We start from the raw sequence: 48,051 nt of genomic DNA, 5'->3' as shown, positions 1-48,051 counted from the left end.
CGGGGGAATACCTAAAGATACAAAAAAGCCAGCTAATTCGCAACACTTTGTGTATGAATTAGTTGGCTAATTTTATATTATTTACTGAATGTCCCTAGATTGGGGCCTTCAGTAAACACGGGCAAACCTACCGATATTCTTTTTTCGGTAAGTTTGCCCGCTTTTCATTCCATCTTATTTTAAAGCATTCAACCAAGCCGGAACACTTCCCAAACGATGTGCCAGCTGTGCCTCATAAAGTGACTGAGGCTCTACAGGAATGCCATTACTTTCATCCAGTTTCACCTGTTCCTGCACAAACTTGACAGGTTCACCATGAAAACCGACAATTATTGGAGGAAGGATTTTCCAATATTGCCATCCCGTACGCCACCAATCAAACTCCCCGTTTGCCGGAAGCGTGCCATTTCCATTCACTTTTGTATTCGTAGAACACATATTCCAAATTGTCAAATCATTTAAGTGGTTAGGAACTTGATTGGCATCTCCTCCTTGGCGAGATTGTACAAATCCACCCGTACAATTATCTATCAACGTTGCACGAGGTTGGGTAGCATGCGACTCAAAGCAAGCATCCTGTCCCCATGTCACTCTCCAAATTACAGCTCCCATACTAGGCTTCGATACCCCACAAGCATGATATTGCCCGGCATTCTTCTGCATCGTAGGATAAGCATCAGCCAATGGGCCATCCGTATAATCCCGTACAGCACCAATAAACACGCGACTGGACCCCTGAGAACGAATAGCCGAATGGCCTCGGTTTCCTTTAATATCAATATTGTATGCAGAAAAATTCGCACTGGAAATAATAGAAGCAGCTTCACTTACACTTTCAAAATTTACCCTTCGCATCCATGAATTCACCACGCGCATAAAAGCAATAGGTTTATAGGCACCATCGTCTATCCAACTACGATGATGTTTGAAGTCATCCACAGCATGTCCTACAAACGTCAAGTCTTCCACACCTACATTCTCATAATAAGAATACTTACATAGTTTCCAGTCCCACTGCGTATCCACTTCATGCATAATTGGTTCCTTGAAGGTGATTTCATCTCCGCTAATGCTCACAATCTGATGGTAATCTTCCACCTGCACACCTTCCGTGGAAATATTAGTCATATTAGATTCCCAAGCATAAGGAAGTAATTCTTGCTTAACCAATTTCGGATTATTGTCATGCAAATAGAGACATACCCATTCTCCAACCTTAAAATTAGACGAGCCGGATACTTTCACCGTAAAAGTGCCTTTTCCAGCATTTCCTATAACTTCGTATTTTGTACCCAGCCATGCATTATTCTTGATATTAATCATTACCGGCGAAGAGTACATATCCGACTTTTGTTTAGGCAAATTAGGAGTTTCCATTTCTAAAAATGTCTTATCTGCCCCATCACCCTTTATGATAAAGTTTCCTCCAAACATTAAAATCTCATTACTGGTATTATTTCCCTTTCCATCCGAATCAAAATCCGTCTTATCAGGATCATACGTATTGTCCTCCTCATTATGCAAGACATACCGTCCTTCTGGAAAATAAATTACCACCTTAGCCTCTTTTACGCCTTTATCTAATTTATATTCTGCCATAATATCCAATAAGGCATTTCGGGCCGTCATATTCTTCTGTACCATACGGTCACGTACATTCACCACCTGATAACCTAAAGAGAATCCATCCGGAGCCTCTTCTTCTCCATGCTTATACCCCGCATAAGAGAAATCCAGCAAGACATTATCGGCAGAACCAGCCACAAACTTGTTCCATGCTTCCGTTGTAGTCTTACCGGTTATTTGTGATGTAATCACCTGTTCTCCACAACGCAACGACAACGACAAGGTCCGCGCATCTTCATCCACCGTACATCCGGCAAAAGGAGAATAGGCAGCGGACGATGCTTTTTCTGTATCCCATACTTGCCGATTCCCTATTTGCATCCAGGAAGTACCATTATATGAAACCTCCCAAAACCGCTTTTCTCCAACCTGAAAACGAGGAGTTAATATACCTTTTCCTGTCGAACTTAAGGCTGCAGCAGGCTGTCCATCAGCATCTGTCAACGTTTGTGTATGCCCATCCAGTTCATACACCCAATATCCGTCTGCATCAATTCCCACCAAAGGAATGGAATTCTTCTTCACTTGTTCAGACTCTGCATATACGGTAAGTATATGCTCATTATCCAATTCCACCAAATATCGGCCACTACTTTCCCTCGTGTACGTCAATACTTTCACCTTACCTTCCGCTATCTGCTGCATATCAGCTATGTCACGATTCAGTTGTGCCAAGCCTCCATCTGCTGTTGGAGAATCAGCCCCTGTGCTCTCATCCGCTGAAAGATTGTCTTTTTTACATGAGGACATGATACACAAAGAGAAAATGAAAAACACAAAGCCTAACTGACTTATCCAAGACTTGAAACGATTACTTTTCATCTGTATTTAGTTTAAGTGTTTACCTTTTAAGGACAATTGCCCCGCAATAATTTATCTTTATTACGGGGCATTTATAATGAAATATTATTTTAACGCATTCAACCATGCCGGAACATAGCCCAAACGTTTCTGAAGTTGTGCCTCATAAAGTGATTCCGGAGTCACCTTCGCACCCGTACTTTCTTCATAAGTCACCTGACCTTCTTCTTTCGAGAACGTTACAGCATTGCCATGAGTACCAACTACAATAGGAGGACATATTTTCCACCAAATATTTCCTGCATCCCACCACTTAAAGTCAGAAGCGAAATTCTCACCTTTTTCATCAGTTGTACCCGTCACATACAAGTTCCATAAAGTGAGGTCTGCAAGATGATTGGGGGCTTCATTTTCTGCTCCACCCGCATGATAGCGGACGAGACCTCCCCGGCAGTTGTCGAACAACGTCGCACGAGGCTGAGTAGCATGTGACTCAAAGCAAGCATCCTGTCCCCAGTTACAATTCCAGACTACAGTTCCTATGCTGGGCTTTGACACGCCACAACCGTGCCACTGCCCATGTCCGCGTGAATCAGCACTTTCGTCCTGTACCTTTCCGATAAATACCCGGCTGGAACCTTGTGCACGTACAGCCGAATGACCTCGATTTCCTGTGATCGTAATATTATAGGCAGAGCAGTTGGCCGACTCCCCAAAGGTAATGGCCTCACTCACACTCTCAAAACTTACGTTGCGCACCCATGAATTTACCACGCGGTTCAACTGCAAAGGTACGTATCCACTGTCATACAGCCATGCTTTCGATTCATCCTGTCCTTCTCCATGATGGTAATAAGGAGTAATGGCCTTACCGACAAAGCTCAGGTCTTCTACACCAACATTTTCAAAATATTTATAATCACGAATCACCCATCCACCGTCATAGTCCTTGTAAGCCACATTCACCTCATGCATAATCGGTTCATAAAAAGTCACCACATTTCCACTGACAGACTTGATCTGATGAAATTCCATGACATTAATTCCCTTTCCATCCTCATTGCTTCCAGATAATCCCGGCTGTTGAGCCACCGACCAGGCTGCTTTCTTCTGATTATAGATTGGGCCCAACTCTTCCTTGAGCAAGGCATCATCTCCACTCCGCAAACGAAGCTGTACCCATTTTCCTGAAGATAGACCACTGGTCGATTCCACCTTCACACTAAAACTACCTTTGGCTGCATTTTCAGAAACCGTCGCCAAAACCTTAGAATTATTTATATTTGTCGGACTATTGGTATGCTTGATTGCCAACAAGGGAGCCGTAGTCGATTCACTGGTTCCAATCGAGTTATTCATCATCAGACGTGTCTTGCCCGCTCCGTCACCTTTTATCACGAAATTTCCCCCATAAATTTCAGGGAATTTTTCAGAGTTACCTTCCGGCTGCAAATCATAATCACCGGCCGGAAAATAAATCACAATCTTTGCATTCGCATTTGTAGCAGAAGTGCTGGAAACACGTACCAGCTTGTTTTCATCCAAGATTTTTATCAAAGCTTCGCGTGCAGACAAGTGGTCCTTGTCCATGCGGTCTTTTACATTAATCACTTTATATCCCCAAGCAAATCCGTCCACCGGTACACTTTCACCGTGGTCATATCCGGCATACGAATAATCCAGCAATACATTCTCGGCATTATTAAACAAAAAATTCTGCCACGCTGTGGCAGAATTTTCATCGATTGTTGTTGTTAATAACTTCACCGGAACCTTCACCACCCTGCAATATCCTTCTTTCGAGAATATCTTCAGGATAATGTTATCCTCATATTCTTTTCCTTGTGTATTGACTACGGGAGCAGTTACCCGGATTTTTGTTTCATCCAGCTTTACTCCCCAAGTATTGGTTTCAATCACCACGTTTTCCACTCCTTCCTGAGTCACATTAAATTCACGTGATTCTCCCAAGGCAAAAGCCACCGGACCTGAACCATATTCCACAGTCAGTGCCAAACCGCCATACAAAGAAATGGTCTTGCTCAGTGTTTCATCTCCATTCTTCCATTCGAAAGTCAAGGAAGACCCATCATCTGCCACTTTCACTCCTGTAAAGATAGAAGTTCCCGCACTACCTTTTCCGGGATTAGCCGGACCAATATTTCCCAGCCATGACAATCCACCATCCAATGAATACTCCCACATACCTTGTGCATCAACACGAATCTGTGGAGTCACTCCTGTTTCTCCCAAAGCCGGAGCCTGTTGTCCATTTGAGTTCATCAAAGGATAAGTCTCACCGTCTTGTGTATAATACCATCCTCCTTCACCAATTGAAAGCAGAGGAAGTTCTTCTGTAGGATTTCCACTACAAACATGGATTGTTTCTCCATTGCTCAACTCCACAGTATAGTCTCCATTTTCACTCAACGAATATCCCATTACCAGTAATTTTCCATCCAACAATCCCTGATAATTTGAGATATCCTCATTAAACTGAGGAAGATTTGCTTCCAACTGATCTAACCGAGAATTCAAATCATCAATATCCTTTCGGATATCGTCTCTCTTGTCGCACGAGTTCAGTGCGACGAGAGAGAATATACTAATAAATAAAAATATCAGTTTCTTCATGGTTCAAAGGTTTTTATTCAAATTTTGCACCATATTCTGCATAAGTAGCATTTGGGACAAATGTTCCAATAGACAAATCAAATGTTCCACCAGTAAATGGATTTTCTTCCACACGTTCAACTTCAACAGCCCCCTCAAAACCATTCTTAATACCACCATAGAACATCTGCCAATTATATGCATCATTACGATAAACAATATTGTTATCACAAACAGAGCCCGTTGCCGGAGTGTCTATTACACGGAAAACACCACATGCGTTTGGCAAATCCACATCTGTATAGAACAAATTATATTGGGCTACAATATCTGTTAATTTAGACACATAAACAAAGAAAGTAGTTTCACAAGCCATGTTCACAAAAGTATTATGTTCTAACTCTAACTTATTAATAGTAGCCTTCGTTCCATTAAACAACTTAAATTTAGGAATCAAAGAAGAAGCCTCTTTATTATAAAAGACATTATTCTTAAATATTAAAGTACCATAAGTTGCTGTACTACTTCCTAAACTAATTAAATACTGTTGTCCAGTTCCTGAATAGTCAAAAATACAATTTTCAAAAGACAACGTTTCAAAACTTCTTGTAGAAGTTGAAATATAAGTCAACGGTTGACTTGCCGGAGTTGTAATATCACAATTGTAGAATTTAGCATACTTATATGCCGTATTTCCGTTTTGAGCCAGAAGATAAGTAGATCCACCATCATTATTCGTTACTTTAGTCGCATCAATTTTCAAATTGGCACAAAGAAGCATTCCATCTCCCGAATCTGCATCAGATAACTTAATCTGTTTCGTCGGAGCTAACACACTCTTCTCTGAAGAATTATTACCAATCAAAATCAGTTTATCAAAGTTAGTAGCAGACTGCCAATTTACAGAAATTCCAGGTTCAATAAAATAAACTCCATTTGTTTTAAAATCAAAATCTTCAGTATTTACTATAGTAGCCTCTCCATATTTTTCCTTACTAATTTCAAGTCCACCAATGTTCAGAGTCTGACCTACATCATACAATGCCTTATAACTTGCAATGACAGTCTTTGCTTCCACTTTGATTTTATCAATTGCCCAGTTAATACCCTTATTTACCTGCAAAACCAATTCTGTAGAGTTATCAGCAGTAGCACGACTCAAGGTAGAAGCCTGAGCCGGAGCAGTCACTGTCAAAGTAGCCTTTCCTTCTTTTACTTCACTCAATGTAGCAGTCCATCCACCGGCAGGAACTGTGACAAAATAATTGTCTCCAGAAATTTCTACCTCAGTAGTTACGGTCTCACCATAACCAATGGTCCATACACCATTCTTGAAACCTTCTGCCGGGTCCACGATATTTGCTTTCAAATTGGCAACAATTGGCAATGAATATGTTTCTCCACCGTTTAAGGTTACCACCAGCATGTCGTTTTCCACCTTCACATCTTCAAAAAAGGCATCAGAAACACTGACATTTCCTGAAGTAGTAGCTGCCACTTTTTCACCATTTTCATCGAGTACATATTCATAGGTTTTACCCTCATCAAAACTAACCTGCCAGTACTTATCAGCACTGATGTTAAATTTCGGAGTGATACCGCTATTCCCTGTAGCTTGTCCTATCACTTCACCATTCAAAACCCATTGGCCATTCTCATTGATGGTAATATCAGGCATTACAATCTGCCCTTCTGAACCTTGTGTCAGTGCAATAGTAGATCCATCACTCAACGTCAAAGTATAAGTTCCATTCTCAGAAGTATAAGAAGATATAGTCTTAGAACCATCCAAAATCACACGAATGGCATTCAAGTTGTCATTCAACAGACTTACCTGTGCTTCCAGACTAGTCACACGATCTTTCAAACTGTCGATGTCCTTTTCCAAATCGTCAGTTTTACATCCCACTAACGCAAACAGCATCAGCAAAAAAGGCAATAAGGATTTTAATTTTTTCATAACTATACTATGGTATTAAATTATTTTACATTAATAATAATGTTGCACACTTTAGAAGCTTCATGTTCAAAGTTTCCATTGTTCAACAAAAAAGTAGCCGTATAAGTTCCCACCTGATTATAGGTATATTCATAAGAATTGACCATAGTAGCCATATTCTTTACACTCACACCAGCATCCGGTTCACAAGAATTTACCACCAAATAATCAGAAACAAGCCAGCTATAAGTCTTTGATTTATCAGCAGATGCACTATTAATCCAGAATTTACCTGTACCAATCTGATGCAAAGCCCACAAGCCAGAAGCACCGTTTGTCACAGTGGCATATTGTAACGCATCGATATCTGCTGTCGCACTGGCTTTCAAATCAGCCGGAAGATCAGTAATCTGAGCTTGTGTACGACTCTTATAGCTCATATTTATCGGAGTAAAGCCAAACTCATTTGCCCCAACCTCAATGACATCACCATTCTTCATATGGTTGGTAATCTTCATGTCATTAAATATAATCTTTGACTGTGTGGCTGTCTCATCTACCGTTTTATACCGCACTGCCAAAGTAATATTCTTTCCGAAATAAGGCTTCATATCTATGGTAAAAGATGCGGTTCCTGCTGTTTGCGGCAATTCATTCATCGGTACAAAATCAGTCCACGAAGACTCTTCTACCAACAAAGAATCGGCCTGAAAATCATCCTTGTACAATCCTGTAAACTGATCGGAATAATACAGATGAAAGATTCCCGCAGGATTACCATATTGAGCCTCCACAGAGAAAGTCATTTCTGAAGATTCAATCTGATCCATATCAATCAACGTACGCTGACGATACGCATACTTATGTCCGCTTTCCCCACTGAAGAAAGTAACGTAATCAGGATCACCATTAATATTGAACTTGATTGGTGTACCTTTGGAGACGGTAATAATCTGTCCGTCAGACACCACATTGTCATTTACTTCTACTGAGACATTTGCTCCCTCCAGTCCCTGTTCCAAAGACTTGTCACATGAGGCCAATGCGAAGGTAACCATACTCAGTGCAAATAATTTATATAGTTTCATTGATTTACACTTTAAAATTAAACATTCTGATTATTACCAGCCTGGGTTATTTTCTGTTATAGCTTTATTCACGGCCATTTCAGCCTCAGGAATCGGGAAATAGTTATAGGCAGAAGAAACTTGGAAATAAGTATACACATTTGAAGGACCTTGTTTCCAGCCACTTGATTGTCCATTAGTAGCTTCCTCTACTAATGCATTCATATTGTTCACGAATTCTCCCCAACGAATCAGGTCAAAATGACGGGTGTATTCAAAACAAAGTTCACGTGCCCGTTCATCTTTCACTGCCTGACGGAACTGATCTTTCGACATGGAAGGCAGGGCCTCCGTCAATCCAGCACGACTCCTTACCTTATACAAAGCATTTCTAGCTTCATCCGTCGGACCATTCACCTCATTCTCAGCCTCAGCAAACATCAACAACACATCCGAATAACGCAAAATCGGAAAATTAATAGCTGTACTATTCTTATCTTTTTTATCTGCCTCATATTCACGACGGAACTTTGCACATGCACGTGCATAATCTACATAAGAAGCTGTAGTCAGCACATCTTTATCACCATAGCTATATGAACGTCCGTTATCGTGTGCTAATACGAAATTGAGACCAGCCTGTTCATAAAATTCACGTCCTGTCACACCCGTATTCTTACCGCCAGCTTCCACATATTTAAACGGAGCGATATTCCAATAATAACGAACATCTTTCTCACGCAATGCTTTAGCTTCCGCACTTGCCGGATCAGCCAGTGTAGAAGCAGCAATGTCTGTACCGTAAAGTTTATACAACTTCGGAGTGGCAAATATAAATTCATAAGAAAAGCCCGGATCCGCAGAACCTACTACGCTGCTCTTGGAAGACATGTCAGGAGCAGCCAGACCGATAATATTACCAATACGACCTTCTGCCTTGATATCAGTGGTATTGTTTCCGGCAAATTCTGCCTCCCAGATACTTTCGTTCTTTCCAGAACTATTATAACGGTTTGCACATAAGTCAATGAAGAAATCCCAGTAATCTGGTGTCAAATCATGATTACCTAATGTCATCACCTTTTTTGCATATTTGGATGCTTCAGAGAAATAAGTAGTAGTTTCCACCTCAGTTGCCGCACGATTATCGCGATGCCATTCACCGGCCCGGAACAGGAATACACGAGCCAAAATACCCCATGCAGCGGACTTAGACACATGACCAGGCATATAATTCAACTCAGCGGCCGTTAGCAATCCACCATTCTCTTCATCTGAAACGTCCTCCATTTCAGATATAATGAAATCATATATTTTCTGTTTGTCCTCACGAGGAGCGTCCAAACCAATCACATCACTGGTAGCTGTCGTACGAAAAGGTACATCTCCCCAGCACTGCACCAGATTAAAATAGTAGAAGGCACGCAGGAAACGGGCTTCTGCCACATACTGTGCTTTCACCCCCTCATTTATATCTGACACACGGTCAATGTTTTCCAGAAACAAGTTTGCACGATTAATTCCTGAATACAGCGTATACCAGAAACCTGTTACTGCTGCATCACTGGAAGTAGCGTTATTACAAATCAATCCGCTGGATACCGGAGAACGGTTCACACCTCCATAATGTTCGAGGTCATCTCCTCCAACCAGATACAAGTAATCGGCACCATAAAAAGTAGACTGTCCCAATTCCGCATAAATTCCTGTAAGGAAAGAACTGGCTTCATCTGCCGTAGTGAAATAATTATCGAGCGTCAATTTTGTTGGCTCTTTGTCCAAGAAATCGCAAGACACAACCAGCCCTCCGAACATCAAAGACAAAATTGTATATTTTAATGCTTTCATAATTTTTTGTTTATTAAATCATTATGACTTAAATTAGAATCCCAGACTTACGCCAAAACTCAAAGAATAAGCTCTCGGGTAAGAAGAATAGTCCAAACCTGGAGTCAAAGCACTGTTACGTACAGAAACTTCAGGATCGTAACCTGAATAGCTTGTCCATGTCCACAAGTTCTGAGCAGCTACATACACACGCGCACTAGTCAGTTTTGCCTTGGCTATCTTATTAGCTGGGAAAGTATAACCCAATGTCACAGTCTTCAAACGAAGGAAAGAACCATCTTCTACTACACGTGAAGAAAAGACCTTATTGGAAGAAGATGTAGTAGCTGCCGGAATATCACTATTCGGATTTTCAGGAGTCCAACGATTAGCATAACTTGCATACTGGTTCAATTCACGAGATTTGTTGTTTGAACTTTCAAAGAACAGACGGTTGGCATTCAAGATGTCGTTACCGTAAGACCACTGGAAGAAAACGCTCAAATCAAAGCCTTTGTAAGTGAAGCTGTTAGTAAAACCACCTGTATGGATAGGCAAGCCACGACCAATAATAGTACGGTCATTTGAGTCAATAATACCATCACCATTCAAATCCTTATATTTCGGCATACCCGGTTGTGTATTGCTTTCCGAAGTGAAATGAGGTACATTTGACTTCAACGTGTAGCTGTTACCTGACTTATTAAAATCATCATACTTATAAGTACCTTCATAGATATAACCATACATCATACCCATCGGGTAACCTACACGGGCAATGTAACTCGGCTGAGAGTTATAATCCTTATCAAAAGTAGCAGAAGTCAATAAGGAAGTCTGGTTCTCAGCCAACTCCAACACTTCATTCTTATTAAATGAAATATTGAAATCAGTCGTCCAAGTAAAGTTCTTTGTTTTTACGTTTACCGTACTCAAACTCAATTCCAAACCATCATTACGAACCTTACCAATATTCTTCGTCGCACTATAGAAACCAGAGCTCAATGGCAAAGAGGCATCCAGCAACAAGTCACGAGTTGTCTTCCGATATATATCGGCCGTAATATTGATGCGATCATTGAAAAAGCCCAAATCCAAACCAAGGTTCCATTGTTCTGTTGTCTCCCACTTCAGGTTGTTGTTAGCAATAGATACCGGTACAACTCCTGCCGTAGAATTATCTCCTCCAAACGGATACACACCACTCGGAATACTTCCATTAGATATATAATCACCTTGTTTTGCCTTCAGAACCTGAAGCAGAGCATAATAGTCATATTCATCAATACGGTTGTTACCAGTCAAACCCCAGCTCAAGCGCAACTTACCAGCAGAGAAAACATTTGAAATAGGTTTCATAAATTCCTCTTCCGTAAAGCTCCATGCCAAAGAGCCAGAAGGGAAATAACCAAAACGATTGTCTTTACTAAACTTAGAAGAGCCATCGGCACGGAAGGAAACAGTTGCATAATACTTAGACATATAATTATAATTCAAACGAGCCAGATAGGACATCATTGACCATGAACTCTTGCTTGAACTAGTTGTATTTGCTTGACCTTCATACATACCGGCCATTCCGAGCGATTCGTTAGGAATATGCGTCGTTTTGAAAGAATAATATTCGTAGTCTGAATTTTGGAACGTGACACCAGCCAATGCATTAAAGAAATGTTTTTTCTTAATGTTGGTCTGATAAGTCAGCGTATTTTCATTTAACCACGTCAAACGTTCGTTACGTACAACTTCAGCATTTACTTTATCAGTAGAAGTAGGACCTCCATAACGAGTTTTAGAGTTATTGAATACGTCACGTTTACGTGCATCGTATGTATAACCACCTGAAATCTTTAATTTCAAACCTTTAATGAATTCATATTCTACAAAACCGTTCAACTGCAAGTTGTTGGTATAATTTTTACGATATTCATTCTTCAATGACATAATCGGGTTAAAACGATAGTCGTTGCTGTTGTCCACGGCATCATCCATCGCACTGTCCATCAAAGAACTAAGTGGTCTGTTCGGGAAAGTAACCGGACGATATCCCCATACACTGTAGAACAAGTTATTCATACCACTATAAGAAGTTTCAGAAGGAGTAGAACCTGTCTGAATTGCACGAGAATAGTTAGCTGTCAAACTCATGTTCAATCTTCCACGACGAACTACCGTATTCATACGGCTCTGCAAACGTTCGTAACCAGAATTCAACAAAACACCATCTTGATTATAATAAGAAAGAGAAGCGTTGTAACGAATACCTTCAGTACCACCTGTCAAACGTAGATTATGGCTATGCTGCCATGCTGTACGAAAAATTTCATCCTGCCAGTTATACTGATCAATGTTACGATAATCTTCCAACGTCCACTGCTTTCCATCGTAGTTCATCAAATAACCACCTGAAGAAGAAGTCATGGCATCCGGATACATTTCCGCTTGCAGTTTTACAAACTCATACGCATCCATCATCGGAATAGTCCGAGTCACATGCTGCATAGTCACACTACCATCGTATGTCAACTGAGGCTTACCTACCTTACCTTTCTTTGTAGTAATGATGACTACACCATTTGCACCACGAGCACCATAAATGGCTGTAGCTGATGCATCCTTCAAGATATCCAATGATTCAATATCCGAAGGATTAATAGTACTAGCAATGGTTGCATCTTCTACCGGGAAACCGTCAATTACATACAACGGAGAGTTGTCCTGCGTCAGAGAGTTATTACCACGAATCACAATGTTCATGGTTCCACCCGGAGTACCTTCACTAGAAGATACATTCACACCGGCAATACGTCCCCCCAACGTTTGGTCGAACGAACCTACCGGAGTGTTCAACAATTCCTTCATATCCGCCTTGGCCACAGAACCGGTCAAGTCTTTCTTTCTCACCTCCTGGTAACCTACTACCACCACTTCGTCCAATACCTTCGTATCTTCTTCCAATACAATAGACATAGGTTTAGAGGAATCCACCTTGAGTTCTTTCGTGGCATAACCAATAAAAGAAACCACAATGACAGATTTTTTGTCGGGCACAGTCAAAGAGAACTTACCATCCACATCAGTAATGGTTCCCTGAGTAGTCCCTTTCACTTGGATACTGGCACCAATGACACTTTCACCTGCCTTATCGATCACAGTACCCTTCACGAGCACCTGGGCCATAGCCGCAGTCATAGAAAACAGGACGAACAACATTATGCTCAATCCCCTTCTCCATAGAAAAGTTCGGAATTCGGTTTGCATACAATGAATTTAGATTAAATTTAGATTTTAAAGTTTTCGTCACAAATGTACCGTTTTATTATATAAAGGTGGGACAAAATAGTTCATTTAAGGGGGTAAAAATATTCACCAAAAGGTATACATAAGAACGCATCTATTACAAAACAATTAATTCTCAATGAAATATAAAAAACAAAAGGCTACAAAACATATTTTATTACATTAACTTTTATCTATTTCCAAAATGTTTAAGCGTCCACAATCTATACTGAATTGTTCCAAGGAAACGCTCATATATTCCAATCCAAGTACTTTTATGTTTTCTACAAGGTTTATAAAAGAGGTTTAAATCATCTTTTTTCTCTTTTAAGAAAGAGGAAATCCCACCTTCTACACGTTTTTCTGATTCTATTATTTGCAGAGTTCTTAAAATAGCCCTATCTTCGCACGATAAAAACATTCAACTTTGTTATGACCCGAATGAACAGAATAAAGAAACTTAAAAAAATCCGCCTCCATCACGAAGGAACTCACATTCTGATTACCGGTGCAATCTTATTACTCCTTATAAATACCGCTTTGTATTGGGGAATTGAGTGTAAGATACCATTCTATATAGTAGCTATTGCAAGCCTCATTGTCTATGGACTGATGGTTAATTTCTTCCGTTGTCCGATACGCTTGTTCAAAGGTGACACGGAAAAAATGGTAGTGGCACCGGCCGACGGACGTGTAGTAGTCATTGAAGAAGTGGATGAATATGAATACTTCCATGACCGCCGCCTGATGATTTCCATCTTTATGGACATCACCAACGTACATGCCAACTGGTATCCAGTAGATGGAGTGGTGAAGCATGTAGACCATCATAACGGACGCTTCATGAAAGCCTGGCTTCCGAAAGCCAGCACGGAAAACGAACGTTCAATGGTCGTTATCGATACACCGGAAGGCCATACCGTCATGGCCCGTCAGATTGCGGGTGCGGTGGCGCGACGCATTGTCACTTATGCGGTACCGGGAGAGGATTGTTACATTGACGAACACATGGGATTCATCAAATTCGGGTCGCGGGTGGATGTGTATCTGCCATTAGGTACAGAAGTCTGTGTGACTATGGGACAGAAAACAACCGGCAATGAAACAGTGATTGCCCGTTTGCCCTAATCAAAAAATAGTATATACCTTATTTATATAGCATCATGGCTCACGCGATTATCCGAAATATTCCTAACACGATTACCAGTTGTAATCTGTTTTGTGGATGCATAGCCTGTTACATGGCTTTTCATAGCAAATACGAATGGGCACTGCTTTTCATCGTACTGGGAGCGGTGTTCGATTTCTTCGACGGAATGACAGCCCGTCTGTTGCATGTATCCTCTCCCATCGGGAAAGAGCTGGACTCGCTGGCCGATGACATTACCTTCGGACTGGCTCCGGCCGCCATTGCTTTCTCCCTGTTCAAGGAGGTGCATTATCCGGATTTTCTCCTTCCGTTATCGGGACTCATGCCCTACACGGCCTTTCTGATTGCTGTATTTTCTGCCCTCCGACTGGCTAAATTCAACCTGGACGAACGTCAGACCAGCTCGTTCATCGGCATGCCAACCCCTGCCAACGCCTTGTTCTGGGGCTCACTGACCGTAGGGGCACACGATTTTCTTATTTCCGACAGCTTCAATGCCCTGTACCTCTTCATCCTGGTAATTGTCATGTCATTGTTGCTGGTAGCCGAACTGCCCATGTTCTCCCTGAAGTTTAAAGATTTGTCATGGGGACACAACAAGATAAGTTATATCTTCCTGATTGTCAGCATTCCACTGCTGATTATCTTCCAGTTGAGCGGATTCGCAGCTGTCATCGTATGGTACATTCTTTTATCCTTACTGACACGCAAAAAATAGATGGGGAAATTGTGGCACGTTTTTTGTTCCATCTAAATTAAAAACGAAAGAAAATGTTCCATATTCTAGGCTTTATATTTTTCATCATACTGGTTGTCCTGCTCATCGGACTCTTCATCCTGTCCAGAGTCATCGGCATGATATTCGGATTCAAACGACGCATGCAACGCAACGGCTCTGCCCAACGGACCACTTATACCTCCAGTTCCAGTCAGCCACAGGAAGATTCCTTCGATGCTTATTCCAACGAAGGAAATACCTCCGTACGACGACGGAAAAAGATTTTTGACAAAGAAGAAGGAGAATACGTGGATTTTGAAGAAATCAAATAAAACATTTCATCTTCTTTTCCGGAAGAAGTCTTTCATCAGTCCGGCACACTCGTCGGACAACACTCCTTTCACGACTACCGTCTTAGGATGCAAGGCTTGCGGCGCATACCGCTGGTAACCTCTTTTCTCGTCTTCCGCCCCGAACACAAGACGACCTACTTGTGCCCAGGCAATCGCTCCTGCGCACATCACGCAGGGTTCCACCGTGACATACAACGTACAATCATTCAGGTATTTCGCCCCCAATGCATTGGCCGCCGCCGTCACCGCCTGCATTTCCGCATGAGCCGTCACATCGTGCAAGGTCTCGGTCAGGTTATGCGCACGCGCAATGATGCGGTCCCGGCAGACCACCACAGCCCCTACAGGTACCTCTCCCCTGTCTGCGGCCCGTACAGCCTCAGCCAGTGCTTGTTTCATGTAAAAAGAATCGTCTGCCATCGGTTTATCTGCGCATATCATGTTCCTTGAAAAGCGTGGGATAATCATCTTCCATATTCTGATGGATAAAAGACAAGACCGTCTCGCGAAGCCAGCGTGCCTTGTTGGTTATCTGGTATTTTTCCAGATAACGGTCCACAATCCGCACCTCTTCTTCGCTCATCAAGCAAACCATCCGCTGACGACGGGGAGGATTGCTAACTGGCACTTTCTTTCTTTTTTTCCCGCTATTTACCATTTGTCCTGCAAAATTAGCGTATTCCGTTAAAATTGAAGCATAAAAATGCGTATTTTTGCAAAAAAGCGGAAAATGGCACTACATAATGAACTGGGAAAAGAAGGAGAAGCTGCCGCAGTGGCTTATCTGACTGAAAAAGGATATGAAATCAGACACCGGGACTGGCATTCCGGACACCGGGATTTGGACATCGTGGCCCAAAAAGACGGTACCTTAGTCATTGTGGAAGTGAAAACCAGAAGGGACAACCGTTTCGGCCATCCGGAAGAAGCGGTGGACAACCGGAAAATACGGAGTATCGTGGCTTCTGCCGATGCGTATGTCCGGAAATTCGCCCTCGACCTTCCCGTCCGCTTCGACCTCATTACCGTGGTGGGAATGCAGCCTCCTTTCCAGATTGAACACATCGAAGAGGCTTTCTTCCCTCCTGTGTGGAACTAATTAATGCATAAAGACTCATGAAATATCCTGAACCTATCGTATTGGCAGAAACCACTTCTACCAATTCCTACTTGGCGGACCTTTGCAATGCGCAACCATATCCGGAACTGACCAGCGTATATTCATCTTTCCAGTCGGCCGGACGCGGACAGCGTGGCAACAGCTGGGAATCGGAAGCAGGCAAGAACCTGCTCTTCAGCTTTGTGCTGTATCCGGACTTTCTGGAGGCACACCGCCAGTTCTACCTCTCACAAGTCACGGCCCTGGCCCTGTATGACGTGCTGTCCAGCTATACGGAAGGCATCTCCATCAAATGGCCCAACGATATCTACTGGAGAGACCAAAAGATTTGCGGCACCCTGATTGAAAACGACCTGACCGGTATCCACATCAGCCGTTCCATCTCGGGCACCGGGGTCAATCTGAACCAGGAACGCTTCTACAGCGATGCCCCCAACCCCATCTCCTTGTGCCAGATTACGGGCAACCAGTATGACATCCGTGAAATACTGGCACAAATCATGGACAAGGTTACCTACTATTATCAACGGCTGAAGGAAGGACAGACCGACCTACTGGAAACACGTTACAAGGAAGCCCTCTACCGCAAGGAGGGAATGCATCCGTATCAGGACAAGGACGGACAGTTCCAGGCACGCATCGTGGACATCGAGCCCAGCGGACGCCTGATACTGGAAGACGCGCAAGGACAACAAAGAGGCTATTTATTCAAGGAAGTGGAATACATCTTATGAAGACGACCGACAGACAGATTCTGCACATTGCCCTGCCCTCCATCGTTTCCAACATCACCGTCCCCCTGCTGGGATTGATTGACGTCAGCATTGTAGGCCATCTGGGAGCAGCTTCCTACATCGGAGCCATCGCTGTGGGAGGCATGCTGTTCAATATGATTTACTGGCTCTTCGGCTTCCTCCGCATGGGAACGGGAGGACTCACTGCCCAAGCCTACGGCCGACACGACTTGCAGGAATCTACCCGAATCCTGCTCCGCTCGCTGAGCATCAGTCTGCTACTGGCCCTTGCCCTGCTGATCTTGCAATTCCCCATCCGCAGCCTGGCTTTTATCTTCATGGACACCAGTGAGGAGGTGGAAAAATTGGCCACGCTCTATTTCCATATCTGCATCTGGGGAGCTCCGGCCACGCTGGGACTCTACGGCTTTACCGGCTGGTACATCGGCATGCAGAACTCCCGTTTCCCGATGTTCATCGCCCTCACCCAGAATATTGTCAACATTGCCGCCAGTCTATTTTTCGTCTTCTCCCTCGGCATGAAAGTGGAAGGTGTGGCCCTCGGCACCCTTGTAGCACAATATGCGGGACTGGGAATGGCCTGCCTGCTCTGGCTTGTCTACTATCGTCCGCTACGAAAGTACCTGCACCAGAAAGGTTTGTTCGACCGAACCGAAATGAAACGTTTCTTTCAGGTGAACCGAGACATCTTCTTCCGTACGCTCTGCCTGATTGCCGTAACTGTTTTTTTCACCTCCACGGGGGCCGCATACGGCGATGTGGTACTGGCCGTCAATGCCTTGCTCATGCAACTGTTCACCCTCTTTTCGTATTTCATGGATGGATTTGCCTACGCTGGAGAAGCGCTGAGCGGGAAATACATCGGAGCCCGGAACCACAAGGCACTGACACTAACCGTAAAACATCTTTTCAAATGGGGCATCTCACTCTCCCTGCTGTTTACCTTGCTCTACGGACTGGGAGGAAAAGGTTTTCTCAACCTGTTGACCGACGACGCGACTGTCATTGCCGCGTCCGGAGAATACATTTACTGGGTACTGGCCATTCCGCTGGCTGGATTCTCGGCTTTTCTGCTCGACGGTATCTGCATCGGGGCCACAGCCACCCGCCTCATGCTGCGTGCCATGTGGATTGCCTCGGCCAGTTTCTTCCTCCTTTACTACAGTCTGCACGACACATTAGGAAACCATGCACTCTGGATGGCTTTCATTGTCTACCTGAGTCTGCGGGGTATCGTACAAGGAATCATCCTTTACCGGAAGAGAATCACAGATTTACACACCCTGTCATAGTTTTTTTCGCAAAGCGGAAGATATCCGAAATTATTACTAACTTTGCTACAAACTAATAAAACAACTACGATTATGGCAAAATTCAAACGCATTCTGTTAAAACTCAGCGGCGAAAGCCTCATGGGAGAAAAAAAATACGGTATTGACGAAAAAAGGCTGGGCGAATATGCACAGCAAATCAAGGAAATCCATGACATGGGCGTACAGATTGGCATCGTCATCGGTGGCGGTAACATTTTCCGCGGATTGTCGGGAGCCGGAAAAGGCTTTGACCGCGTGAAAGGTGACCAGATGGGTATGCTGGCTACGGTTATCAACAGCTTGGGACTAAGCTCAGCTTTGGTGGCTGCCGGCGTAAAGGCACGTGTACTGACGGCTATCCGCATGGAACCGATTGGTGAATTCTATACCAAATGGAAAGCCATTGAGGCCATGGAAAACGGGGAAGTAGTCATTATGTCGGCCGGTACCGGAAATCCGTTCTTTACCACCGACACCGGTTCGTCACTGAGAGGCATTGAAATCGAAGCCGACGTCATGCTGAAAGGTACCCGCGTAGACGGTATCTATACAGCCGACCCGGAAAAAGACCCGACAGCCACGAAGTTCGATGACATTACGTACGATGAAGTACTGGCACGCGGCCTGAAGGTAATGGACCTGACCGCTACCTGCATGTGCAAGGAAAACAACCTGCCGATTATTGTATTCGATATGGATACCGTAGGCAACCTGAAGAAAGTGATGTCGGGCGAAAATATCGGTACACTGGTACACAACTGATTATCCCAACCCTTTTCTATTCTATAAAATGACGGCAAGCTGCGGTCTACGACTGCTCCTTGCCGTTTTTATTTACTCACCCGCCAGTTCATAACGGTGGAATTCCGCATTTTTCATCAAGGGAATCGTGCGAAGGTCGTCCAATGCTACCCCTTTCATCCGGGCCTCCAGGCAGCGGTTGATTTGCCCGTGCGCCACGACCAGCACCCGCTGGCCGTCATAATGCTGCCACAGATACTCCAGAAAAGTTCCCGCACGGTCGTACAACATCTGAGGGGTCTCTACCCCGGCAGGCGGATGACTCAAATCCACACTCCCCACCGTCAGTCCGGTCCACGGTCCCCAGTCGATTTCCCGCAGCAAAGTCGTCTGCTGCCACGGCAGGTGCCGGTCGCCCACGGCCAGCCGTACCGTATCCACCACCCGCTGCAAGTCGCTGCTCACCACGGCATCCAACGGAATCTCACGCAAGGTCTGCCCCAGTTCCACGGCCTGCTGTTTGCCTTCTTCCGTCAATGTACCAGGTAAATGCCCCTGAAAAATCCGACTCAAATTCTCCTCCGTCTGTCCATGACGGGCCAAATAAACTGTAATCATAAACCGTGCTGCTATTAAGTTGACAAACAAAGATAAGAAGTTTCCGGCAAGTTTCGAGCCAAACAGACACAAACTTATGTTCCGAAGTATTGCATGAGAATAAAAAATAGCTTATTTTTGTTCACATAAATACTTATCAGAGAATATAAAACCTATAAATGTAAGAAATATATGGCAGATTCTAAAACAATTATCAGCGAAGCTGAAGAGAAAATGGATATGGCAATCATGTACCTGGAAGACGCGCTGGCCCACATCCGTGCCGGAAAAGCCGACGTACGTCTGCTGGACGGTATCCGCGTAGACTCTTACGGAAGCATGGTGCCCATCAACAACGTAGCCGCAGTGACTACTCCCGACGCGCGCAGCATTGCCATCAAGCCGTGGGACAAGAGCATGTTCCGCATCATTGAAAAGGCAATTATCGACTCTGAACTGGGTATCATGCCGGAAAACAACGGTGAAATCATCCGTCTGGGTATTCCGCCATTGACTGAGGAACGCCGTAAACAGCTGAGCAAGCAGTGCAAAGGTGAAGGAGAAACTGCCAAGGTAAGCATCCGCAACGCACGCCGCGATGCCATCGACGCCCTGAAAAAGGCCGTAAAAGACGGTATGCCGGAAGACGAGCAGAAAAACGCTGAAGCCAAATTGCAGAAAGTACACGACAAGTACATCAAGCAGATTGACGACATGCTGGCTGCCAAAGACAAAGAAATCATGACAGTATAAATTTTATTCACCCCATAGGAGGAGAGAGGGAACCGTCAGGATTTCTTCCCTCCTCTTTTTTTAAATTTACATCTATTGGAAAAAGGTCTGGTCATTAAAAATACAGGAAGCTGGTATCTGGTCAAAACGGACGAGGGAAAGCTAATTGAGTGTAAGATAAAAGGAAATTTCCGCCTGAAAGGAATACGCAGCACAAACCCTATCGCCGTGGGCGACCGGGTACAAATCAATGTCAATGCGGAAGGAACCGCATTCATTACCGAAATTGAAGACCGGAAAAACTACATCATCCGCCGTTCTTCCAACCTGTCCAAACAATCACACATCATCGCAGCCAATCTGGACCAGTGCATGCTGGTGGTCACGGTGAACTATCCGGAAACTTCCACCATATTCATCGACCGTTTCCTGGCCTCGGCAGAAGCGTATCGCGTACCAGTCTGCCTGGTATTTAACAAAGTGGACCGCTATACAGAAGAGGAATTGCATTACCTGGAGGGACTGATTCACCTGTACACCCACATCGGATACCCCTGCTACCAAATTTCGGCGCTGGAAGGCACTGGAATAGAGGAAATCAAACAGGCCCTGCAAGGAAAAGTAACCTTGTTCTCCGGCCATTCCGGCGTAGGAAAATCGACCTTAATCAATGCCATCCTGCCGGAACAGAATGTCAAAACCGGCGAAATATCCACGGCACACAACAAAGGCATGCACACTACCACTTTCTCTGAAATGTTCTCTGTAGCGGGCGACGGCTACATAATTGACACCCCGGGCATCAAGGGTTTCGGCACCTTCGACATGAAGGACGAGGAAGTGGGACACTACTTCAAGGAAATATTCGAGTTTTCCGCGCACTGCAAATACGGGAACTGTACCCACCGGCATGAACCGGGTTGCGCCGTACGTGAAGCCGTGGAAAACCACTACATCAGCGAATCGCGGTATGCCTCTTACCTGAACATACTAGAAGACAAGGAAGAAGGAAAATACCGGTCAGCCTATTAACTTTTTTAACCTCAAACCTTACGAAAAACACACATGGACAAACGAATCAAATGGGGAATCATCGTAGTGATAGGGGCTGGAGTTATTGCCTTAGGTATTCACACGTTTACCCCCGGGAAGAACGAAGAACTGGAAGCAGCCGAGAAGCAAGTACCCACTGGCAAGTCCAAAGCACTCAACGTAAATGCTAAAATACTCAAACCTCACTTGCTCACCGACCAGCTGTTTGTCAGCGGCAAACTGATGCCGGATGAAGAAGTGGACTTGTCGTTTGAAACCTCCGGAAAAATCACGAGCATTGATTTCACGGAGGGCTCTTTCGTGTCCAAAGGCCAGCTGCTGGCCAAAGTGAACGACAGCCAGTTGCAAGCCCAGCTGAAACGGCTGGAAGCCCAGATGCCACTGGCCGAAGACCGTGTGTTCCGTCAGAATGCCTTGCTGCAACGTGATGCAGTGAGCAAAGAAGCGTACGAACAGGTAAAAACGGAACTGGCTACCCTCAACGCCGACATTGAGAATGTGAAAGCAAACATTGCCATGACGGAACTCCGGGCCCCGTTCGACGGCATCATCGGATTGCGGCAGGTCAGCCTGGGAGCTTACGCCTCCCCCACAACCGTCATCGCCAAACTGACGAAAATCACACCACTTAAAGTGGAATTTGCCGTACCGGAACGTTATGCCCGCGAAATCAAGAAAGGCACAAACCTGACCTTCAAGATTGAAGGACGATTGGAAGCCTTCAATTCCCAAGTTTATGCCACGGAATCACGCATCAATGAAGAAACTCATACGCTGACCGTCCGCGCCCTCTATCCGAACCGGAATGGGGAACTGTTGCCCGGACGCTATGCGGACATCGAACTGAAGCAGAAAGAAATCCAAGACGCCATCGCCATTCCGTCGGAAGCCATCGTCCCGGAAATGGGAAAGAACAAGGTATTCGTGTACCGCTCAGGAGTGGCCGAACCGGTGGATGTGGAAATCGGTATCCGCACGGAAGCAGAAGTACAGATTCTGAAAGGATTGTCGGCCGGAGATACCATCCTGACCTCCGGTACCCTTCAACTGCGCACCGGCATGCCGGTAATTCTTGATCAAATCAACTAACTTTCTGCCGTATGAACATCTCCGAACTTAGTATCAGAAGGCCCGTACTGGCCACTGTGCTCACCATTATCATCCTGCTTTTCGGACTGATTGGCTACACCACCCTAGGGGTACGCGAATACCCTTCGGTGGATAATCCCATCATCTCCGTGACCTGCAGCTATCCGGGAGCCAATGCAGAAGTGATTGAAAACCAGATTACGGAACCACTAGAACAGAACATCAACGGGATTCCGGGCATCCGCTCCCTGTCGAGTACCAGCCAGCAGGGACAGTGCCGCATCACCGTGGAATTTGAACTGTCTGTCGACTTGGAAACCGCTGCCAACGACGTGCGCGACAAGGTGTCGCGTGCCCAGCGCTACCTACCCCGCGACTGCGACCCGCCTACCGTATCCAAAGCCGACGCCGATGCCAGCCCTATCCTGATGGTGGCCATACAAAGTCACACCCGTTCTTTGCTGGAACTGAGTGAGATTGCCGACCTGACCGTCAAGGAACAGCTGCAAACCATTCCCGACGTGAGCAGCGTCTCCATCTGGGGAGAAAAACGCTATTCCATGCGTCTGTGGCTCGACCCGGTCAAAATGGCCGGCTACAGCATCACCCCGGTAGACGTGAAAAATGCCATCGATAAACAGAACCTGGAACTTCCGTCTGGAAGCATAGAAGGAAATACTGTGGAACTGACCCTGCGCACCATGGGACAGATGCATACAGCGAAGGAATTCAACAACATCATCCTGAAAGAACAAAACGGACAGGTGGTGCGCTTCAGTGACATCGGTTACGCGGAACTGGGACCGGCCGACCTGAAGAGCTACATGAAGATGAACGGGGTACCCATGGTGGGTGTCGTCGTCATTCCGCAGCCGGGTGCCAACCACATCGACATTGCCGACGCCGTGTACGAACGCATGGAGCAGATGAAGAAAGACTTGCCCGACGACGTGGAATACACATACGGTTTCGACAACACCCGCTTTATCCGTGCCTCCATTGCAGAAGTGGAAAGTACCGTGTACGAGGCTTTCGCGCTGGTGATTATCATCATCTTCCTTTTCCTGCGCGACTGGCGTGTCACCTTGATTCCCTGTATTGTGATTCCGGTCTCCCTCATCGGAGCCTTCTTCGTGATGTATATCGCCGGATTCTCCATCAACGTGCTCACCATGCTGGCCGTCGTCCTGTCGGTGGGACTGGTGGTCGACGATGCCATCGTGATGACCGAAAACATTTACATCCGCATCGAGCGAGGTATGAAACCGTTTGAGGCGGGTATCGAGGGCGCTAAAGAAATTTTCTTTGCCGTGATTTCCACCACCATTACCCTAGCCGCCGTGTTCATCCCGATTGTCTTCATGGAAGGAACCAGCGGACGCCTCTTCCGCGAATTCAGTTTCGTAGTAGCCGGCTCTGTCATTATCTCGGCTTTCTCGGCTCTGACCTTTACCCCGATGCTGGCCACCAAATTGTTGAAGCACCGGGAAAAACAGAACTGGTTTTACCGGAAGACGGAGCCTTTCTTCGAAGGCATGAACCGCCTGTATGCCCGCAGCCTTCAGGCCTTTCTGCACAAGCGTATCATCGCTATCCCGTTCATCCTGATTACATTGGCCCTCATCGGTTACTTATGGAACCATATTCCAGCCGAGATGGCCCCACTGGAAGACCGCTCGCAAATCAACATCCGGACCAGTGCGGCCGAAGGAGCCAGCTATGAATACATCCGTGACTATACGGAAGAAATCAACACACTGGTCGACTCCATCGTACCGGATGCGGCTTTTGTCACGGCCCGTGTGTCGAGTGGAAGCGGAAACATTCAGGTTACCCTGAAAGACATCAAGGAACGCGATTACACCCAGATGGAGGTAGCCGAAAAAATCTCTAAAGCTATCCGTACGCATACCAAGGCCCGTTCCTTCGTACAACAGCAGTCTTCTTTCGGCGGACGAAGAGCCAGTATGCCGGTACAATATGTGCTTCAGGCGGTCAGTATCGAAAAGCTTCAGGAGGTATTACCAGAGTTCCTGGCACAAGTATACGATAACCCGACCTTCCAGATGGCCGACGTGGACCTGAAGTTCAGCAGTCCGGAAATGCGCGTCACCATCAACCGCGACAAGGCTGGCACCATGGGTGTAAGTGTGCGCGACATCGGAGAAACCTTGCAATACGGGTTAAGCGGACAGCGCATGGGCTATTTCTACATGAATGGCAAGCAGTATGAGATTCTTGGACAAATCAACCGCCAGCAACGTAACCAGCCGGCCAACATCAAGTCGATTTATATCCGGAACGACAAGGGAGAAATGATACAGCTGGACAACCTGGTGGAATTTGTGGAAGCTGTGGCACCGCCCAAACTGTATCATTATAACCGTTTCATCTCGGCCACCATTTCTGCGGGACTGGCCGAAGGCAAAACCATCGGCGACGGTCTGGACGAGATGGACAAGATTGCCGACAAGGTGCTGGACGACACGTTCCGCACCGCCTTGTCGGGCGACTCCAAGGAATACCGCGAAAGTTCCTCCAGCCTGATGTTCGCCTTCATCCTGGCCCTGATTTTGATTTACCTGATTCTTTCGGCACAGTTTGAAAGTTTCAAAGATCCGCTCATCATCATGCTCACCGTGCCGCTGGCCATCGCCGGTGCCCTGGTCTTCATGTACTTCGGCGACATCACGATGAACATCTTCAGTCAGATTGGTATCATCATGCTGATTGGACTGGTGGCCAAAAACGGTATCCTGATTGTGGAATTTGCCAACCAGAAACAGGAGGCGGGCGAAGAAAAGATGCTGGCCATCCGCGATGCGGCCCTCCAGCGTCTGCGCCCTATTCTGATGACCAGTGCCTCTACCATCCTCGGCTTGTTGCCGCTGGCTTTCGCTTCGGGTGAAGGAGCCAACCAGCGCATCGCCATGGGAGTGGCTGTAGTGGGCGGTATGCTGGTTTCTACTTTCCTGACCATGTACATCGTACCGGCCATTTATTCTTATATTTCGACTAACCGCGCTAAAAAAGAAAAGAAATGAGAAAACGGTCTATTTACTATGCACTTTTTTTCCTCGGTCTGGGACTTCCGGCACAGGCCCAGTACACCTATACCTTGCAACAATGCCTGGAAGAAGGATTGGCCAACAACTATTCGCTCCGCATCACCCGCAACGAAGAGCAGGTGAGCAAAAACAACGCCACCCTGGGAAATGCAGGCTACCTGCCTACAGTGGACCTGACAGCCGGCTATACCGGAAACGCAGACAACAGCAACAGCCAGTCGCGTGAAACGGGAGAAACCACCAAGCTCCGTGGCGTATACGACCAGACCTTGGATGCGGGTATCGACCTGAACTGGACGATTTTTGACGGGTTCAACATCAGCACCACTTACAAGCAGCTGAAAGAGCTCGAACGACAGGGAGCCACTAACACCCGGATTGCCGTCGAGGACTTCATTGCCGCCCTCACGGCAGAATACTATAACTACATCCAACAGGAAATCCGGTTGAAGAATTTCCGCTATGCCGTGTCACTGTCCCGGGAACGTCTGCGCATCGTGGAAGAACGCTACCACATCGGAAACTTCTCCCGGCTGGATTATCAGCAAGCCACCGTGGACTTCAATGCCGACCGGGCACAGTATATCAAACAACGGGAACTGGTGCATACTTCCCGTATCAACCTGAACGAGCTGATGGCCGCCAAAGACATGGACCGCCCGCTCAGCGTGAAAGACTCGGTAATTGACGTCAACGAAAATCTGGATTTCAATGCCTTGTGGGAGGGTACCCTACAAACGAACTCCAGTTTGCTGCAAGCAGACCAAAATACCGTACTAGCCCAGTTGGATTATAAAAAAGTATTGTCGCGCAATTATCCGTATGTACGGTTGAATGCCGGCTACGGTTATACCCTGAATAAATACGATGTCAATGCCACCCGCCAGCGCAGCAACTGGGGGTTCAGCGGAGGCATCACCGTAGGATTCAACCTCTTCGACGGCAACCGGAAACGCGAGAAACGGAATGCCAGTCTAGCCATCCGCAACGCCCAGCTGGCCCGCGACGAGGTGGAACAAGGACTCCGGGCCGACCTGAGTAACCTGTGGCAAGCCTACCGCAACAACATCCGCTTGTTGAACCTAGAACGTCAGAACCTGATTTCCGCCAAAGAGAACCACGAGATAGCCAAAGAACGCTACCTGCTGGGAGATTTATCCGGAATTGAAATGCGTGAAGCTCAGAAAAGCCTCCTCGATGCGGAAGAACGCATTCTTTCTGCAGAATATGATACGAAAATGTGTGAAATATCCCTGCTGCAACTTAGCGGGAAGGTGACACAATACCTGAAATAAAATATTTCATAATTTTTTGTATCTTTGCCGCACAATCTACAAATACAATCACCATGGGGCTTTTTATTCGAAAAAGTATAGAGGCTTTACAGGCTGAAGCCAAGGAAACGGGAAGCGGCACCCTCAAACGGGTATTAGGGCCCGTCAGTCTGGTAGCACTCGGAGTGGGAGTCATTATTGGAGCCGGCTTGTTTTCTATCACCGGAACCGTGGCGGCTTCTTACACAGGTCCGGCCATTACGCTTTCGTTCATCATTGCAGCCATCGGATGCTGCTTTGCGGGACTCTGCTATGCGGAATTTGCTTCCATGATTCCTGTATCAGGAAGTGCCTATACCTATTCATACGCCACCATGGGTGAACTCATCGCCTGGATTATCGGATGGGATTTGGTACTGGAATATACCGTAGCCGCCACCACCGTCAGCATCAGCTGGAGCCGCTATATGACCGTCTTCCTGCAAGGGGTAGGAATTGAACTTCCCCACGCATTCACGGCCTGTCCGTGGGACGGAGGCATCGTAAACATCCCCGCCATGGTAATCGTGGTACTCATGAGCCTGATTCTGATGCGGGGTACCGCCGGAAGTTCCTTCTTTAACGGACTGATTGTTTTCCTGAAAATTGCGGTGATTCTGATATTCGTGGTATTGGGCTGGCGCTTTATCCAAAGCGACAACTACATACCTTATATTCCGACTAATACCGGCACGTTGGGTGAGTTCGGCATTTCGGGCATTTTCCGAGGAGCCGCCATCGTCTTCTTTGCCTTTTTGGGATTTGACGCAGTGAGTACCGCTGCTCAGGAGACCAAAAATCCGAAACGGGATATGCCTATCGGCATTTTAGTGTCTCTGCTGGTATGCACCATTTTATACATCCTCTTCGCCCATGTCATGACGGGGGTGGCACACTACACCGAGTTCAGCGGACAGGTCGGGATTGCCCCGGTGGCCGTCGCCATTGAAAAAATGGGATACCCCGATGCCCAGGGTGTCATCCAGCCCGTTTATCCGTGGCTGAACAAGGCTATCATCCTGGCCATCTTGTTCGGTTATTGCTCGGTTATCATGGTCACCCTGCTCGGACAAAGCCGTGTTTTCCTAAGCATGAGTCGCGACGGACTGCTTCCCCCGTTCTTTTCCAAAATCAACCCCCGTTTCCGTACACCGGTTCATAGCAATGCTCTTTTCATGGTCGTAGTCAGCTTGTTGGCCGGCTTCATTCCAGCACAAGTGGCCGGAGAGATGACCAGTATCGGTACGCTGCTGGCCTTCACCCTGGTTTGCGCTGCCATACTGGTTGTACGTAAGACCATGCCCCACGTACACCGAGCTTTCAAGACTCCATTTGTTCCCTTCGTACCCATCATGGGTATCCTTACCTGCCTGTGTATGATGAGTTTCCTTCCCGCCGATACGTGGATACGACTGGTGTTATGGATGCTCATCGGACTGGATGTATATGCCTCCTACGGCATCCATCACAGCAAACTGGAACCCGGACAAAGACATCGAAAAGGGGATATGGTATTAAACCTTACAGGCTTGATTTTGTCTATTCTCAGTGTGATTACCGGATTGTGGCATCAGCAAACCGTAGGATGGGACGAGGACAAGACCTTGCTTACCATCTCCTTTGTCTTTGCCTTCACTCATTGCGCTTTCTACCTATGGCGTATCTGGAAACACCCACATGACAAAGTGAATCAGTCAAACCAGGAGGTAGCTTCTTAAAAGAAGTTATAAAAAAAAGACAGGAACAGAAAATACGAATAATAAACCACAAACGACATTAAAAAAAGCTGTTATTTTACAGCAATTTATACTATTATGGATAAAAATATATTATATACTGCCATTCAGGCTGCACTCACCGCTGGAGCAGAAATCATGTCGGTGTATACAGACCCAAATGCAGATTTTGAAATAGAGAGAAAGGCGGACAACTCCCCGTTGACCATCGCCGATCGCAAATCGCATGCCGTCATAGCCCAGGCTTTGGCTTCCACTCCCTATCCCCTGCTGAGCGAAGAAGGGGCCAAAATCGCACCTGAAGAAAGACAGCAATGGAAAGAGCTTTGGATTGTCGACCCGTTGGACGGTACCAAGGAATTCATCAAACGAAACGGTGAATTCACCGTCAACATTGCATACGTAAAAGATGGTTGCCCGGAAGCAGGAGTCATTTATATCCCCGTCAAAAAAGAACTTTATTTTGCCGATACCACGCTGGGAGCCTATAAAATCAATGAAATTACAGAAACCGGTTCATGCACTTCACTGGATGCACTGATTGCGCATGCACAGCGTCTGCCGAATGCCCACCGTACAGACGATACATTCATCGTCGTGGCTTCCCGTTCACACCTGACTCCTGAAACAGAAGCTTATATCCACGAAATGCAGCAAAAGCATACACATGTGGAAACCATCTCCAAAGGAAGTTCTCTGAAGTTATGCCTCATTGCCGAAGGGAATGCCGACGTATACCCTCGCTTTGCTCCTACTATGGAGTGGGATACTGCAGCCGGACATGCCATTATCCGTGCTGCCGGAAAGGAAGTCTATCAGGCTGGAAAAACAGAACCGCTACAATATAATAAAACAGACCTGCTGAACCCCTGGTTCATTGCAGAATAACCCCCAATTTATGTCTACTGAGATTATCATCGTACTTCTTTCACTCGTGGCCATGCTGGCCGCACTGATTATGGACAAGATGCGACCGGGAATGATTTTGTTCTCGGTGGTGGTGATTTTTCTTTGCACGGGTATCCTTACCCCTAAAGAAATGCTGGAAGGCTTCAGCAACAAAGGCATGATTACCGTAGCCATGCTGTTTCTGATAAGCGAGGGTGTCCGTCAGAGCAATGCCTTGTCACAGCTTATCAAAAAACTGCTGCCACAGCAGACCACTTCGGTCTTCCGGGCACAAATACGCATGCTGCCCAGCATTGCCTTCATTTCCGCTTTCCTGAACAATACCCCGATAGTAGTCATTTTTGCCCCTATCATCAAACGGTGGGCCGGCTACGTCAAACTTCCGGCCACTTATTTCCTGATTCCCCTTTCGTATGTGACCATTCTCGGAGGCATCTGCACCCTGATTGGCACTTCTACCAACCTGGTAGTCCACAGCATGATTCTTGACGCAGGACTGAAAGGGTTCAGCATGTTCGAACTCGGAAAAGTGGGAGTCTTTATCGCCCTGGCCGGCATCATCTACCTGCTTCTGTTCTCTAAAAAGCTCTTGCCTTCCGACCGTCCGGAAACCACCAGCGAAGAAGATGGCGATTCTTCATTGCACCTGGTAGAAGCCGTAATCGGCCCCCGGTTCCCGGGAATCAACAAGACGGTCAGCGAATTTGATTTCAAGCGCCATTACGGAGCTGAAGTAAAAGAACTTCGCCGCAGCGGACGCACCTATAAGAATCTGAGCGAGGTCAGTTTCCGGGAGGGTGACACACTGGTGGTGCTGACCGATGACAGTTTCATCCAGACATGGGGAGAATCATCCGTCTTCCTGATGCTGGCCAACGGAAAAGAATACGAACCTGCCGGCAAAAAGAAACGCTGGTTTACCCTTTTCCTGCTCCTGTTCATGATTGTAGGGGCCACCGTGGGCGAACTGCCGGGTATTGAAAAATACCTTCCAGAAGGCATCAAGCTGGATATGTTCTTTTTCGTTTCCATCACTACGGTCATCATGGCATGGAGCAAAATATTCCCTCCACAGAAATACACCAAATATATTTCATGGGATATTCTGATTACCATTGCCTGCGCTTTTGCCATCAGCAAGGCCATGGAAAATTCCGGGGTGGCCGATTTGCTGGCCGGATACATCATCAACCTGGGACATAATTACAGTCCCTACGTATTGCTGGCCGTATTGTTTATCATTACGAATATCTTTACAGAGCTTATTACCAACAATGCAGCGGCCGCACTGTCTTTCCCCATTGCCTTGTCATTGTCCACCCAGCTGGGCATCAATCCTATGCCGTTCTTCGTGGTCATCTGCATGGCAGCCTCAGCCAGCTTCTCCACTCCCATCGGCTATCAGACCAACCTGATTGTACAAGGTATCGGAAATTACAAGTTCACCGACTTCGTCCGCATCGGATTGCCGCTGAACATCATCACGTTCCTGATTTCCGTTTTCCTCATCCCGCTGATATGGCCGTTTTAAAACTGATTTAAATACGCTTTAAAATATGAACAACCAAGAAACAAATCATATCTATCCGATATTCGACCGCATGTTAGGGCGTGCCGACAAAGAAGAATTGCTGAAACAACACGGACTCATGATCTGGTTTACCGGACTGAGCGGTTCCGGAAAAAGTACCATCGCCATTGCTCTGGAACGTGAACTGCAGCAACGCGGCCTGCTATGCCGTATCCTGGATGGCGATAACATCCGCAGCGGCATCAACAACAACTTAGGATTCTCGGCAGAAGACCGTGTAGAAAACATTCGCCGCATTGCAGAAGTCGGTAAGCTGTTTGTCGATACCGGCATCATCACTCTGGCCGCTTTCATCAGTCCCAACAATGAAATACGTGAAATGGCTGCCGGAATTATCGGAAAAGAAGATTTCTTAGAAATCTACGTCAGCACGCCGTTAGAAGAATGCGAACGTCGTGACGTAAAAGGCTTGTACGCCAAGGCACGCCGTGGAGAAATCAAGAACTTCACCGGTATCTCTGCTCCGTTCGAAGCTCCGGCTCATCCGGCTCTTTCGCTCGACACATCGAAATTATCCCTTAAAGAATCTGTCGACCAGCTGCTCGACCTGATTCTTCCCAAAGTCACTAAAAAATAAACATTATATAGCCATGCAAGAAGAATACAAATTGAGCCACTTAAAAGAACTCGAAGCCGAGTCCATTCACATCATCCGTGAGGTGGCTGCCGAATTTGAGAATCCGGTGATGCTCTACAGCATCGGAAAAGACTCATCCGTCATGGTCCGTCTGGCAGAAAAAGCCTTCGCTCCGGGAAAAGTACCTTTTCCACTGATGCACATCGATTCCAAATGGAAATTCAAGGAAATGATTCAGTTCCGCGATGAATACGCTAAAAAATACGGCTGGAACCTGATTGTGGAAAGCAATATGGAAGCCTTCCGCGCAGGCGTAGGCCCCTTCACTCACGGAAGTAAGGTACACACCGACCTGATGAAAACACAGGCCCTGCTGCACGCCCTCGACAAATACAAGTTCGACGCAGCCTTCGGAGGCGCACGCCGCGACGAAGAGAAATCACGTGCCAAGGAACGTATCTTCTCTTTCCGTAACGAGTTCCACCAGTGGGACCCCAAGAACCAGCGTCCGGAACTTTGGGACATCTACAATGCCCGCATCCGCAAAGGAGAAAGCATCCGTGTGTTCCCGTTGAGCAACTGGACCGAACTGGACATCTGGCAGTACATCCGTCTGGAAAATATCCCCATCGTACCGCTGTATTTCGCCAAGGTACGTCCGGTGGTCAACATCGACGGACAGCTGATTATGCCCGATGACGACCGCCTGCCGGAAAAATACCGCGACAAGATTGAAATGAAGAAAATCCGTTTCCGCACCCTGGGATGCTGGCCGCTGACAGGCGCCATTGAAAGCGAAGCCGACACCATCGAAAAGATTGTGGAGGAAATGATGACCACCACCAAAAGTGAACGCACGACCCGTGTCATCGACTTCGACCAGGAAGCCAGTATGGAACAAAAGAAACGTGAAGGATATTTTTAATTACGTAACGACATGGAACATTTAGATAAAAGCAAATCAGGCAACCCGATGGAAGGAGAAGCCAGAGGCAAGATGTCTATCGAGGAATTCCTGAAAAAAGACGAACAAAAGGACCTGCTCCGTTTCCTGACCGCAGGTTCAGTCGACGACGGAAAGTCCACCCTCATCGGACGTCTGTTGTTCGACAGTAAGAAATTGTATGAAGACCAGCTTGATGCCCTGGAACGCGACAGCAAGCGTATGGGTAACGCCGGTGAACACATCGACTATGCCCTGCTGCTCGACGGACTGAAAGCCGAACGTGAACAAGGTATCACCATCGACGTGGCTTACCGTTATTTCTCGACCAACAACCGTAAGTTCATCATTGCCGACACTCCGGGACACGAACAATATACCCGCAACATGATTACCGGCGGTTCGACTGCCAACCTGGCCGTCATCCTGGTAGATGCCCGTACCGGCGTCATCACCCAGACCCGCCGTCATACCTATCTGGTATCCTTGCTGGGTATCAAGCACGTAGTACTGGCCGTCAACAAGATGGACCTGGTAGACTATTCGAAGGAAGTGTTCGACAAGATTGTAGCCGACTACATGGCCTTCATCACTCCGCTGGGTATCCCCGACGTACAGTGCATTCCGCTGTCAGCCTTGGAAGGCGACAACGTGGTAGAAAAATCCGACCGTACGCCGTGGTATGAAGGACCGGCTCTGCTGGAATTCCTGGAAACCGTCCACATCGGCAACGACCACAACCTGAAAGACTTCCGCTATCCGGTGCAGTACGTACTCCGTCCGAATCTCGACTTCCGTGGTTTCTGCGGAAAGGTAGCTTCCGGCGTGGTACACAAAGGTGATGAGGTAGTAGCCCTTCCTTCCGGCAAGCGTTCGCACATCAAGAGCATCGTGACCTACGACGGAGAACTCGACTATGCCTTCCCGCCGATGTCTGTCACCCTGACCCTGGAAGACGAAATCGACGTATCCCGTGGTGAAATGCTGGTACACCCCGACAACATGCCAATGATCGGACGCAACTTCGAAGCCATGCTGGTATGGATGGACGAAGAAAAGATGGACATGGAGAAATCTTTCTTCCTGAAACAGACCACTAACACCAGCCGTACCCGCGTAGACAGCATCAAGTATAAGGTAGACATCAACACCATGGAACACCTGTCTGTGGAAAACGGACGTCTGACCAAGGAAGATGTGCCCATGCAGCTCAACCAGATTGCCCATGTGGTACTGACTTCTTCCAAGGAACTGTTCTTCGACCCTTATACCAAGAACAAAGCTACGGGTGCCTTCATCCTGATTGACCCGATTACCAACAACACCAGTGCCGTGGGAATGATTATCAACCAGGTGGCCGACAAAGACATGCACAACCAGATGGAACTGCCTGTCCTCAACCTGCCGAAACTGGGCATCGGTCCGGAACACTACGAAGCCATCGAACGTGCCGTAAAGGAACTGGAACGTCAGGGTATCGCCATTGAATTAATAGTTAAAAATTAAAAGTTAAAATCGACAAGCTGAGTTTCTCAGTTGCCAATTATCAATTAAAGAAATGGGACTACTTGAATTTAACAAACTCCCCATCAATACCCTTGTGGGAGCCGACTGGAAGACTTTCAACCAGATTACTGCCGGACGTACCATCGATCCGGCATACAAAGGCAAATACCGCCTGACCAAGGCCGTCTGCCGTCTGTTATCCACACTGGCTCCTTTACAGGACAAACGGTATGAAAAACTGCTGGCCGACAAGCCCCTGGAACACGACCCTGTGTTCGTCCTCGGACATTGGCGCAGCGGAACCACCTTCATGCACAACGTGTTCTCCTGCGACAAGCATTTTGGCTACAACACCACCTATCAGACGGTGTTTCCGCACCTGATGATGTGGGGACAGCCCTTCTTCAAGAAGAACATGAGCTGGCTGATGCCGGACAAGCGTCCGACCGACAACATGGAGCTGGCCGTCGACCTGCCGCAGGAAGAAGAGTTTGCCTTGGCCAACATGATGCCCTACACATACTACAACTTCTGGTTCCTGCCGAAATACATGCAGGAATATGCCGACAAGTACCTGTTGTTCGATGACATCAGCGATGCCGAACTGAAAGTGTTTGAGGAAACCTTCACCAAACTGATCAAGATTTCCTTGTGGAACACCCACGGCACACAGTTCCTCAGCAAGAACCCACCACACACCGGACGCGTGAAAGAGCTGGTGAAGATGTTCCCGAACGCCAAGTTCATCTACCTGATGCGTAACCCGTACACGGTATTCGAATCGACCCGCAGCTTCTTTACCAACACCATCCAGCCACTGAAACTGCAGGACATCAGCAACGAAGAACTACAGGCCAACATCCTTTCTGTCTACGCCAAGCTGTATCACAAATACGAGGCCGACAAGAAGTTCATTCCGGAAGGCAATCTGGTGGAAGTCCGTTTCGAGGATTACGAAAAGAACGCCTTCGATATGACGCAAGAGATTTACCAAAAGCTGCAAATTCCCGGCTTTGACGAAGCCCGTGCCGACATCGAAGCATACGTCAACAAGAAGAAAGGGTACAAGAAAAACAAATACCAATACAAGCCCGAAACCGTTGAACTGGTTGAAAAGAACTGGTCGTTCGCCTTGGAGCAGTGGGGGTATAAGTTGTAAACTTATCAGACTATATATCACAAAAAATGCGGGACGCTCACATCCCGCATTTTTTGTTTCATGCCTTTTATTAACCGCTATCTTCATTCACATACAACCCGGAATCCGACAGCCGTCTTCAAAGAAGCAGACTCCGGATACACAATACGCAATCCGTCTGCCTCCTGTTTCCATTCTATTTTATCACCTTCCATACCCAACAGTTCCACCGAAGTCACCTGCTTCTTTTCCACTGTGGAGTTCGTACCCAAAGACACAATCTTCAAAGTCTCTCCCGGTTTCGGCACCGTCATGCACCAGGCATACAAGGCCTTGTCTTTTCCTACCGTAAAACGGAAATCCGTAGAATAGAAGATATGATTAGCCTGACTGCCCCCGATGAATCCACCCGGCAACACATTCAGCTTACCGTCTTTTCCTTCACCCAATACACGCCAGGCTGAACTGCCGTAAATACCTTGTCCGTTCACCCGTATCCATTGGCCGACCTCTTTCAGCATCTTCACGCAGCCTTCATCCAATGAGCCGTCGGGACGCAACGGAATAGATACCCCTACCGAGCCGTCACGTGCCACAATCTCCAACAGGTAACGTATCATCGCATCCGAACTGTACACGAAATTCGGGCCATAGAACCAGTCGCCTACCGGGGTTTCTGCAATCCAAGCCTGGTCGGTCTTGATATTCTCAGGAATTCCTGATTCACACGTATTCACCGTACCGTTCGTCTGCTTGCGGAACTTCACGATGCTGAACACATCCACCTTTCCACGACGAGCCAAAGTTTTGTTATAGAAATCCGCAATCACCCGCTGCATGGCATCACACTTATACCCCGTACCCGTACCGGAACCACTGAAAGGCTGCTGGTCCGTACCATCGGTATAAATGAAATCCGGGTTATATTTATCCACGGCATCCATCATGCGCAAGGCCCACCATTTCGCATACCATTCCGCATACGCCAGATGCCCGCTAAAAATACCTGCCTTGGGAGGAGACCAACGGGAATTGGCTGCCTCAGCCACCGTTTCATACTCTCTCAGATTGATGCCGTAAAGATATCTGGGGTCCAGTCCTTCCCACCATTTTCCTTTTCCGTCAGCCAAGGTCAGGTTCCCATCGTAAGGCACTCCCTTCTTTTCACCCTTCGTGTCACACTGGAAAGCCGTCTGCCACCACCACCAGGAGTATTCATGATGGAAAGTGAGTCCGAAACGGATACCCGCTTCTCTTGCCGCTTTCTCCCACTCACCAATCAAGTCCCGTTTCGGTCCCAGGCGGGTAGCATTCCAAGCCTGATATTTGGAGTTCCATAAGTCAAACTGGTCATGGTGTACTCCCTGAATAATCAAAAACCGTGCGCCGGCATCCTTGTAAATATCCACTAATTCTTTGGGATTGAACTTCTTCGGGTTCCAGTCGCGTAGCACCTCCTTGTAGCCCACTTCCGAAGGATGCCCATAGTTTTTCAGATGGTTCTCGTAAGCCGGCGTTCCTTCCACATACATTTTGCGGGCATACCAGTCGCCACTCTCTCCAGCCGACTGCGGTCCGAAATGAATCCATATTCCGAACTTGGAATCCCGCAACCATTCGGGTGTACCCGGATAGTTGGACTCTATCGATGCCCACGTGGGTTCATACGGCCCGGCGGTAATTGGTAAATTCAGTTTTACTTCCTCAAATGTCTGGCTGTCCCCCATCGGAACAGAGTTCTCCGGCAGTGGCTTACGCACCGACGGCATGGGTTCCAACTGATAGTTCACCCCACTGGTCTGCTGAGAAAAAGCCGTTGCACAGGCTCCCAGCCACAAACAGCTTAATAATACAAATTGATTCATGCCTATTTTTTTGTTTTCTAAGAATTTACGATTCGTTTTTTTCGGATAATCCCGTGATTCGATTTACAAAAACAAATGTAGATAGAAAACCTCGAAATAAGATAGGATGAAAATGTGGGATTATAGGAGGAAATCGATACTTATCAAAAAAATCTCAACTTCTAAGAAATAAAAGGCCGACCAGCTTACAATGCTAATCGGCCCTATCCTTACGTTCTTTTAAGACAATTCTGCCAGTCTTACTGTTCTGCTGGAGAATCTGCCTTCAACGGCCAATACGGATTTTGGTACAAAGTAGACTGTTCAACAGTAACTCGATCTGAAGAAGTCAACTGGAATTGTTTTATTGGAAGAGGTTCAAGATAATGAGCCATAAACCAAACGAAACCATCACGATATAAGTTACCAGACGTCATATTCTTTTCAAAAGGTCTCAAATATTCACTAAGACTCACATTTGAAACTGTAGCTGAAGAAGAACCATCATCTACTAAATTTTCCGCAGCATACCAGCTCTGCATTGGAGTGTTCCACAAATGAAAACCTTCCACATGATAAGGTTTGCTTATCATCTGATCCATTGATCTCCAACGTATCAAATCCATCCAACGTAATCCTTCGGCCATTAACTCACAACGACGTTCGCGACGAATATTATACAAATTTCTATCTTGCAACAAATGGCCTGCTGTATAAGCTCCCCAATCTAAAGTTTCTTTATCCATTTCTGTGGCATTAATCATGGTATACGGATCAGCTGCTACATCACTAAATCCAGCCGCTTCCCGAACCAAATTCCAATATTCTAGGATTTTCCCTGAAGCCAGATTTTTTGTCAACAAATACTCAGCCTCCATATAATTCAACAAAGCTTCTGTGGCTCTAAACACTACAGCCCCTGTATATCCATTACCATTTCCACACAAATCCTTATCAAACGTACCTCCCTTTCGAATGGTATATCCAGTGCTATAACCTTTTTCCGCATTCATATTCGTAATATCTGGATAAGGTTCCACTTCCACTCCATGAGTTTCCTGAGAAGTCATATTCTTAAACAAATTTTTCTGATTAGGCTCCTTCAAGAATATTTTTAATCTAGGATCAGCATTCTCTCTAATATTTGCCAACGTTTCATCATTATAAACAAAGCCAGTATGAGAGGCATAATGCGGTTTTCCATCCTTCATAACAAAAGACTCTATCATACTTCTAGTCAATCCTACCCCATTATTTCCATGCTGAATGCCAACTTCCACATTATTTACTATCCCGAGTCCTTTGCTATATTCACGCCATAGCAGAACATCTGGATAAGTAGACATATCAGTATTTCCAAACATACTGAAATAAGGATTGTCCGGATCCGTTTCTGATTGTGGAACTTCTCCCGTATTCTTAGTCAGATTATTCTTATATTTCTCGGCCACAGCTTCTGCACTGGTAACAGCTGTTTGTAGGAAATACTCAATTTCCTTGTCTATCGAGCCCGACGGATATTCATAATCTGCATTGTAGTCTTTCGATTTACCAGGCCATCCTTCTCCATTCGGCACAAACGCTGTACCTTTAAAGTTTTCCAACCAAGAAGCTTCAAATAAAGCGACTCTAGATTCCAACAGTTTCGCTACATCTGGAGATATACGATTTTTACGAGCATCAAAATTATCACTCATGTATTCTACCGCATACCCCAAATCCTCTAAAATAAACCTAGCCACCTCGTTTCTTGGAGAACGCTTATTCATACTGATTAGGTATTCCTCATCCAAAGGCAAATCTTCTTTTATAATAGGCAAATCTCCCCATTTCTGCAACATGGTAAAATATGCATAGGCTCTTAAAAAATACAATTCACCAATATATTGACGGATATTCTTCTCAGAACCAGTCACCTCTTTATTATTATAATTAGTGAGTGACTGTTTCAATGAATAATTTATATTATGTATATTTTCCCAATTCCAGTTGTCATTTTCCAGTGCTACTTTCCACTGACCTTTTGTATATTTTATCTCCGGGTCAAATCCAACCTGATTATCCGTACCACTATCCAAACCAAAAATACCAAAACTCCAATTAGTGTGAGAAGGCAATACCGCAGTATAAAGCTGATTCACAGCAGCCTGAATCTGTGCCTCATCCTTGTAATATTCTGTTGGAACAACAGAAGACAGCGGCTCCTTATCCAAGAAATCTTCACATGAGCTAAGCATTAATGTTGATGCTGCAGCAATACAACATAAGATTATATTTTTATTCATAATAAGATACTATTAAAATGAAACATTTAAACCACAAGATAATGTTCTAGACAAAGGATACCCAATACCTCCTACACCACTAGAGATAGTTTCTGGGTCAAACTGTTTTACCAGACTTGTTCCCGTCCACAAATTCTCTCCAGAGAAGTAAATTCTCAAATCTTGAATTCCAATCTTAGAAACTACTGATTTAGGCAAAGTATATCCGATTTGCAGGTTCTTCAGTCTGATATAAGCAGCATTCTGCAAATATCCTGTCTGAGTCTGCAAGTTCTTGTCGTTATACAATGGGCGTGGAAGGTAAGCATTAATGTTGGCAGTCTGGTATCCTTCTTTTACAGACCAAGTGTTTTCATCTCTAAAGTAATCATGCACATCCGAAATACCGAAAGAACTCCACATTCCTCGACTGTTAGCTCCAAAGAGATAACCACTTCCTTGCCAGAAGTCTCTCTTCATAACGCCCTGGAAAAACATTCTAATATCAAATCCCTTCCAACTGGCATATAAGTCCAAACCAAACAAAAATCTCGGAGTACTGTTACCGATTACTTTCATATCTCCCGTATCTCCCAATCTTCCAGAACCACTAGAAATCTTTCCGTCTCCATCTATATCTGCATACATAATATCTCCAGCCCGCCAGTCGGAACCCAATGCATCCTGACCTCCGTTCGGCAAACTCTGAAGATGTTCAGTCATCTGAGCATCAGTTCTAGCCAATCCTTTTGTTACATATCCCCAGATTTCATTGATTTCCCGTCCTTCAATGTAAGTAGAGATAGACTTAGTTGGGTTGTTCGGATATCTTGTAATAAATGAACGGGCATCCGAAAGATTAAACTTAGCTCCATAGCTAAAGCCATTTCCAAGCAGGTCATTCCATCCGATAGAAAATTCCCATCCTTTTGTTCGCAAGTCTGTATTGTTGGTCACAGGAACAGCTGTACCCAGAATAGCTGGTAATTCAGGTGCATTACCAATCATATTCTTCGTGTTTCTTACATAATATTCAAAACTTCCAGTAAGTCTGTTACTCAACAATCCCCAGTCCAATCCAATATTATATGATTCGATTGTTTCCCATGTCAACAGCGGAGATACTAATCCTGGTACAGTTGCAGTATTAGGCCTTCTGCCATTCATCATCCATTCACCATTTGCGGAGCCCACCACCATTGTCTGATAAGTCTGATACCAGTTTGTTGTATTTTGGTTTCCAAGCGTACCGTATGAACCTCTCAATTTTAAAGTCCCAATCACAGAAGACAAAGGTTCAAAGAACTCTTCTCTGGCAATATTCCAACCAAGAGAGAAAGAAGGGAACAATTTCCATTGATTTCCTTTCTGAAATCTCGAAGTACCATCGTATCTCAGATTGGCTTCAAACAAATATTTGTCATTATAATTATAGTTAAAACGACCAAAGAATCCTGCCGTTGACCAAGAATTCCTATATCCACTGACTTCTGGAGTAACAGGATTTCCATCATAATCCAATCCTGTAGTCAAATCTACATCTGGTTTACCAGGAAACATAATCCCGTTCCTTAACAAACTATAATACTTCTGATTTAAGTTCTCTGCCTGAAAACCAACCATTACATGAAGATTATGTACATCATTTACAGAGAAAGTATAATCAGAATAAATATTTACATTAAAGTAATTTTCCTTCAAATTAGATTCACTCACATACGAAGTCTTGTCATACACATACGGATTTCCATTTACATCATGATTATATAACATCTGTTTATCCACATGTTCATTCTGATTCTTAATTCTATAGTTCAAATCAATATGTGTTTTCCAGTTCTTTATGGGTTCTATCAAGAAACCTAACTGATGATAAATATTATCCGTTTGCTGAGTCGTCTTACCACCTTCTGCAATTCCCAAAGAAGGAGAAGGAGTAGAATAATAATAACCGTTTGCATCATACAATGACAGAACCGGCCATCCCATGGCATCATATAATGCATCGTTAAGACCTGTAGGGCGTAAATAATCTTCACGAGTAAAACGCATCGTATAGTTCATTTGCAACCAATCCGCAATCTTCGAAGATATTTTAGCTGTTCCATTGTATCTGTCAAGACCATCATCCGCAAGATTCATGAAACCTCCCTGACCTAAATAGTTTAAACTTACATAATAGTTCAGCTTCTCATTACCTCCATTCACACTCAGATTATGTTCTTGAGAAAACGTCCAAGTTTTAAAAATAGCAGTGAACCAATCTACATCGTCAATACCTTCTGCAAATCCATCTTCCCAATATCCATCAGCCTTAGCGGGAATACCATACAAGATTGTTCCATCTTCTGTAATACGAGTTCCAGGACCATAAGGTTTCGCATTGCGGAATGCTACAATCTTATCCATACGTTCTTTAGAGAAATAAATTCCACCTCCCCCATTAGTGTTGGCATCATTCACCCAGCTTCCAAAATCTACAGAATTCATTGAATGAGTCATTCGGATAGGAGTTGCCCATCTAAAACTATTATTATAATTAAATCGTGTTTTACCTCCAGTAGAACCAGACTTAGTAGTCACCAGTATCACACCAAAAGGAGCACGTGAACCATAAATAGAAGAAGCTGCCGCATCCTTCAAAACAGATATACTCGCAATATCCTGTGGATTTAAAGAGTTCAAATCACCCTCCATGCCATCAATCAACACCAAAGGACTACCACTTGACCCTTCACCAATCGTGGAAACGCCACGTATATTTATACTAGGTGCACTATTTAAATCACCACTAGACTGAGTTATCTGCAAACCAGGAACGACACCTTGTAAAGCTTGAGAGGCATTGGTAACCGGTCGATTTTGAAGTTCCTTGTCATCAACTACGCTCACAGATCCTGTTAAATTTACTTTTTTCTGTGTACCAAATCCCACTACAACCACCTCGTCCATTACTTCTGTATCTTCTTTCAAAGTAACGGATAGCGTTCCCGATTTAATTTGAGAAGATGCGAATTCCTGACTTTTATATCCGATATAACTAATAGACAGTATGCCATTTTCCGAAAGATCCAATGTATATTTACCATCAAAGTCTGTTACTGTCCCATTGGTAGTACCTTTTTCTATTACGGTGGCACCAATAATTGGTTCACCACTTACATCTTTCACAACTCCAGTAACTTTTTTCTTTTTCCCTGAAACCGGTTGCTGCTGATTCACTTTCTTAACAACAATATTTTTCCCTTGAATCTCGTATGAGACATTCTGCCCCTTTAGAATCTGATTCACAGCATCTTTCAATTCATTTGCATTAACAGAAACCATACAGTCAGTATCCAAATCACCGGCTATATATACAAAAGAATACCCACTCTTGGTTTGTAATTCAGCTATTGCTTTTTTTACTGGAACATTGTTCATCTTTAACGATACACTCTGAGAGTATATACTCAAATTAAGGCATAGCAAAGCTCCGGCCATTAACATGGCTTTTTTCCTGTAATTCATAAGCTTAAGATTTTAAGATTAAAAACTTCTAATAAAAGATGTTTACAAGGAATGTTTTATTACTTTTGCCACATTCCTTAGAAATACATCTTACAACTAGCAGGTTAGAAAGGACTAAGGTATGCCGGAAGAACTTCCCTTTCTTCCGGTTTTATATCCTTTCTTCAAATGTTAAATTAAGAATCTACTTTTTGCATAACATTTAAGGTTTTTAATGTGTTTAACAATCGGTTAATATAAGGTTATTTCTTTTTCAGTTTGCGTATAACGTACTTTTCCAGTTTTTACCAAAGCCTGCAATATATCTTTAATATCTTGTTCACTACGGCTAAAACTCCCATAGAAACGGAGATCACGCAATGAGTCCGTAGCAAAGGTGATATGCACGCCATAACTCCGTTCCAAAATCTTAGCCACTTCTGGTAAAGGCATTTCATCAAAAAATAATCTACCGGAAGTCCATTCCAAGCTATTCTTCACCTTTGTAGATTTCTTTTTCATATGCCCCTCTTCCTTATCCAGTGTCACCTGCTCATCCGGAAGCAGAATAATCTCGGCCTCTTCGCGAAGACGGTTTCCCAACGCCACTTTTCCTTCCAACAAAGCAATCACCGCTTCCTCATCATTCGGATAGTCACGAAAATTAAACTTGGTACCCAGTACTCGGACCGACAAGGAAGGCGTTTGCACATGAAAAGGAAGCTTTTCGTTGCGAGCTACCTCAAAATAGCCTTCTCCACTCAGTTCCACTTCCCTATTATCTACTCCGAAATCCTGCGGATATACCAAACGCGAACCGGCATTCAGCACCACCAGCGTACCATCGGGCAAACGAAGACGGGTCTGTGCTCCCAAAGGAGCTTCCACCTCTACCTGAGTCAAGGCCTCTTTCAGGTTACTTTCTCCCTTCTGATAAGAGAAGAAAGAGACAAGCCCTACCACCAACACCGCTGCCGCATATTTGAACACAGACTTCCATCCGATAACCCTCTTCGGCTGTTTCGGAGTCCGATGTTCGGCCACCCGTTGGCGGAAAGCCTCGAAAGCCTGGTCGGCGTCATATCGCATACGTTCTTCTTCCTGCACAGCGGAAAACCAAATTTCCTGCTGCTGCATGAAATAACGGCGGTTGTCTTCGGAAGCAGAGATCCATGCCTCCAGTTCCTCGCGCGCTTCCTTGTCTAATCCTCTGCTCAAAAACACCGCAATCAGTTCGTCGATATGTGAATTTCTTTCTTCCATTTTCAGGGTTTCTATAAGTGAGACGAAAATTTTGCCTACGCGGGTAGGCAAGAAATATTGTTTTTTTATTTGAAGGTGAAAAAAACAGCAGAAGAGCCAGCAGGTATTTCCCCAGTTCGGCATGCAGCGAGGCCAACGCACTCTTTATGTGGTACTTCACCGTATTAACAGAGATATTCAGTTCCGTGGCAATCTCTTCGTATTTTTTCCCCTCGAAACGACTTTTCACGAAAACTTTCCGGCAGATCTCCGGTAAATGATGAATGGCCTGATAAATTTTTTCCTCCAGCTCATGCTCCAGCAGACTACCCAACGGGTAATCGTCCGACAGCAAGTAACGCATTTCCCCTTCTTCCGGAATGGCAGAAAAAGCCACTTCCGTCCGTTCTTTCTTGGAGCCCAGATAATCCATGCAGTGATTCCGTACGGCACGCACCAGATAACTCCGTAGCGAAACCTGAATATCGAGTTCCGCACGCACTTCCCACAAATGGAAAATGACATCGCCTACCAGTGTCTCAGCCAGAAAATCATCGCCTACATACTCACGGGCCACGTGACACAACAGTGCATAATGATGACGATAGAGGTGCTTATAAGCCTCCTCATTGCCTCGTTTCAGTTGTTCTATGATAATCCGTTCCGTGATTTCCATTACTTATCCTGCTTATTCCGGTTGACCGAACACCTGCCGATAATATGCTCTTTTATCTGTCAGATTCTTCCACTGCTCCATTCCGTGGACAGCCTTGCCATTCACCCGTTCATAAAACGTGATTTCCTCCTGGAGTACACGAAAATCGTTCTTCATCAGCGAAAAATTCAACGCCTTTTCCAAGCGGACAAACCCGTACATTAAAGAATCTTGGGCCACTTCCTGCACTTTGACTCCATAGGCTGAATCCGCCCGCAGAAAATCTTTTCGGGCTACAACCGAATCTCCTTGATAATCCTCCAACACCGCTTTCAGACTCAGCAAATCTGCCGACATGGAATCGCGCATGCAGGCGTCCATCTCTCGAAGCAACGACAACACCTCCGGCAGACGCCAGCTACGGAGTAAATAAGTATATTTCAAAAGGTAAGTCTGCTTGTCGGGACGCAACGAAATGGCGCTGTCCAATTTTTCCCGAATCAAGGCATCCTGAATGCAAACACGCGGATGTGCTCTGTCGACCGGCGTATTCCAGAACAAGGAATCGCTCCGCATCAGACTGTCTGCCTCCAAGATAAGCGTATGCACAACAATCTGATTATCAGTATTGGATCCAGCTCCTTTATGGGTACAAGCAGCACACATTCCTGCCACACAGCCCACCATCAAGAAGAGTCTTACATTCATAGTCTAAAGGTTTGTTTCGCACAAAGTTAAGTTTTTTCACCCAACCTTGTCCTAAAAAACACTAAATTCTCTCCCATAAAAAGGAAAACTCGTCTATGAAAAAAGTCTCTCACTACCTGCATTTTCTCTGTCCCACAGTGTGGGATACAAAAACCACACTGTGGGATACATATTTCACAGTGTGGGATATAAAAGCCACAGTGTGGTACAGAGAATTTATCAGGACAAAAAAGAGTATGCTTCGGGGAGCTTTTTATTTATGTACCGTAGAAAGCAAATTATTTTTTCAGGCTTTTTTTCACCACTGCCGGCACACCTGCTGCCAGGGAATCGTCGGGAATGTCACGGGTTACCACACTGCCCGCCGCAATGATACAGCGGTTGCCGATGGTCACCCCCGGACATACCACCACATTGCCACCCAGCCAGCAGTCCTCGCCCACCGTAATGGGATAAGACGTTTCCTTCTCCTCACGGCGTTCCACATGGTCCATGGGATGCTGGGGCGTGTAGAACTGGCAATGAGGACCTATCAGCGTATTCTTCCCAATGCGGATATAAGCTCCGTCGAGCATGATGCAGTCGTAGTTCATGAATACATTCTCACCCAGGATTATGCCGTTGCCGTGGTCACAATGGAACGGGGGACAGATAGTGGTGTTTTTCGGGATACCTGGAATAAGGTCTTCCATCACCTGGCGGTAATCATCGTCATAAATGGTCATCGTCTGCAATCGTGCACAGACTTTCTTGGCATGCATCAAACTGGCGTGTATTTCAGGGTCGGAAAAATAATAGAGTTCCTGACTGCGCATTTTTTCGTATTCTGTTTTCATAGGATTTCAGTTTATAAATTACCAGAGTCAAAGGTAGGAGGAATTTTGCTTATCTGCAAAAGGATACGAAAAAACTGCTGAGACACTATTGCCTGCGCAAATAAGCCGAAGGTGCCTCTCCGGTAATCTGCTTGAACACCCTGCTGAAGCTGTTAGGCGAGTTAAATCCCACTTTGTAAGCCGTCTGCTCGATGTTCAGGACGTTATCGGTCAGAATCTCGATGGCACGCACCACACGCTGGTAGTTGAGATAGTGTACGAAACGGATGCCCGAACTGGTGAACAACCGGGTCAGACTGCGTACCGAGAATCCAAAATGGGAAGCCACCTGCTCAAGGGTCAGGTCCTGATGCAGATTTGTCTTCATATATTCCAATACGGGCAACAGACGACTATCCTTTGCCAGAATAAACGGCTGGGTGGGAAACGTGGCTTTCTGACAGATACGGGGCAGCACCTGAAAAAAGCTTCTGGCAAACGAAAAGATTTCCGGTTCAGCCCACTTGGACAAGCTGTGAAAAGTACTGATGAACTTCAGGTTGCGGGCTATCAGTTCATCGGTACGGTCAATGGCAAATTCTTCTTCATGGGAATGCTCCAGACAAACATAACTGGTCAGCAGGGTTATCTGCCGGTTGTTACTGGAAAGACGGTGCAAGGTTCCTCCGGGTATCCACACCAGGTGACGGTCGGTCACAAAATAGCTGCCCCCTCCCACTTCCACATGAAGTGTCCCCGAAAGGATATAAATTATCTGATGGCGGTCGTGGCAATGAGGGTGCAGGTTCACTTCTTCCCTCCCGGTCACCTTGGTGAACACTTCCTCGACCGACATGGCATCAATTGAAGAAATCCGCTCCTCGGTCACTAAGTCGTCTGGCGTAAATTGCATGATTTATGTCTTGATATGTAATTTAGGAACAAAAATAATGAAACATCTTTGCGGCGTCAAATAAAACAGTCACATTTAATGGAAGAAAGTCGTAAAAAGCACAAAGCCGAACTCTTTCGGCGATACCTGGTATTCGGTATCTCACTCTTTATCATCGCATGTGGTATCAGCCTCATCACCCGTTCAAATCTGGGTACCTCCCCTATCACGAGTGTGCCCTACGTAGCCAGTCTTCACACCCCCGTCAGCCTGGGTACGTACTTTTTCCTGTTCACCCTCGTACTGATAGGCATGCAACTGCTGTTGCTGGGCAGAAGAGGCATCATGGAGCGGAAAATGGAACTCCTCATGCAGTTTCCGGTGGCCTTCGTATTGTCTGTCTTTACCGACCTCGGCATGTGGATGACTGCCGGATTCTCCCCGGAAGCCTATTATATGAAAATCATCTCGCTGGTTATCGGTTGCGTGGTACTGGCTCTCGGAATCTGCCTGGAAGTCATAGCCGATGTGACGATGATCAGCGCCGAATATACCATACAATTTGCCACCCTACGCTTCAAGAAAAAC

At 45.7% G+C, this 48,051-nt stretch carries 36 protein-coding genes and 1 pseudogene; 20 read left to right on the top strand and 17 right to left on the bottom strand.

Annotated features, from left to right (window positions below):
- Window positions 1–174: 174 nt before the first annotated feature.
- From OCV81_RS09400 to OCV81_RS09375, 6 genes are all read right to left on the bottom strand, one after another.
- Window positions 175–2,448: a DUF4955 domain-containing protein gene (locus OCV81_RS09400; RefSeq protein ID WP_148329789.1), complete on the bottom strand. Its 2,274-nt coding sequence runs from the start codon at window positions 2,446–2,448 to the stop codon at window positions 175–177.
- Window positions 2,449–2,532: 84 nt separating this feature from the next.
- Window positions 2,533–5,061, bottom strand: a complete 2,529-nt coding sequence (locus OCV81_RS09395) for a DUF4955 domain-containing protein (protein ID WP_148329788.1) — start codon at window positions 5,059–5,061, stop codon at window positions 2,533–2,535.
- A gap of 13 nt (window positions 5,062–5,074) precedes the next feature.
- Window positions 5,075–7,000 carry a PL29 family lyase N-terminal domain-containing protein gene (locus tag OCV81_RS09390; protein ID WP_148329787.1) on the bottom strand — a complete coding sequence of 642 codons (1,926 nt, stop codon included), beginning with the start codon at window positions 6,998–7,000 and terminating at the stop codon, window positions 5,075–5,077.
- Window positions 7,001–7,020: 20 nt separating this feature from the next.
- Window positions 7,021–8,067 (bottom strand): DUF5017 domain-containing protein, encoded by a 1,047-nt coding sequence (locus OCV81_RS09385; RefSeq protein WP_148329786.1) that lies wholly within the window; start codon window positions 8,065–8,067, stop codon window positions 7,021–7,023.
- 33 nt (window positions 8,068–8,100) lie between these two features.
- A complete protein-coding gene (locus tag OCV81_RS09380) occupies window positions 8,101–9,894 on the bottom strand; it encodes a RagB/SusD family nutrient uptake outer membrane protein (protein ID WP_148329785.1) in 1,794 nt (597 codons plus the stop codon).
- A gap of 33 nt (window positions 9,895–9,927) precedes the next feature.
- On the bottom strand, window positions 9,928–13,086 hold the full coding sequence (locus OCV81_RS09375) for a SusC/RagA family TonB-linked outer membrane protein (protein WP_394802531.1): 3,159 nt from the start codon (window positions 13,084–13,086) through the stop codon (window positions 9,928–9,930).
- A 507-nt stretch (window positions 13,087–13,593) separates the two neighbouring features.
- Between OCV81_RS09375 and OCV81_RS09370 the strand changes: the two genes are divergently transcribed.
- The 3 genes from OCV81_RS09370 to OCV81_RS09360 are packed head-to-tail and all read left to right on the top strand — an operon-like array spanning window position 13,594 to window position 15,352.
- Window positions 13,594–14,280, top strand: coding sequence for a phosphatidylserine decarboxylase family protein (locus OCV81_RS09370; protein WP_148329792.1), 687 nt, complete (start codon window positions 13,594–13,596; stop codon window positions 14,278–14,280).
- 35 nt (window positions 14,281–14,315) lie between these two features.
- Window positions 14,316–15,020 (top strand): CDP-diacylglycerol--serine O-phosphatidyltransferase, encoded by a 705-nt coding sequence (gene pssA, locus OCV81_RS09365; RefSeq protein WP_022355090.1) that lies wholly within the window; start codon window positions 14,316–14,318, stop codon window positions 15,018–15,020.
- A 53-nt stretch (window positions 15,021–15,073) separates the two neighbouring features.
- On the top strand, window positions 15,074–15,352 hold the full coding sequence (locus OCV81_RS09360; protein ID WP_148329783.1) for a DUF4834 family protein: 279 nt from the start codon (window positions 15,074–15,076) through the stop codon (window positions 15,350–15,352).
- A gap of 6 nt (window positions 15,353–15,358) precedes the next feature.
- Here the strand turns inward: OCV81_RS09360 and OCV81_RS09355 are convergent, their stop codons facing one another.
- Both OCV81_RS09355 and OCV81_RS09350 read right to left on the bottom strand, forming a co-directional pair.
- Window positions 15,359–15,793, bottom strand: coding sequence for a nucleoside deaminase (locus tag OCV81_RS09355; RefSeq protein ID WP_148329782.1), 435 nt, complete (start codon window positions 15,791–15,793; stop codon window positions 15,359–15,361).
- Between the two features lie 4 nt (window positions 15,794–15,797).
- A complete protein-coding gene (locus tag OCV81_RS09350; protein WP_022355093.1) occupies window positions 15,798–16,031 on the bottom strand; it encodes a hypothetical protein in 234 nt (77 codons plus the stop codon).
- A 72-nt stretch (window positions 16,032–16,103) separates the two neighbouring features.
- Between OCV81_RS09350 and OCV81_RS09345 the strand changes: the two genes are divergently transcribed.
- From OCV81_RS09345 to pyrH, 4 genes are all read left to right on the top strand, one after another.
- Window positions 16,104–16,472 (top strand): YraN family protein, encoded by a 369-nt coding sequence (locus OCV81_RS09345; RefSeq protein ID WP_072541638.1) that lies wholly within the window; start codon window positions 16,104–16,106, stop codon window positions 16,470–16,472.
- Between the two features lie 17 nt (window positions 16,473–16,489).
- On the top strand, window positions 16,490–17,227 hold the full coding sequence (locus OCV81_RS09340; protein WP_148329781.1) for a biotin--[acetyl-CoA-carboxylase] ligase: 738 nt from the start codon (window positions 16,490–16,492) through the stop codon (window positions 17,225–17,227).
- Window positions 17,224–18,540: an MATE family efflux transporter gene (locus tag OCV81_RS09335; protein ID WP_148329780.1), complete on the top strand. Its 1,317-nt coding sequence runs from the start codon at window positions 17,224–17,226 to the stop codon at window positions 18,538–18,540. Before OCV81_RS09340 ends, OCV81_RS09335 begins: the two co-directional genes overlap by 4 nt.
- Window positions 18,541–18,612: 72 nt before the next feature.
- On the top strand, window positions 18,613–19,323 hold the full coding sequence (pyrH, locus tag OCV81_RS09330; protein WP_007559787.1) for a UMP kinase: 711 nt from the start codon (window positions 18,613–18,615) through the stop codon (window positions 19,321–19,323).
- 72 nt (window positions 19,324–19,395) lie between these two features.
- Here pyrH and OCV81_RS09325 read toward each other — a convergent pair whose 3' ends face one another.
- Window positions 19,396–19,920 carry a histidine phosphatase family protein gene (locus OCV81_RS09325; RefSeq protein ID WP_148329779.1) on the bottom strand — a complete coding sequence of 175 codons (525 nt, stop codon included), beginning with the start codon at window positions 19,918–19,920 and terminating at the stop codon, window positions 19,396–19,398.
- Window positions 19,921–20,091: 171 nt separating this feature from the next.
- On the opposite strand from OCV81_RS09325, the gene frr reads away from it, so the two are divergent.
- The 12 genes from frr to OCV81_RS09265 all read left to right on the top strand — a co-directional run bounded on the left by frr (window position 20,092) and on the right by OCV81_RS09265 (window position 35,575).
- The gene (frr, locus tag OCV81_RS09320) at window positions 20,092–20,652 is read left to right on the top strand and encodes a ribosome recycling factor (RefSeq protein WP_022355097.1); all 561 of its coding nucleotides are present in this window, start codon (window positions 20,092–20,094) and stop codon (window positions 20,650–20,652) included.
- A 75-nt stretch (window positions 20,653–20,727) separates the two neighbouring features.
- Window positions 20,728–21,663 (top strand): ribosome small subunit-dependent GTPase A, encoded by a 936-nt coding sequence (rsgA, locus tag OCV81_RS09315; RefSeq protein ID WP_148329778.1) that lies wholly within the window; start codon window positions 20,728–20,730, stop codon window positions 21,661–21,663.
- A 33-nt stretch (window positions 21,664–21,696) separates the two neighbouring features.
- The gene (locus OCV81_RS09310; RefSeq protein ID WP_148329777.1) at window positions 21,697–22,773 is read left to right on the top strand and encodes an efflux RND transporter periplasmic adaptor subunit; all 1,077 of its coding nucleotides are present in this window, start codon (window positions 21,697–21,699) and stop codon (window positions 22,771–22,773) included.
- 11 nt (window positions 22,774–22,784) lie between these two features.
- Window positions 22,785–25,817, top strand: a complete 3,033-nt coding sequence (locus OCV81_RS09305) for an efflux RND transporter permease subunit (RefSeq protein WP_148329776.1) — start codon at window positions 22,785–22,787, stop codon at window positions 25,815–25,817.
- The gene (locus OCV81_RS09300) at window positions 25,814–27,136 is read left to right on the top strand and encodes a TolC family protein (RefSeq protein ID WP_148329775.1); all 1,323 of its coding nucleotides are present in this window, start codon (window positions 25,814–25,816) and stop codon (window positions 27,134–27,136) included. The genes OCV81_RS09305 and OCV81_RS09300 overlap by 4 nt, the downstream gene beginning before the upstream one ends.
- A gap of 53 nt (window positions 27,137–27,189) precedes the next feature.
- Entirely contained in the window at window positions 27,190–28,872 is a 1,683-nt protein-coding gene (locus tag OCV81_RS09295) for an amino acid permease (RefSeq protein ID WP_022355102.1), read from the top strand.
- A gap of 96 nt (window positions 28,873–28,968) precedes the next feature.
- On the top strand, window positions 28,969–29,778 hold the full coding sequence (cysQ, locus tag OCV81_RS09290; protein ID WP_148329774.1) for a 3'(2'),5'-bisphosphate nucleotidase CysQ: 810 nt from the start codon (window positions 28,969–28,971) through the stop codon (window positions 29,776–29,778).
- Between the two features lie 10 nt (window positions 29,779–29,788).
- Window positions 29,789–31,330 (top strand): SLC13 family permease, encoded by a 1,542-nt coding sequence (locus tag OCV81_RS09285; RefSeq protein ID WP_022054054.1) that lies wholly within the window; start codon window positions 29,789–29,791, stop codon window positions 31,328–31,330.
- Window positions 31,331–31,355: 25 nt separating this feature from the next.
- Entirely contained in the window at window positions 31,356–31,967 is a 612-nt protein-coding gene (gene cysC / locus OCV81_RS09280) for an adenylyl-sulfate kinase (RefSeq protein WP_148329773.1), read from the top strand.
- A 13-nt stretch (window positions 31,968–31,980) separates the two neighbouring features.
- On the top strand, window positions 31,981–32,892 hold the full coding sequence (cysD, locus tag OCV81_RS09275) for a sulfate adenylyltransferase subunit CysD (protein WP_148329772.1): 912 nt from the start codon (window positions 31,981–31,983) through the stop codon (window positions 32,890–32,892).
- A 72-nt stretch (window positions 32,893–32,964) separates the two neighbouring features.
- Window positions 32,965–34,416 (top strand): sulfate adenylyltransferase subunit CysN, encoded by a 1,452-nt coding sequence (gene cysN, locus OCV81_RS09270; protein WP_374045584.1) that lies wholly within the window; start codon window positions 32,965–32,967, stop codon window positions 34,414–34,416.
- Window positions 34,417–34,468: 52 nt separating this feature from the next.
- Window positions 34,469–35,575 carry a sulfotransferase family protein gene (locus OCV81_RS09265; RefSeq protein WP_148329770.1) on the top strand — a complete coding sequence of 369 codons (1,107 nt, stop codon included), beginning with the start codon at window positions 34,469–34,471 and terminating at the stop codon, window positions 35,573–35,575.
- A gap of 83 nt (window positions 35,576–35,658) precedes the next feature.
- On the opposite strand, the gene OCV81_RS09260 is transcribed toward OCV81_RS09265, so the two are convergent.
- The 8 genes and pseudogenes from OCV81_RS09260 to OCV81_RS09225 form a co-directional block, all read right to left on the bottom strand.
- On the bottom strand, window positions 35,659–37,419 hold the full coding sequence (locus OCV81_RS09260) for an alpha-L-fucosidase (RefSeq protein WP_148329769.1): 1,761 nt from the start codon (window positions 37,417–37,419) through the stop codon (window positions 35,659–35,661).
- A 239-nt stretch (window positions 37,420–37,658) separates the two neighbouring features.
- Window positions 37,659–39,683, bottom strand: coding sequence for a RagB/SusD family nutrient uptake outer membrane protein (locus OCV81_RS09255; protein ID WP_148329768.1), 2,025 nt, complete (start codon window positions 39,681–39,683; stop codon window positions 37,659–37,661).
- Between the two features lie 12 nt (window positions 39,684–39,695).
- Window positions 39,696–43,172, bottom strand: coding sequence for a TonB-dependent receptor (locus OCV81_RS09250; RefSeq protein ID WP_262640298.1), 3,477 nt, complete (start codon window positions 43,170–43,172; stop codon window positions 39,696–39,698).
- A gap of 231 nt (window positions 43,173–43,403) precedes the next feature.
- A complete protein-coding gene (locus OCV81_RS09245) occupies window positions 43,404–44,414 on the bottom strand; it encodes a FecR family protein (protein ID WP_148329767.1) in 1,011 nt (336 codons plus the stop codon).
- Window positions 44,415–44,490: 76 nt separating this feature from the next.
- Window positions 44,491–45,069: pseudogene (locus OCV81_RS09240) on the bottom strand (RNA polymerase sigma-70 factor); the annotation flags it as partial.
- Window positions 45,070–45,081: 12 nt separating this feature from the next.
- Complete coding sequence (locus OCV81_RS09235) at window positions 45,082–45,756, bottom strand: hypothetical protein (RefSeq protein ID WP_148329765.1); 675 nt, start codon at window positions 45,754–45,756, stop codon at window positions 45,082–45,084.
- A 278-nt stretch (window positions 45,757–46,034) separates the two neighbouring features.
- On the bottom strand, window positions 46,035–46,592 hold the full coding sequence (locus tag OCV81_RS09230; RefSeq protein WP_148329764.1) for a sugar O-acetyltransferase: 558 nt from the start codon (window positions 46,590–46,592) through the stop codon (window positions 46,035–46,037).
- An 85-nt stretch (window positions 46,593–46,677) separates the two neighbouring features.
- On the bottom strand, window positions 46,678–47,484 hold the full coding sequence (locus tag OCV81_RS09225; protein WP_148329763.1) for an AraC family transcriptional regulator: 807 nt from the start codon (window positions 47,482–47,484) through the stop codon (window positions 46,678–46,680).
- Between the two features lie 78 nt (window positions 47,485–47,562).
- On the opposite strand from OCV81_RS09225, the gene OCV81_RS09220 reads away from it, so the two are divergent.
- Window positions 47,563–48,051, top strand: a 489-nt coding sequence (locus tag OCV81_RS09220) for a YczE/YyaS/YitT family protein (protein WP_394802530.1), incomplete at its 3' end; no start/stop codon positions are given.

Source organism: Phocaeicola fibrisolvens (assembly GCF_025567125.1).
Lineage (GTDB): Bacteria > Bacteroidota > Bacteroidia > Bacteroidales > Bacteroidaceae > Phocaeicola > Phocaeicola fibrisolvens.
Note: the sequence above shows the minus strand (reverse complement) of the source record. Positions and strands in the feature narration are given on the sequence as shown.

Coding starts and splice junctions, on each gene's coding strand:
- OCV81_RS09390 (WP_148329787.1), bottom strand. CDS start 7,000: ATGAAAAAATTAAAATCCTTATTGCCTTTTTTGCTGATGCTGTTTGCG.
- OCV81_RS09360 (WP_148329783.1), top strand. CDS start 15,074: ATGTTCCATATTCTAGGCTTTATATTTTTCATCATACTGGTTGTCCTG.
- cysQ (WP_148329774.1), top strand. CDS start 28,969: ATGGATAAAAATATATTATATACTGCCATTCAGGCTGCACTCACCGCT.
- OCV81_RS09395 (WP_148329788.1), bottom strand. CDS start 5,061: ATGAAGAAACTGATATTTTTATTTATTAGTATATTCTCTCTCGTCGCA.
- OCV81_RS09355 (WP_148329782.1), bottom strand. CDS start 15,793: ATGGCAGACGATTCTTTTTACATGAAACAAGCACTGGCTGAGGCTGTA.
- cysD (WP_148329772.1), top strand. CDS start 31,981: ATGCAAGAAGAATACAAATTGAGCCACTTAAAAGAACTCGAAGCCGAG.
- OCV81_RS09375 (WP_394802531.1), bottom strand. CDS start 13,086: ATGTTGTTCGTCCTGTTTTCTATGACTGCGGCTATGGCCCAGGTGCTC.
- OCV81_RS09380 (WP_148329785.1), bottom strand. CDS start 9,894: ATGAAAGCATTAAAATATACAATTTTGTCTTTGATGTTCGGAGGGCTG.
- OCV81_RS09255 (WP_148329768.1), bottom strand. CDS start 39,683: ATGAATAAAAATATAATCTTATGTTGTATTGCTGCAGCATCAACATTA.
- OCV81_RS09300 (WP_148329775.1), top strand. CDS start 25,814: ATGAGAAAACGGTCTATTTACTATGCACTTTTTTTCCTCGGTCTGGGA.
- frr (WP_022355097.1), top strand. CDS start 20,092: ATGGCAGATTCTAAAACAATTATCAGCGAAGCTGAAGAGAAAATGGAT.
- OCV81_RS09340 (WP_148329781.1), top strand. CDS start 16,490: ATGAAATATCCTGAACCTATCGTATTGGCAGAAACCACTTCTACCAAT.
- OCV81_RS09335 (WP_148329780.1), top strand. CDS start 17,224: ATGAAGACGACCGACAGACAGATTCTGCACATTGCCCTGCCCTCCATC.
- OCV81_RS09285 (WP_022054054.1), top strand. CDS start 29,789: ATGTCTACTGAGATTATCATCGTACTTCTTTCACTCGTGGCCATGCTG.
- OCV81_RS09295 (WP_022355102.1), top strand. CDS start 27,190: ATGGGGCTTTTTATTCGAAAAAGTATAGAGGCTTTACAGGCTGAAGCC.
- OCV81_RS09235 (WP_148329765.1), bottom strand. CDS start 45,756: ATGAATGTAAGACTCTTCTTGATGGTGGGCTGTGTGGCAGGAATGTGT.
- cysN (WP_374045584.1), top strand. CDS start 32,965: ATGTCTATCGAGGAATTCCTGAAAAAAGACGAACAAAAGGACCTGCTC.
- OCV81_RS09225 (WP_148329763.1), bottom strand. CDS start 47,484: ATGCAATTTACGCCAGACGACTTAGTGACCGAGGAGCGGATTTCTTCA.
- cysC (WP_148329773.1), top strand. CDS start 31,356: ATGAACAACCAAGAAACAAATCATATCTATCCGATATTCGACCGCATG.
- OCV81_RS09310 (WP_148329777.1), top strand. CDS start 21,697: ATGGACAAACGAATCAAATGGGGAATCATCGTAGTGATAGGGGCTGGA.
- OCV81_RS09245 (WP_148329767.1), bottom strand. CDS start 44,414: ATGGAAGAAAGAAATTCACATATCGACGAACTGATTGCGGTGTTTTTG.
- OCV81_RS09400 (WP_148329789.1), bottom strand. CDS start 2,448: ATGAAAAGTAATCGTTTCAAGTCTTGGATAAGTCAGTTAGGCTTTGTG.
- OCV81_RS09230 (WP_148329764.1), bottom strand. CDS start 46,592: ATGAAAACAGAATACGAAAAAATGCGCAGTCAGGAACTCTATTATTTT.
- pssA (WP_022355090.1), top strand. CDS start 14,316: ATGGCTCACGCGATTATCCGAAATATTCCTAACACGATTACCAGTTGT.
- OCV81_RS09325 (WP_148329779.1), bottom strand. CDS start 19,920: ATGATTACAGTTTATTTGGCCCGTCATGGACAGACGGAGGAGAATTTG.
- OCV81_RS09250 (WP_262640298.1), bottom strand. CDS start 43,172: ATGAATTACAGGAAAAAAGCCATGTTAATGGCCGGAGCTTTGCTATGC.
- OCV81_RS09345 (WP_072541638.1), top strand. CDS start 16,104: ATGGCACTACATAATGAACTGGGAAAAGAAGGAGAAGCTGCCGCAGTG.
- OCV81_RS09265 (WP_148329770.1), top strand. CDS start 34,469: ATGGGACTACTTGAATTTAACAAACTCCCCATCAATACCCTTGTGGGA.
- OCV81_RS09385 (WP_148329786.1), bottom strand. CDS start 8,067: ATGAAACTATATAAATTATTTGCACTGAGTATGGTTACCTTCGCATTG.
- OCV81_RS09350 (WP_022355093.1), bottom strand. CDS start 16,031: ATGGTAAATAGCGGGAAAAAAAGAAAGAAAGTGCCAGTTAGCAATCCT.
- OCV81_RS09260 (WP_148329769.1), bottom strand. CDS start 37,419: ATGAATCAATTTGTATTATTAAGCTGTTTGTGGCTGGGAGCCTGTGCA.
- OCV81_RS09370 (WP_148329792.1), top strand. CDS start 13,594: ATGAACAGAATAAAGAAACTTAAAAAAATCCGCCTCCATCACGAAGGA.
- pyrH (WP_007559787.1), top strand. CDS start 18,613: ATGGCAAAATTCAAACGCATTCTGTTAAAACTCAGCGGCGAAAGCCTC.
- OCV81_RS09305 (WP_148329776.1), top strand. CDS start 22,785: ATGAACATCTCCGAACTTAGTATCAGAAGGCCCGTACTGGCCACTGTG.